48 protein-coding genes and 1 pseudogene (2 of these 49 only partly in view) are annotated in these 57289 nt (G+C 74.2%); 33 read left to right on the plus strand and 16 right to left on the minus strand.

Translation table 11 applies throughout. The features are described from left to right. Together OO57_RS03515 and OO57_RS03520 are read left to right on the plus strand one after the other, a co-directional pair. Window positions 1–282 carry the end of a GntR family transcriptional regulator gene (locus OO57_RS03515; protein WP_033250763.1) on the plus strand. Its footprint begins 477 nt before the window's first position, so 282 of the gene's 759 nt are visible here — the last part of the coding sequence; the start codon falls outside the window, past its left edge; its stop codon occupies window positions 280–282. Window positions 283–405: 123 nt separating this feature from the next. Next, window positions 406–1008 (plus strand): TetR/AcrR family transcriptional regulator, encoded by a 603-nt coding sequence (locus OO57_RS03520; protein WP_033250764.1) that lies wholly within the window; start codon window positions 406–408, stop codon window positions 1006–1008. Window positions 1009–1224: 216 nt separating this feature from the next. Here the strand turns inward: OO57_RS03520 and OO57_RS03525 are convergent, their stop codons facing one another. Further along, a complete protein-coding gene (locus OO57_RS03525) occupies window positions 1225–2679 on the minus strand; it encodes a protein phosphatase 2C domain-containing protein (protein WP_033250765.1) in 1455 nt (484 codons plus the stop codon). Window positions 2680–2930: 251 nt separating this feature from the next. Here OO57_RS03525 and OO57_RS43525 point away from each other — a divergent pair, with 251 nt between their 5' ends. The 3 genes from OO57_RS43525 to OO57_RS03540 all read left to right on the plus strand — a co-directional run bounded on the left by OO57_RS43525 (window position 2931) and on the right by OO57_RS03540 (window position 5108). Then, window positions 2931–3530 carry a hypothetical protein gene (locus tag OO57_RS43525; RefSeq protein ID WP_158715011.1) on the plus strand — a complete coding sequence of 200 codons (600 nt, stop codon included), beginning with the start codon at window positions 2931–2933 and terminating at the stop codon, window positions 3528–3530. Between the two features lie 112 nt (window positions 3531–3642). Beyond that, complete coding sequence (locus OO57_RS03535) at window positions 3643–4374, plus strand: DUF3105 domain-containing protein (RefSeq protein WP_033250767.1); 732 nt, start codon at window positions 3643–3645, stop codon at window positions 4372–4374. Continuing rightward, window positions 4371–5108, plus strand: a complete 738-nt coding sequence (locus tag OO57_RS03540) for a DUF305 domain-containing protein (RefSeq protein WP_033250768.1) — start codon at window positions 4371–4373, stop codon at window positions 5106–5108. The genes OO57_RS03535 and OO57_RS03540 overlap by 4 nt, the downstream gene beginning before the upstream one ends. Before the next feature lie 112 nt (window positions 5109–5220). Here the strand turns inward: OO57_RS03540 and OO57_RS03545 are convergent, their stop codons facing one another. After that, window positions 5221–6651 carry an MFS transporter gene (locus OO57_RS03545; RefSeq protein WP_051776481.1) on the minus strand — a complete coding sequence of 477 codons (1431 nt, stop codon included), beginning with the start codon at window positions 6649–6651 and terminating at the stop codon, window positions 5221–5223. A 147-nt stretch (window positions 6652–6798) separates the two neighbouring features. Here OO57_RS03545 and OO57_RS03550 point away from each other — a divergent pair, with 147 nt between their 5' ends. The 3 genes from OO57_RS03550 to OO57_RS03560 are packed head-to-tail and all read left to right on the plus strand — an operon-like array spanning window position 6799 to window position 9545. Next, a complete protein-coding gene (locus tag OO57_RS03550) occupies window positions 6799–7365 on the plus strand; it encodes a MarR family winged helix-turn-helix transcriptional regulator (protein ID WP_033250769.1) in 567 nt (188 codons plus the stop codon). A 57-nt stretch (window positions 7366–7422) separates the two neighbouring features. Beyond that, entirely contained in the window at window positions 7423–9012 is a 1590-nt protein-coding gene (locus OO57_RS03555; RefSeq protein ID WP_051776483.1) for an AlkA N-terminal domain-containing protein, read from the plus strand. Continuing rightward, on the plus strand, window positions 9009–9545 hold the full coding sequence (locus OO57_RS03560; protein ID WP_033250771.1) for a methylated-DNA--[protein]-cysteine S-methyltransferase: 537 nt from the start codon (window positions 9009–9011) through the stop codon (window positions 9543–9545). The genes OO57_RS03555 and OO57_RS03560 overlap by 4 nt, the downstream gene beginning before the upstream one ends. A gap of 15 nt (window positions 9546–9560) precedes the next feature. Here OO57_RS03560 and OO57_RS46655 read toward each other — a convergent pair whose 3' ends face one another. After that, window positions 9561–11672: an ATP-binding protein gene (locus OO57_RS46655; protein ID WP_081973434.1), complete on the minus strand. Its 2112-nt coding sequence runs from the start codon at window positions 11670–11672 to the stop codon at window positions 9561–9563. A gap of 464 nt (window positions 11673–12136) precedes the next feature. Here OO57_RS46655 and OO57_RS03570 point away from each other — a divergent pair, with 464 nt between their 5' ends. Beyond that, window positions 12137–15178 carry an AfsR/SARP family transcriptional regulator gene (locus tag OO57_RS03570; RefSeq protein WP_033250772.1) on the plus strand — a complete coding sequence of 1014 codons (3042 nt, stop codon included), beginning with the start codon at window positions 12137–12139 and terminating at the stop codon, window positions 15176–15178. Between the two features lie 997 nt (window positions 15179–16175). Further along, a pseudogene (locus tag OO57_RS45115) lies at window positions 16176–16568 on the plus strand (transposase family protein); the annotation flags it as partial. A gap of 62 nt (window positions 16569–16630) precedes the next feature. Here OO57_RS45115 and OO57_RS03580 read toward each other — a convergent pair. The 4 genes from OO57_RS03580 to rsgA all read right to left on the minus strand — a co-directional run bounded on the left by OO57_RS03580 (window position 16631) and on the right by rsgA (window position 19419). After that, on the minus strand, window positions 16631–17089 hold the full coding sequence (locus OO57_RS03580) for a hypothetical protein (protein ID WP_033250773.1): 459 nt from the start codon (window positions 17087–17089) through the stop codon (window positions 16631–16633). After that, complete coding sequence (locus OO57_RS03585; RefSeq protein WP_033250774.1) at window positions 17086–17457, minus strand: helix-turn-helix domain-containing protein; 372 nt, start codon at window positions 17455–17457, stop codon at window positions 17086–17088. The genes OO57_RS03580 and OO57_RS03585 overlap by 4 nt, the downstream gene beginning before the upstream one ends. A 58-nt stretch (window positions 17458–17515) precedes the next feature. After that, the gene (locus tag OO57_RS03590; RefSeq protein WP_033250829.1) at window positions 17516–17863 is read right to left on the minus strand and encodes a type II toxin-antitoxin system RelE/ParE family toxin; all 348 of its coding nucleotides are present in this window, start codon (window positions 17861–17863) and stop codon (window positions 17516–17518) included. Between the two features lie 449 nt (window positions 17864–18312). Continuing rightward, a complete protein-coding gene (rsgA, locus tag OO57_RS03600) occupies window positions 18313–19419 on the minus strand; it encodes a ribosome small subunit-dependent GTPase A (protein WP_051776491.1) in 1107 nt (368 codons plus the stop codon). Window positions 19420–19903: 484 nt separating this feature from the next. On the opposite strand from rsgA, the gene OO57_RS03605 reads away from it, so the two are divergent. Together OO57_RS03605 and OO57_RS03610 are read left to right on the plus strand one after the other, a co-directional pair. Continuing rightward, complete coding sequence (locus OO57_RS03605) at window positions 19904–21157, plus strand: hypothetical protein (RefSeq protein ID WP_033250776.1); 1254 nt, start codon at window positions 19904–19906, stop codon at window positions 21155–21157. Beyond that, on the plus strand, window positions 21148–21543 hold the full coding sequence (locus OO57_RS03610; RefSeq protein WP_033250777.1) for a hypothetical protein: 396 nt from the start codon (window positions 21148–21150) through the stop codon (window positions 21541–21543). Before OO57_RS03605 ends, OO57_RS03610 begins: the two co-directional genes overlap by 10 nt. Before the next feature lie 34 nt (window positions 21544–21577). Here the strand turns inward: OO57_RS03610 and OO57_RS03615 are convergent, their stop codons facing one another. Then, entirely contained in the window at window positions 21578–22801 is a 1224-nt protein-coding gene (locus OO57_RS03615) for a YihY/virulence factor BrkB family protein (RefSeq protein ID WP_063737484.1), read from the minus strand. 172 nt (window positions 22802–22973) lie between these two features. On the opposite strand from OO57_RS03615, the gene OO57_RS47155 reads away from it, so the two are divergent. The 10 genes from OO57_RS47155 to OO57_RS03665 all read left to right on the plus strand — a co-directional run bounded on the left by OO57_RS47155 (window position 22974) and on the right by OO57_RS03665 (window position 32860). Continuing rightward, entirely contained in the window at window positions 22974–23057 is an 84-nt protein-coding gene (locus OO57_RS47155) for a putative leader peptide (protein WP_318264789.1), read from the plus strand. A gap of 177 nt (window positions 23058–23234) precedes the next feature. Continuing rightward, window positions 23235–24956: a nitrite/sulfite reductase gene (locus tag OO57_RS03620; protein WP_033250779.1), complete on the plus strand. Its 1722-nt coding sequence runs from the start codon at window positions 23235–23237 to the stop codon at window positions 24954–24956. 156 nt (window positions 24957–25112) lie between these two features. After that, entirely contained in the window at window positions 25113–25811 is a 699-nt protein-coding gene (locus OO57_RS03625) for a phosphoadenylyl-sulfate reductase (RefSeq protein WP_033250780.1), read from the plus strand. 65 nt (window positions 25812–25876) lie between these two features. Beyond that, entirely contained in the window at window positions 25877–26443 is a 567-nt protein-coding gene (gene cysC / locus OO57_RS03630; RefSeq protein WP_033250781.1) for an adenylyl-sulfate kinase, read from the plus strand. Continuing rightward, window positions 26440–27378 (plus strand): sulfate adenylyltransferase subunit CysD, encoded by a 939-nt coding sequence (cysD, locus tag OO57_RS03635; protein WP_033250782.1) that lies wholly within the window; start codon window positions 26440–26442, stop codon window positions 27376–27378. Before cysC ends, cysD begins: the two co-directional genes overlap by 4 nt. A gap of 2 nt (window positions 27379–27380) precedes the next feature. Next, window positions 27381–28715, plus strand: coding sequence for a sulfate adenylyltransferase subunit 1 (locus OO57_RS03640; RefSeq protein ID WP_033250783.1), 1335 nt, complete (start codon window positions 27381–27383; stop codon window positions 28713–28715). A gap of 244 nt (window positions 28716–28959) precedes the next feature. Continuing rightward, on the plus strand, window positions 28960–30102 hold the full coding sequence (locus OO57_RS03650) for an aliphatic sulfonate ABC transporter substrate-binding protein (RefSeq protein WP_051776492.1): 1143 nt from the start codon (window positions 28960–28962) through the stop codon (window positions 30100–30102). A 127-nt stretch (window positions 30103–30229) separates the two neighbouring features. Further along, window positions 30230–31033, plus strand: a complete 804-nt coding sequence (locus OO57_RS03655) for an ABC transporter ATP-binding protein (RefSeq protein ID WP_033250784.1) — start codon at window positions 30230–30232, stop codon at window positions 31031–31033. After that, on the plus strand, window positions 31020–31922 hold the full coding sequence (locus tag OO57_RS03660) for an ABC transporter permease (protein ID WP_033250785.1): 903 nt from the start codon (window positions 31020–31022) through the stop codon (window positions 31920–31922). Before OO57_RS03655 ends, OO57_RS03660 begins: the two co-directional genes overlap by 14 nt. 209 nt (window positions 31923–32131) lie before the next feature. Next, on the plus strand, window positions 32132–32860 hold the full coding sequence (locus tag OO57_RS03665; protein WP_033250832.1) for a sirohydrochlorin chelatase: 729 nt from the start codon (window positions 32132–32134) through the stop codon (window positions 32858–32860). A gap of 57 nt (window positions 32861–32917) precedes the next feature. Here the strand turns inward: OO57_RS03665 and OO57_RS03670 are convergent, their stop codons facing one another. Continuing rightward, a complete protein-coding gene (locus tag OO57_RS03670; RefSeq protein WP_033250786.1) occupies window positions 32918–33427 on the minus strand; it encodes a hypothetical protein in 510 nt (169 codons plus the stop codon). A 104-nt stretch (window positions 33428–33531) separates the two neighbouring features. On the opposite strand from OO57_RS03670, the gene OO57_RS03675 reads away from it, so the two are divergent. Then, window positions 33532–34002, plus strand: coding sequence for a MarR family winged helix-turn-helix transcriptional regulator (locus tag OO57_RS03675; RefSeq protein WP_033250787.1), 471 nt, complete (start codon window positions 33532–33534; stop codon window positions 34000–34002). 255 nt (window positions 34003–34257) lie between these two features. Here the strand turns inward: OO57_RS03675 and OO57_RS03680 are convergent, their stop codons facing one another. The 3 genes from OO57_RS03680 to OO57_RS03690 all read right to left on the minus strand — a co-directional run bounded on the left by OO57_RS03680 (window position 34258) and on the right by OO57_RS03690 (window position 38897). Beyond that, entirely contained in the window at window positions 34258–36021 is a 1764-nt protein-coding gene (locus OO57_RS03680) for a DEAD/DEAH box helicase (RefSeq protein WP_033250788.1), read from the minus strand. A gap of 189 nt (window positions 36022–36210) precedes the next feature. Continuing rightward, a complete protein-coding gene (locus OO57_RS03685; RefSeq protein ID WP_014135140.1) occupies window positions 36211–36414 on the minus strand; it encodes a cold-shock protein in 204 nt (67 codons plus the stop codon). 311 nt (window positions 36415–36725) lie between these two features. Further along, the gene (locus OO57_RS03690; protein WP_033250789.1) at window positions 36726–38897 is read right to left on the minus strand and encodes an MMPL family transporter; all 2172 of its coding nucleotides are present in this window, start codon (window positions 38895–38897) and stop codon (window positions 36726–36728) included. Window positions 38898–39401: 504 nt separating this feature from the next. Between OO57_RS03690 and OO57_RS03695 the strand changes: the two genes are divergently transcribed. The 3 genes from OO57_RS03695 to OO57_RS03705 all read left to right on the plus strand — a co-directional run bounded on the left by OO57_RS03695 (window position 39402) and on the right by OO57_RS03705 (window position 43727). Next, window positions 39402–41618 (plus strand): MMPL family transporter, encoded by a 2217-nt coding sequence (locus OO57_RS03695; protein ID WP_051776510.1) that lies wholly within the window; start codon window positions 39402–39404, stop codon window positions 41616–41618. 39 nt (window positions 41619–41657) lie between these two features. Further along, window positions 41658–42536 (plus strand): aminoglycoside phosphotransferase family protein, encoded by an 879-nt coding sequence (locus OO57_RS03700; RefSeq protein ID WP_081973436.1) that lies wholly within the window; start codon window positions 41658–41660, stop codon window positions 42534–42536. A 192-nt stretch (window positions 42537–42728) separates the two neighbouring features. Next, the gene (locus tag OO57_RS03705) at window positions 42729–43727 is read left to right on the plus strand and encodes a polysaccharide deacetylase family protein (RefSeq protein ID WP_033250791.1); all 999 of its coding nucleotides are present in this window, start codon (window positions 42729–42731) and stop codon (window positions 43725–43727) included. Between the two features lie 22 nt (window positions 43728–43749). Here the strand turns inward: OO57_RS03705 and OO57_RS03710 are convergent, their stop codons facing one another. After that, the gene (locus tag OO57_RS03710; protein ID WP_033250792.1) at window positions 43750–44457 is read right to left on the minus strand and encodes an exonuclease domain-containing protein; all 708 of its coding nucleotides are present in this window, start codon (window positions 44455–44457) and stop codon (window positions 43750–43752) included. Between the two features lie 102 nt (window positions 44458–44559). Further along, window positions 44560–45807, minus strand: a complete 1248-nt coding sequence (locus tag OO57_RS03715; protein ID WP_033250793.1) for an SAV2148 family HEPN domain-containing protein — start codon at window positions 45805–45807, stop codon at window positions 44560–44562. A 401-nt stretch (window positions 45808–46208) separates the two neighbouring features. Here OO57_RS03715 and glgX point away from each other — a divergent pair, with 401 nt between their 5' ends. The 4 genes from glgX to treZ all read left to right on the plus strand — a co-directional run bounded on the left by glgX (window position 46209) and on the right by treZ (window position 53468). Beyond that, entirely contained in the window at window positions 46209–48317 is a 2109-nt protein-coding gene (glgX, locus tag OO57_RS03720) for a glycogen debranching protein GlgX (RefSeq protein ID WP_033250794.1), read from the plus strand. Window positions 48318–48429: 112 nt separating this feature from the next. Continuing rightward, a complete protein-coding gene (locus tag OO57_RS03725; RefSeq protein ID WP_234337210.1) occupies window positions 48430–49254 on the plus strand; it encodes an SDR family NAD(P)-dependent oxidoreductase in 825 nt (274 codons plus the stop codon). Window positions 49255–49341: 87 nt separating this feature from the next. Next, on the plus strand, window positions 49342–51732 hold the full coding sequence (gene treY, locus OO57_RS03730) for a malto-oligosyltrehalose synthase (protein WP_051776495.1): 2391 nt from the start codon (window positions 49342–49344) through the stop codon (window positions 51730–51732). Next, the gene (gene treZ, locus OO57_RS03735; protein WP_033250796.1) at window positions 51732–53468 is read left to right on the plus strand and encodes a malto-oligosyltrehalose trehalohydrolase; all 1737 of its coding nucleotides are present in this window, start codon (window positions 51732–51734) and stop codon (window positions 53466–53468) included. The genes treY and treZ overlap by 1 nt, the downstream gene beginning before the upstream one ends. Window positions 53469–53497: 29 nt before the next feature. Here treZ and OO57_RS03740 read toward each other — a convergent pair whose 3' ends face one another. Beyond that, a complete protein-coding gene (locus tag OO57_RS03740; RefSeq protein ID WP_033250797.1) occupies window positions 53498–54412 on the minus strand; it encodes a transketolase family protein in 915 nt (304 codons plus the stop codon). Window positions 54413–54431: 19 nt separating this feature from the next. Continuing rightward, on the minus strand, window positions 54432–55160 hold the full coding sequence (locus tag OO57_RS03745; protein WP_033250798.1) for a hypothetical protein: 729 nt from the start codon (window positions 55158–55160) through the stop codon (window positions 54432–54434). Between the two features lie 67 nt (window positions 55161–55227). Here OO57_RS03745 and soxR point away from each other — a divergent pair, with 67 nt between their 5' ends. The 3 genes from soxR to OO57_RS03760 form a co-directional block, all read left to right on the plus strand. Next, window positions 55228–55761, plus strand: coding sequence for a redox-sensitive transcriptional activator SoxR (soxR, locus tag OO57_RS03750; protein ID WP_033250799.1), 534 nt, complete (start codon window positions 55228–55230; stop codon window positions 55759–55761). Between the two features lie 89 nt (window positions 55762–55850). After that, on the plus strand, window positions 55851–56699 hold the full coding sequence (locus OO57_RS03755; RefSeq protein WP_033250800.1) for an SAM-dependent methyltransferase: 849 nt from the start codon (window positions 55851–55853) through the stop codon (window positions 56697–56699). Between the two features lie 95 nt (window positions 56700–56794). Beyond that, window positions 56795–57289: the 5' portion of a sulfurtransferase gene (locus OO57_RS03760; protein WP_033250801.1), read on the plus strand. 336 nt of this gene lie beyond the right edge of the window; only the first 495 of its 831 coding nucleotides appear in the window; it begins with the start codon at window positions 56795–56797; the stop codon falls past the right edge of the window.

The following is a 57289-nucleotide window of genomic DNA, read 5'->3' on the forward strand; positions in this document are numbered from 1 at the left end:
GACCTGATCGTGCTGCCCGAAGCGGGCCCGTACACCGGCCGCGGCGTCGCCGCCCGGATGGCCGTCATCGGCATCGAGGTCGGCGAACCCGTCGAACGGGTCACCGCCCGCCACCTCACCCGCGCCGAGGCCCAGGCGCTCACCCAGCTCCCCGGCACGCCCGCCCTCGCCATCCGCCGCACCCACTACGACCAGGCCACCGGCCGCCCCGTCGAGACCGCCGACCTCGTCCTGCCCGGCGAACGCTGGTCCAGCGAGTACGGCCGCCGCCCCGGCAGCTGACCCCGCCGCCGGACTCCGCCCACCGCGCCGGGCCACCGGAAGCCGCGGGCCGGGCGGCCGGTGACGCCCCCTCCACCCGTGCGGGAGACTGGACCCGAACCAGCAACGCACCGAGGAGTACGGATGGCGCAGCCCCGCACCCGCCGGCCGGCGCGCCCCCGCGAAGAGGTCTACGCCGCCGCCCGCGCCGCGATCGCCGAGCACGGCCTCGCCCGGCTCACCATGGCCGGGCTCGGCGAACAGCTCGGCATGAGCGCGGGCCACCTCCTCTACTACTTCGGCAGCAAGGACCAGCTCCTGCTGGAGACCCTCCGCTGGAGCGAGGACCTGCTCGGCGAGCAGCGCAGCCGCGAACTCGCCCGCCACGACGTCCCCGTCCTCGAACGGCTCGCCCGCTACCTGGAGCTCTACCTCCCCGAGGGCCCCGGCGACCCCCGCTGGGCGCTGTGGATCGAGGTGTGGAGCCGCTCCCCCGGCGCCGCCGAACTCCGCCGGGGCCAGCTCGACATCGAAGCCCCCTGGCAGGACGACCTCACCGCCCTCCTGGACGAGGGCCGCACGACCGGCCTGCTGCCCGCCGCCCTCCCCGTCCCCGACCGGGCGACCCAGCTGCGCGCCCTCCTCGACGGCCTCGCCGTCCCCCTCGCCATCGGCCTCCCCCGCACCAGCCGGGAAGCCGCCCTCGCCCAGGCCGCCTCCGCCGCCCGCGCCCTGCTGGGCCTCTGAAGGCCCTGCGGGAGGGCCCCGGCAGAAAGCGGGGGAGCGGCGGGTCAGGGCTGCTGACGAGCCCTGCCAGGGGCGCGGGGAACGGCGAGTCCGAGCTGCCCGCGGTCGGAGCCCACCGGCGTGTCCGGGCTGCTCCGGGCTGCTCCGGGCCGGGGAACGCACCCCGGCGCAACCGGACACCTCTCCCCTCGCTCCTCCCCTCCTCCGTCCGGAGCGCTACTCCGTCCAGACCGCCGCCGCGGTCCGGTCGTCCGCGTAGCCCTTGGCCCGGACCTGGATCTGGCGGAGGAAGTCGACGGTGCCGGGCGGGTGCGGGTGCGCCCAGTGGCTGGAGAGGAAGTGCGCGACGGCCGGCTCCTCGGCGACCGGGGTCGCGAGGCCCGGCGTGCAGAGCAGCAGGATGTCGCCCGAGGTCGCCGGGACGAGGCGGAAGCGGAACGGCCGGGGCGCGGGCAGCGCGGCAGGCGGGAGCGGCGGCTGCCCGTCGGGGTGGTGGAGCAGCCGCGCCGCGTAGGCGTCGATCCAGTGCCCGGAGCGCAGCAGGTAGAGCCCGCCCGGGCCGGTGCCGAACGCGGCGCGGTGGGTCGCGGCCGGGTCCGCGGACATCAGCAGGCAGTGCAGGGAGGCGGTCTCCTCGGGCGGCAGGCCGGACGGCGCGTCCCCGTCGGCCGCGGCCTCCTCCGCGGCGCTGCGCAGGTGCACCGCGGCCTGCAGGGCGATCCGCTGGAGGCCGTAGCGGAGCCGGTCGCGGGCCCCGGCGCGCAGGTCCGCGGAGAGTTCGGCCCGGCTGCGGCCGATCGCGGCGGCGAGCTGCCGGACCGCCTCCGCGGCCGCGGCCGACCCCCACTGGGCGTTGGCCCGGCGGGCGGGCGCGGCCAGCACCGTCAGCACCAGCGCCTCCTCCCGCTCGCCGAACCGGACGGTGAGCAGCGCGTCCGTGCGCGGCTCGCCCCGGTAGCGGGCCGAGTCGCCGCGGATCGACACCGCCCGCAGCGTGGTGCCCGCGAACTGGGCGCCGTCGACGGCGGTGTCGGGCACGACCGCGGCCAGCCCGGCCGGGTCGGCGGCGGCCAGGGCGGTCGGCTCGGGCGCGTACGTCGGCGGCCGCTCCCCCACGTGCGGCACGGCGGGTGCCTGCGGGCGCCCCAGCCAGGGCGCGGCCCGCTCCGGCTGCGGGCGCTCCGCGGCGGCCGCGGGCTGCGGCGCGGGCTCCTCCTCGGGTTCCTCCGCGGGTTCCTCCGACGTCTCGGGCTCGGGCTCGGGCTCGGCCTCCGATTCAGCCTCGGACTCCGGCTCCGGCTCCGGCTCCGGTCCCGGCTCCGGCTCGACCAGCGGCAGGTCCGTCAGCGTCGGCGTCGGCACCGGTGCGGCCGGTTCCTTCGAAAGGTTCGGCTGGAGTTCGGGCCAGGCCGCCTCGGCCCAGCTGCGCGGCGACGGCACGGGCCGCGGCTCCTCCCCCTCCGCCCCCTCCTCCTCTTCCTCTTCCGCCGCGGCCTGCGGGACGCGTTGCGGCGCGATGAGCCCGGCGGCGGTGGTGAACCAGTCGTCGACGGTTCCGGTGTCGGTGCTCGCGGCGGGGGTGTCGGGGAGGGTGTCGGCGGGGCCCGCGTAGACGGTGTGCCACCAGGTGTCGTCGGGACGGGGCTGCCTGGGTGCGCCCTGCTCGTTCAACTGACCGCTCCTGATCCGTGAGGGGGCCGGACGTCACGTCATTCTTCCGAAGGACGACGACGGTGTCCGGGATTCGGAACATCGTGTGGACGTCCGGGGAGGGTTCCGGCCACGGGTGGCCCGGCGGGAGCGGCACGGGGCCGGGCGGGCTCCAACAGGGCCTTCGGGGACGGGTGCGGTGGGCGTTCGGCCGGAAAATGAGAGCCCAAGGGGGGCATCGCTTCACCCGATCGGCTGATTAATATGTGCGCATGGCCGCGCCAGGATCTCGTACCCGCCCCGGAGGGCCCGCGTTCGCGGTGCTCCGTCCGGTGGCGGTGCTGTGGTCGCTGCTGCTGGCCGCACTGCTCGCGCTGCTGCCGTGCGCGGCGAGCGCCCGGACGCTGAGCGCCCCGGCCCCCGGCCAGGAGTCGCACGGCGCGTCCGCACCCACGTCCGCCCCCGCCGCGGGCCCCGCGTCCGCCACGGGCCCGGCCTCCACCGCGAAGCCGTCCGCCGGGGCGAAGCCGTCCGCCGGGGCTTCCCGGACGACGGGCGCGGCACAGCCGGACACAGCACTGGCGGGCGCCGCGACGGCGTCGCACCACCTGCCGGCGGCCGTGGACGGCTCCGGCCCGGAGTTCATGCTGTGCACCGCGGAGGGCCCGGGCCCGGTGCCCGGGCACGGCTGCTCCAGCCACCCCTTCTGCGGCCCGGAGTCGCACCTGCCGAACGCGCCCCCGCAGCCCGGCACGGCCGTACGACCGCAGTTGGTCGCCCCGCCGGTGACGCCCGCCGCCTCGGCGCCCGGCGCACCGACGGGGTCGCACCACGCGCCCGACCTGCACGTCCTGCAGGTTCACCGGTCCTGAGCGGAACCCACCGCCGACCTGCGCCCCGCCGAACGGGGAGGCCGGCGGCTCCGCTGCCCCCACCCCACCGCAGACCGCCGTGCTCGCCACGGCGGGGACAAGGAAGACATCCATGGGTTCCGCCTCGAAGCAGACCAGCCCCACCGGCAAGCAGCCCAAGCCGGGCAGCAAGGCCGCCCAGCAGGCCGACCGCCGGGCCCGGATCGCCGAGCTGCGCGCCGTCGAGCAGCGCCGCGAGCGCCGCAACAAGATCCTCACCATCGGCATCTCGTCCGTCCTGGTGCTCGCCATGATCGGCGGCGGCACCTGGCTGGCGATGGACGCCAAGGACAAGAGCGACAAGAAGAAGGCGGCCGCGGCGGCCGCCGCCGAAGCCGCGCAGAAGGCCAAGGACGACGCCGCGAAGGCCGAGATCCCGGGCCTGCAGACCTTCGGCAAGCTCACCCAGAACCACGTCCAGACCGAGGTGAAGTACCCGCAGACCCCGCCGGTCGGCGGCGACCACAACCCGGTCTGGCAGACCTGCATGGGCAACGTCTACGACAAGCCGGTCAAGAACGAGAACGCGGTCCACTCGCTGGAGCACGGCGCCGTCTGGGTCACCTACAACGGCAAGGCCACCCCCGAGGACATCAAGACCCTCAGCGACAAGGTCAAGGCCACCCCGTACAGCTTGATGAGCCCGTACCCGGACGAGCAGGGCACCATCACGCTGACCGCGTGGAGCACCCAGCTGGTCGTGGACTCCGCCACCGACCCGCGGATCGAGACCTTCTTCGCCAAGTACGTGCAGGGCCCGCAGACCCTGGAGCAGGGCGCCAGCTGCAGCTCGGGGCAGATGTGACCGCCGCCCCCGCCGGCGACGGGCCGGAGCAGTCGGAGCCGCCCGAGCCGTCGGAGCAGGAGCACGCGGAGCAGCCGGCCGCCCGGCGCGGGCGGCGGGCGTTCTGGTGGCCCGCCGCGCTCGCGGCCGTGGTCGCGCTCGGGCTCGGCGTCCCGGCGCTGGTCTCGGGCAGCACGCCCGCGTCCGGCAGTTCGGCGAGCACGGCGGCCGCCTCGGCCGCTCCGGCCACCGACTCGGCGGACGCCGGGTTCGCCCGCGACATGGCGACGCACCACCAGCAGGCCATCGACATGTCGTTCATCGTCCGGGACCGCACCCAGGACGAGGCGGTGCGCGGCCTCGCGTTCGACGTCATCAACACCCAGGCGAACCAGCGCGGCATGCTGATGGGCTTCCTCGACCAGTGGGGCCTGTCGCAGGGCACCACCGCCAAGCCGATGGCGTGGATGAACCACACCTACGAGCCGCACGACGGCTCGCTGATGCCCGGCATGGCGACCAACACCGAGTTGGAGAAGCTCCGTTCGCTCAGCGGCCGGGACGCCGAGGTGTACTACCTGCAGTTGATGATCAAGCACCACCAGGCGGGCGCGGAGATGGCCCAGGCGTACGTGGACGCGGGGACCAACGCCCCGGAGAAGCGGCTCGCCCAGGGCATGGTCGACGCGCAGCACGCCGAGATCCAGCTGATGACCGACATGCTGCACGAGCGCGGCGCCCAGCCCGCTCCCTGAGGCACCACCGCACCGTCGACGCCGTCGGCACTGCCGCACCGCAACGCCCGAGGGCGCCGTCCGACCCACCGGACGGCGCCCTCGGGCGTTCCCGCTCCCCCTTCTCCCCCGCTCAGCCCTTGCAGAGCCGGGCCGCCAGCACGGCCACCCCCGCCAGCAGCAGCAGGACGGCGCGGCCGCCCGCCGCCGCCCCGGCCTGGTGGACGGCCAGGACCGGCAGGGCGGTGCCGAAGGCGGTGCCCAAGCTGCGGACCATGTTGACCAGGCCGCCGCCGACGGCCGAGCTCTGCGCGGGGATCGCCCGCATGACCAGGGCGTTGTTGGCGGGCAGCAGCAGCCCGAGGCCGTAACCGGTGAGCAGCAGCGGCAGGGCCGTCGTCCACGGGCCGGGGGCGGGCAGGGCGGCGAGCAGGAGCAGCCCGGCGGCGGCGGTGAGCGCGCCGCAGCGGCAGCGGGCGGCGTCGCTCCAGCGGCGGGGCAGCAGGGCGCCGCCGACGGTCGCGGCGAGGGCGAACGCGGCGGGCAGCGCGGTGATCGCGGCGCCCGCGGCGGTGGCGGTGGCGCCGCGTCCGGCGAGGACGACGGGCTCCAGCACGAGCGGGCAGAACAGCAGCAGGTAGCCGATCAGGGCGACCAGCAGGCCGGCCCGGATGCCGGGGGTGTTGACCAGGCCGGGCGGGACGATCGGGCGGTCGGCGCGGCGCTCCTGCCGGACGAGGGCGAGGGTCGCGGCGGCGGAGGCGGCGAGCAGCGCGGCGACCGCCGGGCCGGGCAGCGGCAGGCCGGAGGCGGCGGAGAGGGCGAGCAGCAGTGCGGTGGAGGCTCCGGCCAGCAGCAGGAGCCCGGCCAGGTCGAACCGTCCCTCGCGGTCCCGCGGCGTCCGGGCGGGGCAGCGGCCGTCGGGGAAGGTGCACGGCAGCAGGAACCAGCCCGCCAGCATGCCCAGCACGCCGATCGGCACGTTGACCCAGAACGCCCAGCGCCAGGACGCGTGCGCGACCAGCAGCCCGCCCAGGGTCGGGCCGAGCGCCAGGCCGAGCGCCTGGGCGGCGGCCTGCACGCCGAGCGCGGTGCGCATCGCCCGCTCGGGCACGCCGCGGGCGACCAGGGCGACGCTGTTGGCCTGCATCATCGCGCCGCCGACCGCCTGCACGGCGCGGCAGGCGATCAGCACGCCCAGGTTCCCGGCGAGTCCGGCACCGAGCGAGGCGGCCGCGAACACCGCGAACCCGCCCAGGTACACGGTCTTGCGGCCGATCAGGTCGGAGAGCCGTCCGACCGGGGCGAGCAGCGCGACCAGCACCAGCAGGTACGCCAGCGAGACCCATTCGACGGCGGCGAAGGAGGCGTCGAAGTGGCCCTCCAGTGCGGGGAAGACCAGCGAGGTGACGCTCGCGGTGAGCTGGCCGAGGAACGCGCCCAGGCAGACGGTGCCGACGGCCAGCCAGTGCGCGTGCGGCCAGCGGGCGACGGCGCGCGGGCGGGGGCGTTCGGCGAGTTGCAGGGTGTCGAGCAGCCGGGAGGCCGCCGCGGATTCAGCCATGGGGCGAAACATATCTGCTAGCGACATAATCGTTCAAGGAGTGTTTCCGACTCCGAACTGTGCGCACACCGAGCTTTCCCCTCCGGGGGCCGATCGACGGGTGGACTCCTGGTGGCCCGCCGGTGGCCGGACGCTACGCTGTCCGCCATGCCCTCGCAGCCCCAGCCCGCCCCGCCCCCTCCCGGACCTGCGGCCGAGACCGCGGACACCGACGCCGACACCGACACCGGCACGGACACCGACGCCGACGCCGACGCCGGCACCGACGCGCTCGCGGGGGCGCAGCAGCTCACCGACGTGATCACCCGCCTGCGGCGGGCGCTGCGCAGCTCGATCCGCTCGGAGTTCCCCTGGGAGGCGCTGCCGATGGCCCAGGTCGAACTGCTCCAGACCCTCGCGGCCTCCCCGCTGCGGGTCGGCGAACTGGCCGCCCGCCAGCGCCTCGCCCCGAACACCGTCAGCGGCCTGATCTCCAAACTCCTGGACGCGGGCCTGGTCGACCGCCAGCCCGACCCCGGCGACCGCCGCACCGCCCGGATCGCCCTCACCGAAGCCGGCCACCAGCAACTGCGCGACTGGCAGAGCGCCCACGAACGCCGCCTCGCCGCCGCCCTGGAGAGCCTCCCCCCCGCCGACCGCGCAGCCGTCATGCGCGCCCTCCCCGGCCTCGACCACCTCGCCCACTCCCTGGCGGGCACCGACCCGGCGCGCTGACCCGACCCGGCGCGCTGACCCGGCCCGCCGTACCCCGAGCGCGGCGGGCCCACGGCAATGTCCGATTCCCGCCAGTCGGTCCCCGGGGGATCGCGCAGACTGGAAGGCGTGATCGACGACGAGACCAGGTACCGGGCCGTGGACAGCCGGGACGCCCGCTTCGACGGGGTGTTCTTCACGGCGGTGCGGACCACCGGCATCTACTGCCGTCCGAGCTGCCCGGCCACCACCCCCAAGCGCACCAACTGCACCTTCTACCCGACCGCGGCCGCCGCCCAGGGCGCCGGGTACCGGGCCTGCCGGCGCTGCCGGCCGGACTCCGTCCCCGGCTCGCCGGAGTGGAACCACCGGGCCGACCTGGTCGGCCGCGCGATGCGGCTGATCGGGGACGGCGTGGTCGACCGGGAGGGCGTCGCCGGGCTGGCCACCAGGCTCGGCTACAGTTCCCGCCAGCTCCAGCGCCAGCTGACCGCCGAGCTCGGCGCGGGCCCGCTCGCGCTGGCCCGGGCGCAGCGCGCGCAGACCGCCCGGCTGCTCCTGCAGACCACCGAACTGCCGGTCACCGACGTGGCGTTCGCGGCGGGCTTCGCCTCCGTCCGGCAGTTCAACGACACCGTCCGCGAGGTGTACGACCGCACCCCGTCCGCGCTGCGCACCGAGCGCGGCGGCCACCGCCGCAGCCCCGCCGCGGGCGGCACGCTCGCCCTGCGGCTGGCCTACCGGGGCACGGTCGACACCGGCCACCTGCTCGACTTCCTCGGCCTGCGGGCCGTCCCGGGCGTCGAGGAGGTCGTCCCGGGCCCGCTCCCCGGCACCCGCACCTACCGGCGCACGCTGGCCCTCCCGTACGGGCACGGCCTGGCGGAGGTCGACGGGCTCGGGCCCGGCGACCGGCCGGACCGGGGGTGGCTGGACTGCCGGCTGACGCTCACCGACCTGCGCGACCTGACCACGGCCGTGCACCGGCTGCGCGCCCTGTTCGACCTGGACGCCGACCCGGACGCGGTGGACGCCCGGCTCGCCGCCGACCCGCTGCTGGCCCCGCTCGCCGCCGCCCGGCCCGGGCTGCGCTCGCCCGGGCACGTCGACCCGCACGAGCTGGCCGTCCGGGCGGTGCTCGGCCAGCAGGTCACGGTGGCCGCCGCCCGCACCCTGGCCGGGCGGCTCGCCGAGCGGTACGGCACCGCGCTGCCCGCCGCCGACGGCGGCCTGCGCCTGCTGTTCCCGACCGCGTCCGCGCTGGCCGCCGCCGACCCGGAGGACCTCGCGATGCCGAACGCCCGCCGCCGGGCGCTGCTCGGGCTGTGCGCGGCGCTCGCCGACGGCACCGTCCGGCTCGACCGCGGGGTGGACCGCGAGCAGGCCGCCGCCGAACTGCTCGCGCTGCCCGGCATCGGCCCGTGGACGGTCGGCTACCTGCGGATGCGCGCCCTGGCCGACCCGGACGTGTTCCTGCCCACCGACATCGGCGTCCGCGACGGCCTGCGCGCCCTCGGGGCGGACGGCGACCCGCGCGCCGCCGCGGAACGCTCCGCCCGCTGGGCGCCCTGGCGCTCCTACGCCCTGCACCACCTGTGGACGGCCGCCGCCGACCGGCACCGCGCCACCGCCCCCCGTACCCGCAAGACCCGCGAGGACCAGCCATGACCACCGCGCCCGCCACCACCGCGCCCGCCACCACCGTGTTCGCCACCATGGACAGCCCGCTCGGCACCCTGCTGCTCAGCGGCCCCCGCTCCGCCGACGGCACCTTCGCGCTGGGCGCCGTCACCGCCCCCGGCCAGAAGGGCGCGCTCGCCGCCCCCGCCGCCGGCTGGGAGCCCGACGCCGACGCCCTCGCCCCGGCCGTCGCCCAGCTCACCGCCTACTTCGCGGGCGAGCGCACCGCCTTCGACCTGCCGCTCGCCCCCGTCGGCACGCCCTTCCGGCAGCAGGTCTGGGACGCCCTCGACGACATCCCGTACGGCACCACCCTCACCTACGGCCAGCTCGCCGACGCCGCGGGCCAGCCCCCGCGCGCGGTGCGCGCCGTCGGCGGCGCGGTCGGCGCCAACCCGCTGCTGATCGTCCGGCCCTGCCACCGCGTGATGGGCGCCAACGGCAGCCTCACCGGCTTCGCCGCGGGCATCGACGCCAAGCGCTGGCTGCTGGCGCACGAGAGCGGCGGCCGGCTGTTCTGACCGGACCCGGAGGGGTCACTGCGGCGGCAGGGCGGCCAGGCACCGGGCCAGCCGGGCGGTGTCGGGTGCGGCGAGCCGTCGGTACGCCTCGTGCGCGGCGGTGAACAGCTCCCGGGCGGTTGCAAAGTCCCCCTGTGCCAGGGCGAGTTCGCCGAGCCACTCGTCGGCGCGGGCCTGCCAGTGCGTCGAGCCGGCCGCCACGAACCCGGCCCGGGCCGACTCCAGGTCGGCCCGGGCCGGTGCGTACCGGCCGGCCAGGAGGTGCGCCCGCGCCCGGACCGCCAGTGCCCGGCAGACCTGGTACGGGTCGTCGACCGCGGTCAAGTCCTCGACTGCCAGGGATAGTTGGCGGACGGCTTCGGCCTCGTCGGCGGCATCCACCGCCACCTCGCCGAGGGCGACCCGGACCAGGCCGACCCCGCGCCGGTAGCCGAGCGACTCGCGCAGGCGGAGCGCCTCCTCGAACCGGCTCCGCGCGGAGTCGAGTTCGCCGAGCATGCGGTGCGCGTGCCCGAGCCCGGTGCAGGCCTGTGCCTCGGCCCGCACGTCGCCGTTGGCGCGGGAGACCTCCAGGGCCGCCGCGTACCAGTCGGCGGACTCCCGGACCAGGCCGGCGCTGCGCAGCCCCTGCCCGCCGGAGGTGAGCATCCACTGCTCCGCGATCCGGTCCCCGCACCTGCGGGCCGCGTCCAACCCCAGCCGGTGGGCCTCCAGTTGGAACGCGTGCGGGCGCAGGCGGATGAAAACCGGCTGCAACGCGTCCGCCAACTGCCAGACCAGCCCGTACCGGTGGGTCCGCATGCTGTGGCGGAGCACGGCGGCGAGCTGGTCGCGCTCCCGCTCGAACCAATCGACGACCGCCGACTCGCTGGCCAACTCCGGTACGTCGACCGGTGGTTCGAGGTAATCGCGGGGCAGGAAGCGGTGGCTCGGCATCAGCCGGGCCTCGGCGGCGGTCGCCGCGGCCAAGTAGTGCTCGGCGACCCGGCGGACGGCGGCCTCGCCCTGCTCGGGCGCCTCCTCCGCCCGGCCGAGCCCTCCGGCGTGCAGCCGGACCAGGTCGTGGAACCGGTAGCGGCCGGCGCCGCGCTCCTCCAGCAGGTGCACCCCGGCCAGCGCGTCGAGGCCGTCGTCGGCCTCGGTCGGGGAGAGCCCGGCGGCCGCGCCCGCCACCGCAGGGGTGAACTCCGGCACCGGCAGCAGGCCGAGCAGCCGGTACAGCCGCCCGCTCTCCGGGGCCAGCGCCCGGTACGAAGCGTCCAGCACGCCGCGCACGGAGGCCTCACCGTCCAGCCGCAGGGCCGCCAGCCGGTCGCCCTCGCGGCGCAGCGCCTCGGCGGTCGCGGCCAGCGGCTGCTGCGGGCGGGCGGCCATCCGGGCGCCCGCCACGCAGATCGCCAGCGGCAGGCCCGCGCAGCGGGTGACCACCTGGTCGGCGGCGAGCGGCTCGGCGGCGATCCGGTCGGCCCCGACCAGCCGGGCCAGGATGGCGGCCGCGGCGGCCGGGCCGACCAGGTCGACCGCGAAGAACCTGGCCCGGTCGATGCCGAGCCCGGTCAGCCGGGCCCTACTGGTCACCACCGTCACGGAGCGGTCGGCACCGGACAGCAGCGGGCGGACCTGGGCGGCGGTGGCGGCACTGTCCAGCAGCACCGCGAAGCGCTTGCGGGCGGTGGCCGAACGCCACAGTGCGCCCGCTTCGTCGAATGCGGCGGGCACCGCGGGCAGGCCCAGGGCGCGCAGGAAGGCACCCAGCACCTCAGCCGGGTCGGCGGGCCCACCGGGGGCGTGTCCGCGCAGGTCGGCGTAGAAGAGACCGTCCGGGAAGTCCTCGGCCCTGGCGTGCAGCCACCTGCACGCCAGGGCGCTCTTGCCGACGCCCGCGGGCCCGGTCAGCACCAGGCAGCGCCCGCCCGGCGGCGGGGGCTCGTCCCACTCCCGGTCCAGCGCCGACAGCTCCGCGTCGCGCCCGGGGAGGTGCGCAGGGGCGGGTGGAAGCTGTCGTGGCACCGGTAGCAGCGCCGGAGCGTGCGAATGAATGTGCACGCCCCCTCGGATGTCGCCCGCCTGGAGCGCCACGCCTTCGATCCTGGCCTGGCCGGTGACGGAGTTGCGGTGGCCTTCCACGTGCTGGTTCCTCCACGGAGTCGGTGGTTCGGGCCGGTCCCCGGAGGCCCAGCAGGATTCGGGCCCCCTACCGGCGGCGGATCGGACACCCGTACCGGGCCCGGCCGACCGACACCTCGGATGGAAGACCACCGCACCGACCGGACGGGCCCGGCGGACGGTCGGCCGCCATGGGAGAAGGCCTGATCGGAGCGGAGGAAACGCGCGCCGACGAGCTCGCAGAACGCCCTTTCCAAGCCTCGCAGCCGCCGCTGCAGCAGAACTGACCCATTATCAGAAGCAAGATGCCGATGTGGGAACAACTCCAGAAAACTGGCGCCGGGAAACACCAAGGTGCTATGGCTGCCTGCCCGTACCCGTGCCATGCTCACCTCCTGCGCGTCCGAGGAAGCAGCCACAGGAGGGGCACCGGGATGTACATCCACCTGTTGGGAACAGTCGAACTCTCGGTTGACGGAGGGTTGTTGCCCATCAGCACGGGAAAGGTCCGAACCCTGCTGGCCCGTCTCGCCCTGGAACCGGAACGTCCACTCTCCTCCAGCGCGCTCGCCGAGTGCATCTGGGACGGTGACCCTCCGCGCAGCGCCACCGGCACCCTGCAGGGATACGTCAGCAGGCTCCGCACTGCCTTGCGCAAGGCGTCCGACCTCGCCGCGCACGCCGACGGTCCCACCATCGAGATCGTCTCGCGCTCCGGTACCTACGCCCTGCACGCCGCCTCCGAACAAATCGACTGGCAGTCGTACCGCCGCCTCTCGCTCCGCGCCCGGGCCCTGGCCGACACCGGCGACGACCAGCAGGCTCTCGCCCTCCTCGACCGGGCCGACGCCCTCTGGCGGGGCGAACCCTTGGCCGGGCTGCCCGGCCTGTGGGCCCAGCGGACCCGCGACCACCTGGTGGGCCGCCGACTCTCCGCCTCGCTCACCCGCGCCGAGGTCGAGCTCCGCCTCGGCCACTACGACGAACTCGTCCCCGGTCTCGCCGAACTCGCCGGCCAGCACCCGTGGAACGAACAGATCGCCGCCCACCTGATCACCGCCCTCTACGGCGGCGGCCGGATCAACGAGGCGCACGCCGCGTACCTGCGCATCCAACGGCGGATGCACCACGACCTCGGCACCGAACCCGGCGAGCAGCTCAACCGTCTGCAAGCCGCCGTCCTGCGCCGTGACAGCGTCACCAGCATGATCAACCGCCCGCCCTCCACCCCGGCAGCCGGAGCCTGGTCCACCACTCCGGCTCAGACCGACCCGCCGACCCCCGGACGGCGCTCCTCCGTGCTCCCCAGGGAACCCGAACTCATTGGCCGAGAAGCCGAGTTGAATCTCCTGATGGCGGCCGCCCGAGGCGAGTGGCCGGCCTTCTCCGCCGCACGGGACACCGCCCTCCCGGTGATCGCACTCAGCGGCATCCCGGGCAGTGGGAAGAGCACCCTTGCCCTGGCCGCCGCCCACCTCCTGCACGGGGAGTTCCCCGACGGCGCCCTGCTGGTCCGGATCGGCGCGCATTCCGGCTCCCCGTACGACCCCGGCCCCGAGAACACCGCCGCCGCCCTGCTGCGGCAGTTCGGCGTCCCGGCGGCCGAGGTCCCGCTCGACGCCGACGAACTCCTCGCCCGCTGCCGGGAACTGCTCTCCCGGCGCCGCGCCCTGGTCCTGCTCGACGACGCGGCCGGACCCGGTCAGATCGGCCCCCTGCTGCCCGCTTCCCCCACCTGCTTCGTCCTCGTCACCAGCCGCCACCGGATGGCCGAGCTGCCCACCGTCAGCACCGTCCCGATCGACTCCCTCACCCCGGACGCCGCCGCCGAGATGTTCACCCGGCTCGTCGGATCCGACCGCGCCGACGACCCCGTCCTGCTGGCCGACATCGTCCGCCGCTGCGCCTACCACCCGCTGTCCCTCCGGATCGTCGCCGGTCGCTTCCGGTTCCGTCGCTCCTGGACCCTCGCCCACCTCGCCGACCGGCTCTCCCGGAATCCTCGCCTCGATGAGCTGCAGCACGGCTCCGACAGCCTCCGCACCGCGCTGGCGATGTCGTACCACGATCTGTCCGGAGAGCATCAGATCGCCTTCCGCCGCCTGAGCCTGCACCCCGGCCGGGACTTCGGGCTGCTCACCGCCGCGGTGCTGATCGGCTGCCCGGTCGCCCGCGCGGAGCACCTGATCGAGGAACTGCTGGCGGTGAACCTGCTGACCGAGCACTCGGCCGAGCGGTTCGGCTACCACGAACTGGTCCGCGAGTACGCCTTGGCCCAGGAGGAGCACGAGGAGGCACCGCGGCAGCGGGCCGACATATCCAGACGGGTGGCCGACTTCCTCCTGCGAATGGCTGATCGGGCCGATCTCCAGGTCTACCCGGCGCGGTTCAGGATGCCCGTCTCCGCATTCCCCGGCAACCCGGTGGAAGAAACGCCGTTGATCACCCAGGAACTGCTCCGCAGAGTACCGCTGCGAGGGTGGCTGGCTGCCGAGACCGAAACCCTGATAGACCTCGGAAAGGATCTGCGGGCCCGCGGCGACCACGGACCGGCAGCTGTACTGGCCCACCTGTTCGACGGCCGGTTGCGATCCGAGTGCCTGTGGCGGGCAGCGGTCGAGGCCCACCGGGCAGCGGCCGAGCACTGGCGCGAACAGGGCGCGGAGCGGGCCGAACTGCACGCCCGGATCGCCCTCGCGTCCTCCGCCCTGGAGGTGTCCCGCTATCCCGAGGCCGAGTCGGCGATCCGGCGCGCACTGGCCCTGGCCGGCACCACCGGCGACCGCAGGGCCACTGCCGAGGCCCTGGGCAAGCAGGCCGTGCTGCACTGGCATCGGGACGATCCGCAGGGGGCGCTGACACTGCAGCGCGAGGCACTGGCCCTGTTCCACGAGCTCGGGGAGAGCGGTGCAGCGGGCAGCACCGGTGTCAACATCGGCGTGCTGCAGAGCCTGTTGGGCGACACCGCGGAGGCGCTGGCCAGCCTGACCGAGGCGGTGGCCGCCTTCCGCTCCTGCGGCGACCGGAGAACGGCCCTGAAAATCACCAACAACATCGGCGGGATCCACCTCGAACGGGGCGAGGAGGTGGCCGCCAGGGAAGCCTTCGAACACGTCCTTGAGAAAGGGCCTGGAATCCTCTCCCCCGTCGACCTCGCCATCGCCGGGGTGAATCTCGCGGAACTACTGGAAGGACCGGACGAGACCGAACGGGCCGTCCACCTGCTGGACTCGGCAATGCGCACGTTCCGCCTTTCGGAGAGCCGCCGGCACCAGGCCGAGGCAATGAATGCGAAGGGCCTGGTCCTGCTCCGCGCCGCAAGGGCTGCGGAGGCGGGCGAGGCGTACGCGGCGGCCCTCGCCGTCGCCAGGTCGATCCGCTCCGCGCGCGCGGAAGCCTCCGCCCTGCAGGGCCTGGCCAGAGTCGAGGAGTCACTCCGAGGCACACCGGGCAGACTCCCCGACGACCAGTCGGGCGACCCTCCTCCTTCGGGGAACCCGGGGGCGCACTCCGCGGGACACGTCTGAAAAAAGCCCGTCGAGCACCCCGCCCGGCAGCGTTCCGCGCCACGTTCACCCCCTCACCCTTTCGAATGTGACAGCATTCGCTGGAAATATTTCGAATGAGTTCGAAATGGGGAAAAGATCAGGCCGTTCACCCCCTTTGCCGAGCCCCGAATCCGGAGGGTAGTAGGGACTCCCGGCAACTAATGGGACCCGAACGGGTGAATGGGATGTGTAAGGTTGCCGCACAGGCCGACCGGCCGCCGTTCCCCATCGAGGAAGAGCGACGCAACGTGCTGCGCACACCCACGCACCCCCGTTCCACCGCCTCCCGCACCGCCCCCTCCCCGTTCGGGGGCGGCCGCCCCCACCCTGGCGGCTCCGTGCCGGGACCGCCCGGCACCTGTGCGTGGATCCCCATCTGGCTCCTGTCCTCCCTCTGACGGAACGGCCCGCATCCGCGTCCCCCCGGGGAATCGGATGCGGGCCGTTGGTACGACCACCGCGGACACCCCGCCGGCGCCTTCCCGACCACTGCGGAGAGAGCTGGCCCGAACTCCAGCGCGAGAACGACTGGACCGCCGCCCGCACCGAAGCCCTTCTGCCCGACCGGCACACCTGCCCGCCAAAAGTTCGAACAGGGCTGTGCCTGCCCCTTCCCCGCGACGCAGAAGTCGACTACCTGCTCAACCGTCCCCGCTGGGGACGGACCGAGCTGATCGCCCACATCGACGAGCACTTCATGAGCCTCGGCCGGACCTGGTCGCCGCCGCGGGCAACGGTGCGTCCGTCGGCAGCCCCTCGCCGCTGCCCAGACCTGCCTGGTGCTCCCGCTGTCGGCCTTCGGCGACGCAGTCGGACCCCCGGAAGTCACCGGCCGCTCGGCCACGGAGTTGCACGACCGTTTGGGAGCACGGGTCACCGAACCGCTCACCACGGCCACGAGCGAAGGGCAATGACGTGCCGGTCCGGCATGCAGACGGGACCTGGCCCGCCCTGAGAAGATCTCTCAAGGACTGCAGTGATCACGTCATGGACAGCCCTGCTCACCGGGGTGCGACCCCGCGGTTTCCACAAGCCGATCACGACGCTTCAACGGGGAAGGGCCGAACGGACTCGCCGGGAGCGCCCCCGACCACTGCCGCTGGAAGACCGGGCACTCCTGGCCACCGCTTACTGGTGAACCAACTTGACACCGCACCAGCTCGCCCCGCTGTTCGGCGCCTCCAAGTCGGCGGCCGCCCGAACTACCGATCGCATCGGGCCACTGCTCGCGCTGGAGCAGTGGCAGCGTCTCCGCGTCGACACCGTCTCCGTCGTCGACGACACACCGGTCCCCGCTCGCGACCACGACATCGCCGGGCGGTCCAAGAACTACGGGTACTCCACGAACCACCAGGTCGTCATCGAAGCCGCACCCGGGTGTCACCACAGCCGCTGGGCCTGATGCCCCTGGTGCGACCGCTTCGTGGCCCCTCAACTGGCCCGCGCGGAAGCCACCTCGTTGCCATCTTGGTCCAACGGTGCCAGGAGAGGAGCCGCCATTCCGAGCCGCACGGCCGTGTTCTGGATGGCTTCTCGCAGGTACGGTCTGATGATCGGCGAAGCAACTCGCTTGGCGAAGGCCACAGCGGCTTCGGACGAGACGGACAGCACCTCGTCAGCCTTGAAGAACGCAGCTACGTCAGCAACGATCTGGCCCTCTGGGGTGAGCACTTCCGCTCGAAGGCGGACTGCGAGAGTTGCCCCGTCCAATCGGTGCATCAAGCGAACCTGGGCGAGGTCGTCATCCTTGGTCTCGACGATCTCGGCAGGTGCGTCCCTGAACCCGTCGAAGCGGCGTCCACCCACTTCGTAGTACTGGATGAGGTCGAGGTGAGCCAACGCCAGCAGGTCTTCGACCGAGTCGACAGAGCGAGGCACGACCGTCTTCACGCTGCTTTCCGGGTCTGACCCGTACGTGGGACTCGCTCCTCCGACTCGGCCACCTCGGTCCACCCACGGGCGGGCTCCGAAACAGGCGTATCAGTATGAGGAGCGACGTGAATCTTCATGCCGACGGCTCGCGCGTAGCGCATGATCGTGGACAGTTTGGGATCACCGGCGAGGCGTTCGAACTCCGACACCGCCGACTGGGTCGTCTCCATGGCTTTCGCCACGTCCTTCTGGGTGAGACTGCAGCGCTTGCGATGGATCACCAGGGACTGGATGAGGTTCATGAGGATCTCGGCGTCTTCGCTTGCGCGAGCGACCTCCGGATCGGTTACATCGATGCCAAGCAGTGATGCCAGGTGCTCGTCCATGATGTTCTCCCCTCCGTGTGCCCCAGAGTATCGCCCAGACCCGATAGCTCATCAACGGTTACTTCTCAGATTGGTCACGCATCACACGGTTGCGCCACTCGGCATGACGCTTGCGTGCGGTCTCGACGTCACGAGGTGACGTGGCGATCCCCTGACTCGACTTCTTGTTGATGAACTTCAACGCGAGGAGCACCGGCCCGTCGTCGTCGGCGTCGGCGTAGAAGAGGCGGAAGATCCGATTGTCGCCCTCGATGCGGAGCTCCTTGAGGCCGTCTCCGAGGCTCTTCGCATCCTTCGGCAGCAGGTTGTCCTCAGCTGCACGCTCCATGATCGCCACAAGCCGAACATTCTCGAACTGCTTGAGCTTGCACTTCTCGATCTCTTTGCGGACGACATCGGCGCCCATCTCGGACTTGTAGAACGCCCAGCGTCTCCCCACGGGCCCGCCCCTCCAGCGTCACGCCGCTCGGGTCACTCACCTTAGCTGAGCGTGACCCCCACCGGTTGGCAGTGCTCCGCACAGGACCCGTGCCGCCCACAGGTGTACCAGACGATGCGAGCAGGGCCACACCGTTGCCGGCCGGTCCACACCCGCCCGTGGGCAGCCGAGTTCATCGAGGGTTTCGGCAGGCTGCGGAGCACTGGTGAACACGTGCCGGTTCCTCGGGATCACTGACTGGGACTTGCCGACGGCCGAAGCCGTCGTCCTGGCCGATCACTCGGCGGCGCTCTCCGGCTTCTCCTCCAGCGTCTCGACGGCAGTCCGCTCAACATCCGCGTCGGTGGCCGACAACAGCAGGAATCAACCGCTGTTGCGGGCGTCCGCCGGAGGCTCCGACGGCCGCACCGCGACCGTCAGGGCTTGGGGCGGGAGCGGGCGGCCTTGGTGAGGTGCTTGCGGTGGCGGGCGCGTTCGGCGCGCAGGCGGGCGTCGGTGCGGGCGGCGATGTGGTCGTTCTCGCGCTGGAGCTTGAGGTAGCTCTCCCAGCGGCGCTCGGGGAGGGTGCCGTCGGCGAGGGCGGCGCGGACGGCGCAGCGGGGTTCGGTGCGGTGGGAGCAGTCGGCGTAGTGGCAGTCGGCGGCGACGGCGGTGATGTCGGCGAAGGCCTGGTCGATGCCCTCGCCGCCGAAGAGGCCGACGCCGCGCAGGCCGGGGGTGTCGATGACGGCGCCGCCGCCGGGGAGCGGGACGAGTTCGCGGGCGGTGGTGGTGTGGCGGCCCTTCTCGTCGGCGGAGCGGACCTGCTGGACCGTCATCGCGGCCGTCCCGGTGAGGGCGTTGGTGAGGGTGGACTTGCCCGCGCCGGACTGGCCGATCAGGGCGCAGGAGCCGGTGGCGCGGGCGCGCAGCGCAGCCATCCCCTCGCCGGTCTCGGCGCTGACCGTCAGGACGGTGACACCGGGGGCGATCGCCTCCACGTCCGCCCGGACGAAGTCGCCGTCGTGGACCAGGTCGAGCTTGGTCAGGACGATCAGCGGTTCGGCCCCGGACTCCCAGGCGAGGGCGAGCAGGCGCTCGATCCGGCCGGGATCGGGTTCCGCGGCGAGCGAGACGGCGATCAGTACGGTGTCGACGTTGGCGGCCAGCACCTGGCCCTCGGAGCGCTTGTGGGCGCCCTTGCGGACGATCGCGGTGGTGCGGGGCAGCACCGCGGCGAGGGCGGGGGCGGGCCGGGCGGCGGGGTCGTAGGCGACCCAGTCGCCGGTGCAGGGGTTGTGCGCGGTGTCGGCCGTCGTCACCGGACGGGTGGCGGCGCGCCGCGTGACGGGCTCGCCGTCCTCCGGGTCGACGAGCAGCACCTCGCAGCTGCCGCGGTCCATCCGGACGATCCGTCCGGGCAGCAGGCCGGCCTCGGCGAGCGGGGCGAACGCGGCGGCCCGGTCGTCCGTCCAGCCGAGCGCGGCGAGCGGGTGGGCGGGAGCGGGGGTGGACGTGGTGGTGGGGTCGTGCACGGTGATCAAGGGGGACCCTTCGCGGGAACGGGCGGCCCCGGCCGGAGGGCGTCAGCGCGGGCGCGACGCCGCAGGACGGCGGACCGGGTGCCAGGGGGTGGTGGACTCGGTGGACGGCTGAACACAGGGGGAAACACCTGCGGGAACGGGCCTCACGGTCCTCACCTCCTTCCTCTCCGGACGCGCCTCGCGCACCCCGCCACGGGGTGCCCTCGATCGGCGGACGCCACGCTAGTGCCCGCCCGCCACCCGCGCCACCGAATTTCCACCGCCCGCGGACCGCCAGCGGACCGCACCCGCGCGCCCAACCGGCCGACCGGCCAACCGGCTGTCCGACCGGCCGGACGCAAGGGTTCCGCAAGCCGCGCAAGGGTTCTCCAGCCGCCCTGCCACCGCGCCCGGACATCCCTCCTCCGACGGCGGCGCAGGGGGTCCGCCGTTCCGGCCCACGGCCGGACGGAGGGGAGAACGAGGGAAGAGAAGGGGGAAGCCCGTGTCCTGGGCGACTCTGCTCGACCGCAAGCGGGTGCTGGCGGTCGTGCACACGGTGGTGTACGGGCAGCGGCTGCGCGAGGTGTGCGAGCTGCTGGCGGCGGACCTGCGGGTGCAGGTGGTGTTCACCGTCGCTCCGCACGCGTTCAACGAGGGGGTGGCGGCGTTCCTGATGGGCCTGGGCGGCACGGTGGTGCCGTGGGAGCAGGCGGTGGAGACCGAGTTCGACCTGGTGCTGGCCGCCGGTTCGCGGGGGATCGAGCGGGTGCGCGGCCCGCTGGTGCGGCTGCCGCACGGGGCCGGGCACCTGAAGCTGGCCCGGGCGCTGCCCCCGGCGGGCTCGGTGACGGGCCGCCGGGACGGGCCGGGCAGCGGCAGCGGCGGCGGCAGCAACAACGGCAGCAACGGCGGCGGCGCCCGGGAGGTCTCCGGCCTGGGCCGGGACTACCTGCTGTGGGAGGGCCGCCCGAACGCGGCGGCGTACGCACTGGCGCACCGGGACGACCTCGCGGTGCTGGAGCGGACCTGCCCGGAGGTGCTGCCGGTGGCGGAGGTGGTCGGCGACGGCGACCACGACCGGATCGTGGCGGCGCTGCCGCGGCGGGCCGAGTACCGGGCGGCGCTGGGCCTGGAGGAGCGGGAGCGGCTGGTGCTGCTCTGCTCGACCTGGGGGCCGGACTCGGTGTTCGGCGGCCTGGACGCCTTGCTGCCCCGGCTGGTGCGGGAGCTGCCGGCCGGCCGGTTCCGAACGGCGCTGGTGGTGCACCCGAACGTCACGGCGGGGCACGGCGGCTGGCAGGTGCGCCGCTGGGTGGAGGGGGTGTCGGGCGGCGCGGTGTCGCTGGTCACCCCGCAGGGCGACTGGCGTCCGCTGCTGGTGGCCGCGGACTACGTGATCGGCGACCACGGCTCGGTGACGCTGTACGCCGCGCTGACCGGGGCGCGGATCCTGCTGGCCCGGTTCCCGCACCGGAACGTGAACCCGCTCTCGCCGGGCGTCCAACTGGCGCGCACCGCACCGGCGCTGGACCCGGCGCACCCGCTGGCCGAGCAGCTGGCGTACGCGGACGGGGTGTACCGGCCGGAGGCGTACGCGGAGATCGGGGCCCGGATCTCCTCCGAGCCGGGCGCGTTCCTGCCGCGGATCCGGCGGCTGCTGTACCGGGTGCTGGAACTGGGCGAGCCGGCCCGTCCGGCCGCGGAGCCGCCGCTGGCGCTGCCCGCCCCGCTGTTGGGAGGCGGGCGGTGGCGGTGACGGTGACCGTCCGGCTGCCGGCCGGTGCGCTCGGCCCGGACGCCCCGGCCTGGTGCGACCGGCACCTGGCGGTCCGGACGGACGAGCCGGAGCGGGTGCGGCGGCTGGCGGACGTGCTGCACGGCGAGTGCCCGGAGGACGGGGGTCCGGAGGACGGGGGTCCGGAGGACGGGGGTCCGGACGGCCCGCTGGAGGAGGTGTGGCGGCGGCACCCGGGCTGCGCGGTGCTGGCGGTGCGCGGCCCGGACGGCCTGCTGCGGGTCCGCTTCCGCGGCGGCGCGCTCACGCTCCGCCCGGTCGGGGCGCTCGCCGCCGCCCCGGCCGCGCTGGTCGGTTCGCTGGTGCACGCCCTGCTGTCGGCGCCCGTCCCCCGCCGCGGCGGGTAGCGGCGTCGGCCACCAGCGGCCACCAACCGCCGGATCAGCGGCCGGAACGGCGCCGGCGTTCGGTGCCAGCCCGGCCGCTGATCCGGCGGCGGACGTCGCGCGGGGGCAGGAAGCCGGCCCAGCGCTCGGGGTACTCGCTGGGGACGGGGAAGTCGTCGTCCTCGTCGAAGAGGTCCTCGTCGTGGCCCTCGGCAAGGCCGAACTGGCGGGCGCGTTCGGCGCGTTCGACGGCGCGGCGGGCGGCGGCCTCGCGGCCGCGCTCGACGGCGGCGTCCTCGGCGAGGCGCTCGTTCTCGGCGCGGGCGTCGGCGGTCTCGACGGTGGGCCAGCGGCGGTCCACCGCGGCGTTCATGGCGGCGCCGATGAGCACGGCCAGCGCCACCACGAAGATCCACAGCAGCACGGCGACGGGTGCGGCGAGCGAGCCGTAGACGGAGTGGCCCTCGACCGAGCTGACCAGGTAGAGCCGCAGGGCGAGGCTGCACACCACCAGGACCAGCAGGGCGACCAGCGCGCCGGGGATGTCCTCGCGCCAGGGCGTGGAGACCGGGACGGCGACGTGGTAGAGGGTGGTGAGGAAGACGACGAGCAGGACGATCGCGGCGGGCCAGTAGAAGCCGGTGATCACCCCGGCCCAGCTCTCGAAGGTGTTGATCAGCAGTCCGGGCCCGGCGACCAGCAGCGGCAGCACCAGGGAGCCGATGACCAGGGCTCCGAGGTAGAGGCCGAGCGACATCAGCCGGGTCTTGACCAGGCCGCGCTTGCCGTCGAGGCCGTACATGACGGTGATGGTGTCGATGAAGATGTACAGCGCCCGGGAGCCGGACCAGAGCGAGAGCAGGAAGCCGATCGAGATCAGGTCGGGCCGGGCGCTGTCGAAGACGTCGTTCAGCAGGGGCTGGACGATCTGGTCGATGGAGCTCGGTGAGAGCACCGTCCCAGCTGCTGAGACGATGTCGTGCTTGAGCTTGTCGATGGTGCCGGCCCCGAGGATGTCGTCGAGGTAGCCGAGGGTGCCGGCCAGGCAGAGCAGCAGCGGCGGGATGGACAGCAGGGTGAAGAAGGCGGCCTCGGCGGCGAGCCCGGTGACCCGGTACTCGACGCAGGTGTTGGTGGTGTCCTTCACCAGCGCCCACACGGTGCCGTACCAGGTGGTTCGCTTGGCGGCGCGGCGCCGTCCGCCGCGGCGGCGGGAGGGGCGTTCCCCGGCCGGTCCCGGTGCTCCGGCGGGGTGGGGGGTACTGCCTGCTGCTTGCACGCCCCTACGGTATCGGCCCGGGCCGCGCGAGCGGTGCGCCGCCGTCCGGATCCGGCGGGCGGTGGGGCCCGGAGCAGCCCCGACCCGGATGTTGTCCCAGCATTCGGAACATTGTGGTCCAGGATTCGGACGTTAGTGGACCGCGAGTCGCTCGCCGTGCGAATCTCTTGCCATGTCTAGCGCCGGAACCACCCTAGTTGGCCGACTCCACGTCGACCTCCTTCGCGTGTCCAGCGCCATCTGTCCGGTGACCTGAGCCCTCCGTACGCCGCACCGCACCGGCGCCATCCTCGCCGTCGCGGATGTGCGCAAGACCCTGCCCGGCCAGCGTCACCCCCTCCCACCGCCTGCGTGGAACGCCGCAGGTGGGAGCGGAGCGCGTCCGGGGCCGCCAGCACCTCGCACCCGCCAAGCCGCTCAAAGGACTGACACCATGGCCCGCACTCCCGAAACGGTCGAGCCTCAGGCCGGCGCCGCCCCCGCGGCCCGCCCCGCCGCCCGCAAGGTGACCCGCCACCGCGGCGAGGGCCAGTGGGGCATGGGGCACTTCACCCCGCTCAACGGCAACGAGCAGTTCAAGAAGGACGACGACGGTCTCAACGTGCGGACGCGGATCGAGACGATCTACGCCCACACCGGCTTCGCCGGGATCGACCCCAACGACCTGCGCGGCCGGATGCGCTGGTGGGGCCTGTACACCCAGCGCAAGCAGGGCATCGAGGGCGGCAAGACCGCCGTCCTGGAGCCGCACGAGCTCGAGGACGAGTTCTTCATGATGCGGGTGCGCATCGACGGCGGCCAGCTGACGGTGGCCCAGCTCAAGGCGATCGGCGAGGTCTCCGAGCAGTACGCCCGCGGCACCGCCGACCTGACGGACCGGCAGAACGTCCAGTACCACTGGGTGCGGATCGAGGACGTCCCGGCGATCTGGCAGAAGCTGGAGGCCGTCGGCCTGTCCACCACCGAGGCGTGCGGCGACTGCCCGCGCGTGGTGATCGGCTCCCCGGTCGCGGGCATCGCCGAGGACGAGATCATCGACGGCTCCTGGGCGATCGACGAGATCCACCGCCGCTACATCGGCAACAAGGAGTTCTCCAACCTGCCGCGCAAGTTCAAGACCGCGATCTCCGGCTCGCCGCTGCTCGACGTGGTGCACGAGATCAACGACATCGCCTTCGTCGGCGTGGTCCACCCCGAGCACGGCCCGGGCTTCGACCTGTGGGTCGGCGGCGGCCTGTCCACCAACCCGAAGCTGGGCGTGCGGCTGGGCGCCTGGGTCCCGCTGGAGGACGTCCCGGACGTCTGGGCGGGCGTGGTCGGCATCTTCCGCGACTACGGCTACCGCCGCCTGCGCAACCGGGCCCGCTTGAAGTTCCTGGTCGCCGACTGGGGCCCGGAGAAGTTCCGCCGGGTCCTGCAGGACGAGTACCTGAAGCGCGAACTCGCCGACGGCCCCGGCCCGCAGGAGCCCAGCAACCGCTGGCGCGACCACGTCGGCGTGCACCGGCAGAACGACGGCAGGTTCTACGTCGGCTTCGCGCCGCGGGTCGGCCGCGCCAACGGCAAGCTGCTCTCGCAGATCGCCGACCTGGCCGCCGAGCACGGCTCGGACCGCCTCGCCACCACCGTCGAGCAGAAGATGATCGTGCTCGACGTCGCCGAGGACAGGGTCGAGTCCCTGGTGGCCGGCCTGGAGGCGCTGGACCTGCGGGTGAACCCCACCCCGTTCCGCCGCGGCACGATGGCCTGCACCGGCATCGAGTACTGCAAGCTGGCGATCGTCGACACCAAGGAGCGCGGCCGCACCCTGATCGACGAACTGGAGCGCCGCCTGCCGGAGTTCGACGAGCCGCTGAGCATCAACATCAACGGCTGCCCGAACGCCTGCGCCCGGATCCAGACCGCCGACATCGGCCTCAAGGGCCAGCTCGTCGTCGACGCGGACGGCGAGCAGGTCGAGGGCTTCCAGGTGCACCTGGGCGGCGCCCTGGGCCTGGACGCCGGCTTCGGCCGCAAGGTCCGCGGCCTGAAGGTCACCAGCGCCGAACTGCCCGACTACGTCGAGCGCGTGCTGACCCGCTACCAGGCGGACCGGCAGGACGGCGAGCGGTTCGCCCAGTGGACCGTCCGGGCCAGCGAGGAGCAGCTGTCGTGACCGAACGGGCCGCCCCCTTCTACTGCCCGTACTGCGGGGACGAGGACCTGCGCCCGTCCGAGAGCGGCCACGGCGCGTGGGAATGCCGGGCGTGCCGCCGGGGCTTCCAGTTGAAGTTCCTCGGACTGCTGTCAACGAACCACGGGGGTAACGGACATGACGACCGCGACTGACTACGAGGCGATAGCCGTCGCAGCGGGCCGCGAGCTGGAGGAGGCCACCGCGCAGGAAGTGCTGCGCTGGGCCGCCGACACCTTCGGCAAGCGGTTCTGCGTGACCTCCTCGATGGAGGACGCGGTGGTCGCCCACCTGGCCTCCACCGCCCTGCCCGGCGTGGACGTGGTCTTCCTGGACACCGGCTACCACTTCCCGGAGACCATCGGCACCCGGGACGCGGTCGCCGCGACCATGCCGGTCAACGTGATCACGCTGACCCCGAAGCTCACCGTGGCCGAGCAGGACGCCCAGTACGGGCCGAACCTGCACGACCGCGACCCGGACCTGTGCTGCTCGCTGCGCAAGGTCGAACCGCTGAACCGCGGCCTGGGCGCGTACGACGCCTGGGCGACGGGCCTGCGCCGCGACGAGTCGCCGTCCCGCGCCAACACCCCCGTGGTGGCCTGGGACCCGAAGCGCCGCAAGGTGAAGGTCGCCCCGATCGCCCGCTGGACGCAGGACGACGTGGACGCGTACGTCCAGGCCAACGGGGTGCTGCTGAACCCGCTGCTGTGGGAGGGCTACACCTCGATCGGCTGCTCGCCGCTGTCCTGCACCGCCAAGCCCGGCGAGGGCGAGGAGGGCCGGGCCGGCCGCTGGGCGGGCTCCGGCAAGACCGAGTGCGGCATCCACCTCTGAACCCGCCGCCGCCACTGAACCCGCCACCACCGAACCACCGTCACCGACCGTCAGGAGAGACCACCGTGACCACCGCCGAGACCGAGGCCGCCGGCCGCGAGCGCGGCGCCACCGTGTGGCTGACCGGCCTGCCCAGTGCGGGCAAGACCACCCTCGCGTTCGCGCTGGCCGAGCGGCTGCGCGCCGAGGGCCACCGGGTCGAGGTGCTGGACGGTGACGAGATCCGCGAGTTCCTCTCCAAGGGCCTGGGCTTCTCCCGCGAGGACCGGCACACCAACGTCACCCGGATCGGCTTCGTCGCCGAGAAGCTGGCCGCCAACGGCGTCAAGGTGCTCGCCCCGGTGATCGCCCCGTTCGCCGACTCCCGCGCCGCGGTGCGCGAGCGGCACGCCGCCCGCGGCACCGAGTTCCTGGAGATCCACGTCGCCACCCCGGTCGAGCTCTGCTCCGAGCGGGACGTCAAGGGCCTGTACGCCAAGCAGGCGGCCGGTGAGATCTCCGGGCTGACCGGGGTCGACGACCCGTACGAGGCCCCCGAGAAGCCGGAGTTGCGCCTGCAGACGCAGGGCCGGTCGGTGGCCGAGTCCGCCGGAGAACTGCACGCCTTCCTGACCGAGAGGGGCTTGGCATGACCGTCACCACGCAGCGCCTGTTCCGGGCCGAGGACACGCCCTTCGCGCTGTCCCACCTGGACGCCCTCGAAGCGGAGTCGGTGCACATCTTCCGCGAGGTCGCGGGCGAGTTCGAGCGGCCGGTGATCCTGTTCTCCGGCGGCAAGGACTCCATCGTGATGCTGCACCTGGCGCTGAAGGCGTTCGCGCCCGCGCCGGTGCCGTTCGCCCTGCTGCACGTCGACACCGGGCACAACTTCCCCGAGGTGCTGGCCTACCGGGACCGCGCGGTCGCGAAGCACAACCTGCGGCTGCACGTCGCCGCGGTGCAGGACTACATCGACCGCGGCGTGCTGCGCGAGCGCGCCGACGGGCTGCGCAACCCGCTGCAGACCGTCCCGCTGCTGGACGGCATCGAGTCCAACAAGTTCGACGCCGTGTTCGGCGGCGGCCGCCGCGACGAGGAGAAGGCCCGCGCCAAGGAGCGCGTCTTCTCGCTGCGCGACGAGTTCGGCGCCTGGGACCCGCGCCGCCAGCGCCCCGAGCTGTGGTCGCTGTACAACGGCCGGCACGCGGTCGGCGAGCACGTCCGGGTCTTCCCGCTGTCCAACTGGACCGAGCTCGACGTGTGGCAGTACATCGAGCGCGAGGGCATCGAGCTCCCGGAGATCTACTACGCGCACCACCGCGAGGTGTTCAAGCGCGACGGCATGTGGCTGACCGCCGGCGAGTGGGGCGGCCCGAAGGAGAACGAGCCGGTCGAGACCCGCCTGGTGCGCTACCGCACCGTCGGCGACATGTCCTGCACCGGCGCGGTCGACTCCGACGCCGACACCATCGAGGCCGTGATCACCGAGATCGCCGCCTCCCGCCTCACCGAACGAGGGGCGACGCGCGCCGACGACAAGATGTCCGAGGCCGCCATGGAAGACCGCAAGCGCGAGGGGTACTTCTAAACATGAGCACCACCCAGGCCGGCACGACCCAGACTGGCACCGCCACCTCGCTGCTGCGCTTCGCCACCGCCGGCAGCGTCGACGACGGCAAGTCCACCCTGGTGGGCCGGCTGCTGCACGACTCCAAGTCGGTGCTGGCCGACCAGCTGGAGGCCGTCGAGCACGCCTCCCGCCGCCGCGGCCAGGAGGCCCCCGACCTGGCGCTGCTGACCGACGGCCTGCGCGCCGAGCGCGAGCAGGGCATCACCATCGACGTGGCGTACCGCTACTTCGCCACCGCCCGGCGCCGGTTCATCCTCGCCGACACCCCGGGGCACGTGCAGTACACCCGCAACATGGTCACCGGCGCGTCCACCGCCGAGCTGGCCGTGGTGCTGGTCGACGCCCGCAACGGCGTGGTCGAGCAGACCCGCCGGCACGCCGCGGTCGCCGCCCTGCTGCGCGTCCCGCACGTGGTGCTCGCGGTCAACAAGATGGACCTGGTCGAGTACGCGGAGCCGGTGTTCGCCGCCATCGCCGAGGAGTTCACCGCGTACGCGGCCTCGCTCGGGGTCAAGGACGTCGTGGCGGTGCCGATCTCGGCGCTGGCCGGCGACAACGTGGTCGAGCCCTCCGCGCACATGGACTGGTATGGCGGCCCGACCCTGCTGGAGCACCTGGAGACCGTGCCGGTCGGCACCGACCCGAGCGCCGAGCCGGCCCGCTTCCCGGTCCAGTACGTGATCCGGCCGCAGAGCGAGGAGTTCCACGACTACCGCGGCTACGCGGGCCAGCTGGCCTCCGGCGTGCTGCGGGTCGGCGACGCGGTGACGGTGCTGCCCTCGGGCCACACCAGCACCGTCGCGGCGATCGACGCGCTCGGCGTCGCCACCGAGATCGCCTGGGCCCCGCAGTCGGTGACGGTCCGCCTCGCCGACGACATCGACATCTCCCGCGGCGACCTGATCGCGGCCGGCCCGCTGCCCGTCCCCACCAAGGACGTGCAGGCCACGGTCTGCCACCTGAACGAGCGTCCGCTGCACGTCGGCGCGAAGGTGCTGCTCAAGCACACCACCCGCACCGTGCGCGCCCTCGTCAAGGAGATCAGCTACCGCATCGACATCGACTCGCTCGAACAGCGCTCCGGCGCCGAGGGGTTGAACGTCAACGACATCGGCCACGTGGTGCTGCGCACCGCCGAGCCGCTGGCCCTCGACGACTACACCGACAACCGCCGCACGGGCTCGTTCGTCCTGATCGACCCGTCCGACGGCACCACGCTCACCGCCGGCATGGCGGGCGAGGCGTTCGACACCGTCAGCACCACCGACGCTTCCCAAGAGGAGGACTGGGTCTGATGCCCAGCGAGGCGTTCTCGGGCATGGACAAGGAAGGCGGCCGCATCGGCAGCGGCGTCCTCGGCAGCGGCCAGGGCGGCCTGACGCGATGTGGGGGCGGACAGGGGCGCTGAGCCCCTGTCACCGGGCCCGCACGCCGCTGTTCCTTCCCACAGCAGGAACGGCGGAGGCGGCCCGGCCCCGGCAGCACGACGTCAGGCACACCCAGTGCGCGACCTTCCTCCTCTCGAACGGGACACCTCTCATGGCACCGAGCACCGAGCTCACCCATACCTCCGCACGCCCCCGCGCCGGCCGGATCAGACGCGCCGCCGTGGCGGCCGTCGCCGTACTGACCACCGCGGGCCTGCTGTCGGCCTGCTCGTACGGCTCCAAGAGCGACGACAAGGCCTCCGCCGAGCCCGCCGCGAGCGGCGCGAAGCTCTCCGTGGACACCGTGAAGATCGGCTACTTCGCCAACCTCACCCACGGCACCGCGCTGGTCGGCCTCAAGCAGGGCATCATCCAGCAGGAGCTGGGCGGCACCCGGATCAAGGCCCAGGTCTTCAACGCGGGCCCGGCCGAGATCGAGGCGCTGAACGCCGGCTCGATCGACATCGGCTGGATCGGCCCCTCCCCGTCGATCAACGGCTACACCAAGTCCGAGGGCAAGTCGCTGAGGATCATCAGCGGTTCGGCCTCCGGCGGCGTCAAGCTGGTCGCCAACCCGGACAGGATCAAGTCCCTGGACGACCTCAAGGGCAAGAAGATCGCCACCCCGCAGCTCGGCAACACCCAGGACGTCGCCCTGCTCAACTACCTCGCGGAGAAGGGGTACCACGTCGACGCCCAGACCGGCGACGGCGACGTGAAGGTGCTGCGCACCGACAACAAGGTCACCCCCGACGCGTACAAGTCCGGCTCCATCGACGGCGCGTGGGTGCCCGAGCCGACCGCCTCCAAGCTGGTCAGCCTCGGCGCGAAGGTCCTGCTCAACGAGAAGGACGTCTGGCCGGACAAGAAGTTCGTCATCACCAACCTGATCGTCTCGCAGAAGTTCCTCAAGGAGCACCCGGACGTCGTGGAGGCCGTGCTGCGCGGCTCGGTGAAGACCAACGCCTGGATCAAGGCCAACCCGGCCCAGGCCAAGGACGTCGCCAACGCCCAGATCAAGGCCGACGCGGGCAACTCCCTGGACGCCGCGATCCTCGACCCGGCCTGGCAGGACATCGACTTCATCGACGACCCGCTGGCGGGCACCCTGCAGGCCGAGGCCGACCACGCCGTCACCGCCGGACTGCTGAAGAAGCCCAACCTGGCCGGGATCTACGACCTGACCCTGCTCAACAAGGTGCTGAAGGAGAACAACCAGCCCGCCGTCGCCGACGCCGGACTCGGCACCAAGTAAGTCTCCAGGCCCCGAGGTCCGCGCCCCGCGCCCGCCCAACCGATGCCCACTCACCGGGCGGGCCGCGGGGCCGGACCCCGGACACCGATCCCTTCCCTGCCCGGAACCACACCCGCAGGAGGTGCCCGTGACCACGGCACTGACCACCTCGCCCGCCGCCGCCGGCGCGGGCCGCCCGGACGGCGACACCGCCGTCCGGATCTCGCACGTGCACAAGACCTTCGGCCGCCCCGGCACCGCCGCACCGGTGCTGGAGGACATCAACCTCACCGTCGCACCCGGCGAGTTCGTCACCCTGCTCGGCGCCTCCGGCTGCGGCAAGTCCACCCTGCTCAACCTGGTGGCCGGCCTGGACAGGCCGACCTCCGGCACCATCGAGGTGCCCGGCGGCCGCCCCGCCCTGATGTTCCAGGACCACGCGCTGTTCCCCTGGCTCACCGCGGGCCGGAACATCGAACTCGCGCTGCGCCTGGCCGGCGTCCCCAAGGAGGAGCGCCGCCCCGAGGCCGAGCGGCTGCTCGAACTCGTCCGCCTCGGCGGCTCGTACAAGAAGCGCGTCCACGAGCTGTCCGGCGGCATGCGCCAGCGCGTCGCGCTGGCCCGCTCGCTCGCCCAGGGCTCCCAGGTGCTGCTGATGGACGAGCCGTTCGCCGCGCTCGACGCCATCACCCGCGACGTCCTGCACGACGAGATCACCCGGATCTGGGCGGAGAAGCAGCTCGCCGTCCTGTTCGTCACCCACAACGTCCGCGAGGCCGTCCGCCTCGCCCAGCGCGTCGTGCTGCTCTCCTCCCGCCCCGGCCGGGTCGCCAAGGAGTGGCGCATCGACCTGCCGCAGCCGCGCCGCATCGAGTCCGCCGGGGTCGCGGATCTGTCCATCGAGATCACCGAAGAACTGCGTGGGGAGATCCGCCGCCATGTCCAGCACTGACACCGCCGCCCCCCTCACCAAGGACGGGTCCGCCGACTCCGCGAGCGTCGAGGCCGGCCTCGACGCCCTGGAGACCGTCCAGGCGCAGCGCACCCCGGTCTCCGCGGTGCTGCGCCAGAAGGTCCTGCCGCCGGTCCTCGGCGTGGTGCTGGTGCTGGCCGTCTGGCAGATCGCCTACAGCCTGGACCTCACCACCCCCGACAAGCTCCCCAGCCCCGCCGACGTCTGGCACTCGCTCACCGAGCTCTGGTACGAGGGCACGCTGTTCTCGATCATCTGGACCAGCGTCTGGCGCGGCCTGTCCGGCTTCGCGCTGTCCGTCGTCATCGGCACCCCGATCGGCCTGGTCGTCGCCCGGATCAAGCCGGTGCGGGCCGCGCTCGGCCCGGTCCTGTCCGGCCTGCAGTCGCTGCCCTCGGTGGCCTGGGTGCCCGCCGCGATCATCTGGCTCGGCATCACCAACTCCGCCATGTACGCGGTCATCCTGCTCGGCGCCGTCCCGTCCATCGCCAACGGCCTGATCAGCGGCATCGACCAGGTCCCGCCGATCTACCTGCGGGCCGGCCAGACCCTCGGCGCGACCGGCCTGCGCGGCGCCCGGCACATCCTGCTGCCCGCCGCCCTGCCCGGCTACCTGGCCGGCCTCAAGCAGGGCTGGGCGTTCTCCTGGCGCTCCCTGATGGCCGCCGAGCTGATCGCCGCCTCCCCCGACCTGGGCCTGGGCCTGGGCCGCTACCTGGAGAACCAGCGCGAGTTCTCCAACATGTCCGGCGTGCTGCTCGGCATCCTGCTGATCCTGTTCGTCGGCGTCGCCATCGACCTGCTCGTCTTCTCCCCGCTGGAGCGCCGCGTCCTGCGCAGCCGCGGCCTCCTCGTCCACTCCCGCTGAACCCCATGACCCCCCGTACCACGCGCACCGCACGCACCGCCCCCGCGCCCCCACCAAGGCGCGGGGCCCGACCCGACCGCCAGGACTCCCCCGCCACCTCCGAGCCCCGTCAGGGGCGCGGGGAACTGCGCGCCGCGGCAGGGCACCTCCCGCAGCCGGGCACCGCCGCCCCCGCGCGCCGTGCGCCCGCCCCGGCGGGTACGCCGCCGCTGCTGCTGCTCGCGCACGGCTCCCGCGACCCGCGCCACGCCGCGACCGTCGAGGCCCTCGCCGCCGCCGTCCGCGTCCTGCGCCCCGAACTGCCGGTCACCACCGCGTACCTGGACCACTGCGCCCCCCGCATCGCCCAGGTCGCCCCGCGGCTGACCGACGCGATCGCCGTGCCGCTCCTGCTGAACCGCGCCTTCCACGCCAAGCACGACATCCCGGCCGCCCTGCGCGCCGCCGGGTCCGCGATCCCGGTCGCGGACGTCCTCGGCCCCTCCCCGCTGCTGCTGGACGCCCTCGACCGCCGCCTCGCCGAGAGCGGCCTGGACGTCGCCGATCCGGCCGTCCGGGCCCGCACCGGCGTCGTGCTGGCCGCCGCGGGCTCCTCCGACCCGGCCGCCAACGCCACCACCCGGGCCGTGGCCGCCGAGTGGCGCCGCACCCGCGGCTGGGCCGCCGTGACCACCGCGCACGCCTCCGGGGCCGGGCCGACCGTCCCCGACGCCCTCGCCGCCCTGCGCGCGGCCCCGGCCGTCCGCACCACCGCCGTCGCCCCGTACCTGCTGGCCCCCGGCCTCCTCCCGGACCGGATCGCCACCGCCGCGACGACCCACACCGCCGACCACCTCGCCCCGGTCCTGGGCGCCGCCCCCGAGCTGGCCCGCCTGGTCCTGGCCCGCCACACCGAGGCCGCCCGCACCGTCGGCGCCCCGGCCGCGCACTCCGCCTGACGCCGCCGCCCGGCGGTCGGCCTCCTCTCCCGTTCGGCCGGGGGAGCCGACGCTCCGTCAGCCGTTCGACCGCGGCCCGGAATCGGCGAGGCGTTCGTGCACCCACGGGTCCGCGGCGTGCCGCGCGGCCTCCCGGCGGGCCGCCCGGAACCGTTCCGCGAGGTCCCCGTACGGGGCGTCCGCCCACCGCCAGGCGCCGACCGCGCACGCCTGCCGCAGCGGGGGGCCGCCCTCGACCGCGGCGACCAGTTCCTCCTGCAGCCGCCGTCGCCCGCCCGCGAGCACCAGCACCTGCGCCAGCCAGCACGGCGAGGAGGGGTCGTCGTCGGCCAGCAGCGCGTCCAGCACCGGCCCGTAGTGGGTGCGGGCCGCGGCCCGGTCCTCGGCCAGGTGCCGGTAGGCGGCCTGCCGCTTGTGCCCGATCCGGTGGTACTGCGCGTACCCGGGGGCCCGCGCGTCCAGTGCGGCGACCCGCTCGTCCGGTTCGGTCCGGACCTCGACGCCGAGCACCGCGAGCAGCGCGTCCAGCGCCGCCTCCTGCGCGTCCAGCCGCGCTCCCCGCTCCACTCCGACCGCCTCTCCTCCCCGCCGGTACTTGCAGGCGCGGGAATTTGCGTACCTCGAATAAGCTTGTCACCGGTAGGACCCCACCGACGGAGGGAGCACGGGCCATGACCCGACCGGACCCCGGCCTGGCGCACGGCTGGTGCGCCCTCACCGCCCTGCACGGCCGGATCGAGGCCCACGTCGAACGGGCCCTCCAGGCCGGGCACGAGCTGAGCGTCCGCGAGTTCTCCGTGCTGGACGTGCTCTCCGACCAGCACGACGGCGACGGCGGCCACTTCCGGATGAACCAGCTCGCCGACGCGGTCGTGCTCAGCCAGAGCGCCACCACCCGCCTGGTCACCCGGCTGGAGGACCGCGGCCTGCTGGCCCGCTACCTCTGCCCCACCGACCGCCGCGGCATCTACACCAACGTCACCGCGGACGGCCTCGCCCTGCTCGCCGAGGCCCGCCCCACCAACGACCGCGCCCTCGCCGAGGCCCTCGACAGCGCCGAGCGGCGCCCCGAGCTCGCCCCGCTGGTGACCGCCGTCCGCGCCCTCTCCGCACCCGCGCCCGCCGACGCGCCCGCGGGCTGAGCACCGTTCCTCCACCGCGGGCACCGCCCCGGACGGAACCGTACGACTGGCGGGCGACCGCGCCGCACGCCCCGATGCCTGCTAGGCCCGGCTGCTGCTCGCCGTCCCCCTCGCCCGCCGAACCCGCACCGCCGCGCCCGGCCCCACCCGCCCGGACGGCCGCCGCGCCGTGGTCCCGCAGAGCTCCGACGCCGACGGGCCCGGAAACCGCCATCGCGGTCTCCGGGCCCGTCCCAGGCTCTGGCGGCCACCCGGTTAGTCGGCCTTGCGACGCTGGCGACCCGTCCCGTAGTTGCCGCCGGTCTTCGAGCCGGAGCCCGGCTTCGCCCGGCCGGAGGCCTTGCCGATGAAGCCCGCCGCCATCTGCGAACTCCCGCTGCCGGGGCGCTGCTTGGGGCGGGGGCGGCGCGGGTTGCCGCTCATGTCGACGTCCTTGGGCAGGCCGCTGTCGGCCCGCTTCGCCGGGCGGCGGCGCGCCTCGCCGTCCGCGGGCTTCGCCCCGCCGCGCCCGCGTCCGCGGCCGCGTCCGGTGCCCTCGCCGCCCGCGGGCTGCTCGAGGGCGGGGGCGGCTGCCGCGGCGGCGGCCGGGACGGGCAGGGTGACGGCCACGCCGGACGGGGTGCGGGCGCCGGTGATGCGCCCCAGCTCGCCGTCCTCGGGGCGGACCTTGGTGACGGTCGGGCGGATCCCGGCGATGCTCATCAGCCGGTTGACCTCGCGGCGCTGCTCGGGCAGCACCAGGGTCACGACGGTGCCGGACTCGCCGGCCCGGGCGGTGCGTCCGCCGCGGTGCAGGTAGTCCTTGTGGTCGATCGGCGGGTCGACGTTGACGACCAGGTCGAGGCCGTCGATGTGGATGCCGCGGGCGGCCACGTTGGTGGCGATCAGCGCGGTGACCTCGCCCTCGCGGAACTGGTCGAGGACGCGGTTGCGCTGCGGCTGCGACTTGCCGCCGTGCAGCGCGGCGGCGACCACGCCGTTGGCGCGCAGCTGCTTGGCGAGGCGGTCCGCACCGTGCTTGGTGTGCACGAACATGATCACCCGGCCGTTGCGGGAGGCGATCCGGGCGGTGGTCTCGGCCTTGTCGGCGGGCTCGAGCTGCAGCAGGTGGTGGTCCATGGTGGTGACCGCCCCGGCCGACGGGTCGACGGAGTGGGTGACCGGGTCGGTGAGGAAACGGTTGACCAGCCGGTCCACGTTGCGGTCCAGGGTCGCGGAGAACAGCATCCGCTGCCCGCCCTCGGCGACCTGCTCCAGCAGCTTGACGACCTGCGGCAGGAAGCCCATGTCGGCCATCTGGTCGGCCTCGTCGAGGACGGTGATCGCCACGTCCTCCAGGAACACGTCGCCGCGCTGGATCAGGTCGTCCAGCCGGCCGGGGGTGGCGACCAGCACCTCGGTGCCGCGCCGCACCTGGTTGGACTGCCGGGTGATCGACATGCCGCCGACCACGGTGGTGATCCGCAGGTTCAGCACCCCGGCGTACGGGGCGAGCGCCTCGGTGACCTGCTGGGCCAGCTCGCGGGTCGGCACCAGCACCAGGCCCAGCGGCCGCCGGGCGGTGGCCCGCTTGCCCGCGGTGCGCACCAGCAGCGGCAGGCCGAAGGCGAGGGTCTTGCCGGAGCCGGTGCGGCCGCGGCCGAGCACGTCGCGCCCGGCCAGCGCGTCCGGCAGCGTCGCCGCCTGGATCGGGAACGGCTCGGTGACGCCCTGCGCGCCGAGTTCCTTCAGCAGCCCGGCAGACAGCTCCAGCTCGGCGAAGCTCGCCGCGGGCGGACGCGACGGGGTGCCCTGCACGGGCGTGAAGTCCTCGGCGACCGCGGGCGCGGCGGCCCGGCGCGGACGGCGCGACTGCTCGCCGCGCGGCGCGGCGCCCCCGCCGGTGCGCGGCTTCCCGCCGCGGGTGCGCGGCTTGTCCCCGCGGGACTGCTCACCGCGGGACTGCTCGGTACGGGGCTGCTCTGCGCGGGACTGGCCGCTGCGGGTCCGGTCGGTGCGCGGGCGGGACTGCTCGGGCATGCGTGTTTCCACTCTCTGGGGGGCCGTCAGCCGACGCGCGCGGGGGCGCGGTGGGGCTGAGCGATGGATCGGCCGCCGAAAGAGGGTGGAGGGGCCGCCCCGGCCGTCGGGCGGCATGGACGAGGGCCCGTACCCTGTGGAGGCACGGGCCCTCGCCTGCAACATCTAGGAGTCGGCGTGAGCCGGGACTCAGATGGGGCGGATGTTCTCCGCCTGCGGGCCCTTCTGGCCCTGGGTGACGTCGAACTCGACCTTCTGGCCCTCGATCAGCTCACGGAAGCCGGTCGACTGGATGTTCGAGTAGTGAGCGAAGACGTCGGCGCCGCCGCCGTCCTGCTCGATGAAGCCGTAGCCCTTTTCGCTGTTGAACCACTTCACGGTGCCGGTAGCCATAACCGTCTCCACTTTCACTGGGGCATTGGGACACACACCTCGTGCGCCCCACGTAGCCGCGATCCCCATCCGGAGACTAAACACCGGACAAAACAAATGCGCCTGTCGGTTGGAACCAGCAGGCGCACACACACGTTCATGGGAACCAATACTGCAACTGCTTCGACAATAGCACGTCGCCCCCCGTCAATGGCGGCAATGGTTGCGCTGGTCACACCGTGTTTCGCCGCCACGCGGAGGGGGCATGCGGTCCTCTCGGACCGCATGCCCCCGTACGCCGGGCCGTCGGGCGCCCCCCGACGGCGGTCAGGTCAGCTTCGGACCCGGCCGGCCGGCTCCGGCTCGCGCTCGCCGATCGACTCGGGGCCGTGGTCGGGCATCGCGCCGTGACCGGGCCACCACGCCTTCTTGCCGAGCAGGGCGGTGATCGACGGGGTGAAGAACATCGCCATCACGAAGGCCGCCAGCGCGATGCCGATGGCCAGGGCGAAGCCCAGCTCGGCGAAGAGCACGTTGCCCGCCAGCATGAAGGTCGCGAAGGACGCCGCCAGGATGAAGCCGGCCGCCGCGACGGTCGGACCGGCGTGCCGCAGCGCCTCCTCGGCCGCCTTGCGCGGGCTGCGGCCCTCGCGGGCCTCCTCCCGCAGGCGGGCGATGATCAGGATGTTGTAGTCGGTGCCGATCGCCACCACGAACAGGTAGATGAAGATCGGCAGCATGAACATCAGACCGGGCTCGGAGCCGATCTTGAGGAAGGCCACCGTGGTGGCGCCCAGGGTCGCCGCGAAGCCGAGGCCGACCGAGGCCATCAGGTACCAGGGCGCGACCACGCTGCGCAGCTGGAGGCCCAGGATCAGCAGGATCAGCAGACCCGCGACCGGGAAGACCAGCTTGTAGTCGTGGGTCATCGCCAGGTTGATGTCCTTGTAGATCGACGAGGTGCCGCCGATCAGTGCCTCGCTGCCGCCGGGGGCGGCGGCGTGGGCGGTGGAGCGCAGCTCGGTGACCGAGTCGATCGCCTCGTTGCTGGCCGCGGCGTCCTTGAGGGTGACCACGAAGTCGGCGGTGGTGCCGTCCTCGCTGACCTTGTGGTCGGGGGCGACGGTGGCGACGCCGGACACCTGGCCGAGCTTGGCGCCGAAGCCGTCCAGCGCGGCGGCGTCGAGCTTGGCGCCGCCCTTGTCGGCGGTGCTCAGGAAGACGTGCGTCGGGTCGGCGGCGCCGGCCGAGAAGCCCTTGCTGAGCGAGTCCATGACGACCATGGACTCCTTGTCCTTCGGCATCATGCTCTTCGCCATGTCGAAGGTGCCCTGGTAGCCGAGGCCGGCCAGCGAGAGGACCAGCAGCAGACCGCCGGAGAGGACCGCGACCAGGCCGGGGCGGCGGCCGACGGTCCGGCCGAGCTTGTGGAAGCGGGCGCCCGTGGGCTCCTCCATCCACTTGCGACCGGGCCAGAAGGTCGCCTTGGCCGGGATGACGGCGAGCAGCGCCGGGGTCAGGGTGAGCGAGGCCAGCGCGGTGACGATGACCGAGATGGCCAGCGCCGGGCCGAGCGCGGTGAACATGCCCAGTTCCGACAGGATCAGCACGGCGAAGGCGACGGTGACCGCGCCCGCGGCCGAGGCGATCGCCTCGCCGACCCGGCCGACGCCGTTGGCCACGGCCGACTTGCGGTCGTCACCGGCCCGCAGCCGCTCGCGGTAGCGGAACATCAGGAACAGGAAGTAGTCGGTGCCGACGCCGAGGATGACCACGATCTGGATCGCGGAGGCGATCGGCGAGCTCTTCAGGTCGAAGATGTCGGTGACGAAGGAGATCAGGCCGCTGGCCGCGATCATCGGGAGCAGCGAGAGCAGCACCGGCAGCCAGCCGACCAGGACACCGCGGAAGATCGCGCCGACGATGACCACGATCAGCACCACGGTGGCGAGCATGGTGATCATGTCGGTGGCGCTGGAGGACTCCTTCTGGTCCAGGGCCATCGCGGCCTGGCCGCCGACCTGGAACTTCAGCGCGGTGCCCTCGGTGAGCTTCTTGCCCTCGGTGCGCAGGCCCTTGGCGGCCTCGCCGTACTCGTCGGTCTGCATCTTCGTCTTGTCGATGGAGACCATCGACATGGCGTAGTGCCCGTCCTTCGAGGTGCTCTTGTCCGACGGCGGGATGATCTGCTCGACCAGCTTGACGTGCTTGTCGGTCAGCCCCTGGGTGACCTTGGCCATGTCGGCCTTGTCGGTGTCGGTCAGCGCGCCGCCGTCGGTGCGCTCGAACAGCAGGATCGCGCCCGGGGTGAACTCGGCCGGGAACTTCTCCTCCTGCAGCGCCGCGGCCCGGATCGACTCGTAGTGCTTGGGCAGGAAGTCGGCCTCGTCAGTGGTGGCGCTCAGCTTCGGGGCGAAGGAGACCAGGGCGAAGGAAGCGACCACCCAAGCGATGATCACCCACCAGGCCCGCTTGACGACGAAGTGTCCAAGTCGGTGGAACATGCTCGAAATGCCTCCTGGGCATGATTCACCGCAGCCGGGGGACGGGGACCGGGCAACGGCTCTGACCGGCGGGCGGACCCCAGCGGGCCCTAGCCGGTCGGCAGGTAAGGACGAGTGAGCATCCTACGTGACCTTACTTGCCGCCCGGCAAGCGGGTTTCGCGTCTGCCCCCCAGGGACGGCCACGGAGCCGGCCCCGCACCATCGTCACCCGGCCGGGGGCCTCTCCACCTCGTACTCCGGGTGGAGATCGCTCCCCCTCAGGGTGGACGCCGCACCTCCCCCGAGGAGGAGACCCCGGCCCCTGGGGTGGGGATAACCCCCTACTCGACCCTGGGGCCAGGCTCAGGGGAAAACCGGTGACTAGCCGGATGGTCCGTCAAGGCACCGCTTCCTACCGTTTGTCGTGCCGCAGCAGCCTCGTCCGCGGCGCACTGACCGGGGCGGTCCGCCGACCGTCCGACACCTGGGGGAGCCAGCCGTGAAGCAGGGAATCGCCGCCACCATGGGTGCCTGGAGCGCCCGCCACCGGAAGACCGCGGTCTTCGGGTGGCTACTGTTCGTCGTGATCGTCTCCTTCCTCGGCGGCGCGCACGGCTCCGACAAGGTCACCGACGCCGAGTCGATGCCCGGCCAGGTCGCCCGGGCCGCGAAGATCCTGGACGACGCGGGCCTCAAGTCCCCGGCCGGCGAGACGGTGCTGGTGCAGAGCGCCGCGCTGACGGTCGACGACCCGGCCTTCCGCGCCGCGGTCGACCAGGTCTCCGCCGCCGTCCTGGCCACCGGCCGCACCGGCGGGGCGCACAGCCCGTACGACACCGGCGCGCTCTCCGCGGACCGGCACTCCGCGCTGCTCCAGTTCACCGTGAACGGCGAGGACCGCGAGGCCGCGGTCGCCAACGTGCCCGCGGTGATGGACGCGGTGGCGGGCGTGCAGCGGCAGCACGCCGACTTCGTGATCGAGGAGTACGGCGAGGCCAGCGCCGGCAAGTGGTTCAGCGACCAGTTCAAGGACGACTTCGCCCGCGCGGAGTGGACGGCCGTGCCGCTCGCCCTGGGCATCCTGCTGGTCGCCTTCGGGGCCGTGGTCGCCGCCGTGCTGCCGGTGGTCCTGGCGGTCACCGCCTTCGTCGCCGCGGGCGGCCTGGTCGCCCTCTCCTCCGGCCTGCTGCACACCAGCGACGACGCCAGCTCCGTGATGCTGCTGGTCGGCCTCGCCGTCGGCGTCGACTACTGCCTCTTCTACCTGCGCCGCGAGCGCGAGGAGCGCGCCGCGGGCCGCGACCGCGCCACCGCGCTGCGGATCGCCGCCGCGACCAGCGGCCGCGCCGTCCTGGTCTCCGGCGTGACGGTCGTGGTCGCGATGGCGGGCATGTTCCTCACCGGCATCGCCGACTTCCGGGCGATGTCCTTCGCCACCATCGTGGTCGTGGTCACCGCCGTGCTCGGCTCGCTGACGGTGCTGCCCGCCCTGCTCTCGATGCTGGGGGACCGGGTGGAGAAGGGCCGCCTCCCCTTCCCGCACCGCCTGCGCCGCGAGGCCGGGCAGGGCAGCCGGTTCTGGAACGCGGTGCTCACCCCGGTGCTGCGCCGCCCGCTGGCCGCCGCCGCGCTCGCCACCGGCGTGCTGCTGGTGATCGCCGCCCCGCTGCTGACCATGCACACCGCGAACCTGACCTTCCAGCAGCAGCTGCCGAAGGGCAACACCCTGGTCGCCACCTCGCAGCGGGTCGAGGCCGCCTTCCCCGGCAGCCCCTCCCCCGCCACCGTCGTGGTCAAGGCCCGGGACATCACCTCCCCCGAGATGACCGCGGCCCTCGCCGAACTGCAGTCCCGCGCCCTCGCCACCGGCAGGATGCACGGCCCCACCGAGGTGACCGTGCACGCCGAGCAGAACGTCGCGACGGTCGACATCCCGCTCTACGGCAGCGGCAACGACGAGACCTCGGCCGCCGCGCTGGAGACCCTGCGCGAGGAGGTCGTCCCGGCCACGGTCGGCAGGGTGCCCGGCACCGAGGCCCCGGTCACCGGCAGCACCGCCGGATCGGTCGACTTCAACCGGCAGATGTCCGACTCGATGCTGCCGGTGTTCGGCTTCGTGGTCGCCTTCGCCTTCCTGCTGATGCTGCTCTCCTTCCGCTCGCTGTCCGTCGCCGTCACCGCCGTCCTGCTCAACCTGCTCTCCGTCGGCGCGGCCTACGGCGTGCTCGCCCTGGTCTTCCAGCACGGCGTCGGCGCCTCGCTGATCGGCACCGCGGGCGTCGGCGCGGTGGAGAGCTGGGTCCCGCTGTTCCTGTTCGTCATCCTCTTCGGCCTCTCGATGGACTACCACGTCTTCGTGGTCTCCCGGATCAAGGAGGCCCGGGACCGCGGCATGGACACCCGGGCCGCCGTCGCCCACGGCATCCGCACCACCGCGGGCGTCGTCACCAGCGCCGCGGTCATCATGGTCGGCGTCTTCTCGGTCTTCGGGACGCTCTCCATGCAGTCCATGAAGCAGATGGGCGTCGGCCTGGCCGTCGCCGTCCTGATCGACGCCACGATCATCCGGGCCGTCCTGCTCCCCGCCGTGATGACCCTGCTCGGCGAGCGCAACTGGTACCTGCCCCGCTGGCTGCACTGGCTCCCCCGGATCGAGGCCGAGGGCCTGCCGGGCGGGGCGGAGGGCACCGAGGGGGCGGCGCACGAACCCCGGCTGCTGGGGGCCGGCGCCCACCGGTAGCGCCCCGGCCCCGCGGCCCGGGTGCCCGACAATGAACGGGTGATCTTCGACGAACCGAGGGCGCTGGCCCTCCTGCAGGAGGCGTGCGCCCCGGCCGGGATCGATCCGGCCGGGGCCGCGCTGCTCGCCCTGGGGCAGAACGCGGTCTTCGACCTGCCCGCCGAGGGCCTGGTCGCCAAGGTGGGCCGCACCCCGGGGGAGGCCGCCCGGGCCGAGCGCGAGCTCGCGCTGGCGGGGTGGCTGGACGGCGCGGGCGTGCCGGTGGTCCGCCCCGCCGGGGCCGGGGTGCACGTGGTGCGGGAGCACCCGGTGACGTGGTGGCACCGGCTGCCCCCGGCCGTCCGCCCGGCCCGGCCGGTCGACCTGGCCCCGCTGCTGACCGCCCTGCACGCGCTGGGGGCCGCGCCCGTCCCGCTGGGGCGGCGCGAGCTGCTGGCGCCGGTGGACGGCTGGCTGGCCGCCGCGGAGGGCCACGTCGACCCGGCCGACACGGCCTTCCTGCGCGACCGGAAGGAGACCTTTCTCACCGCGGTCGCCGGGCTCGACCCCGTCCTGCCGCCCGGCCCGATCCACGGCGACGCGCTCCCGCGCAACGTGCACGTGACCCCGGACGGGCCGGTGCTGCTCGACCTGGAGTACATGGCGGCGGACCTCCGCGAGCACGACCTGGTGGTGCTGGCGCTCAGTCAGGACCGCTACGGCGTACCGGCCGAGGAGGTCGCCGCGTTCGACGCGGCCTACGGATGGAGCGTCCGCGACTGGCCCGGCTTCGCGGTGCTGCGCGGGGCGCGGGAGACCGCGAGCGCCGCGTGGGTGGCGCAGCAGGCGGCCGGGAACCCGTCCGCGGCGGCCGAGTTCCGCCGCCGGGTGGACTCCCTGCGGGACGGGGCGACGGCAGTACGCTGGTTCGCGTTCTGACCGTTTGAATCGCTTTCCGACCGTTAACTCCCGTTCTGCCCGCTTCCGTCCGGTCGCCGCGCCCCGCGGCGCGGCGCTCCCCGCCGCACTGTGGCGCAGCCCACACCCGGACGGAACCACCCCGCTCGTGCCTGGCGTCGTACCGGACGCCCCGCCCCCGAGGCGGCCGGTACGACGTCAGGAGTCGCCCCCATGGTGAAGGCCCGCATACCCGCCCCCCGTCGTTCCCTCCTGCTCGGCGCCTCCGCGCTGCTCGGCACCTCCGCCCTGCTGGTGGCGTGCGGCGCACCGGGCTCCCCCTCCGCGGCGGGGGACGCCGCGCACCGCACCGCCGCCCCGAGCGCCAGCACCGGCGCGAGCGGCGCGGCGGGCGGGGACGCCTCGGTGGCGGCCCGGCCGACCCCGGGCGAGGCCGCGGAGACCACCGCCGCCCCCACCCGGACCCCCTCGCCGACCGCGAGCACCTCCCCGACGGCCGCCCCGACGGCCGCCGCCACGCCCGCCTCCCCCTACGCGTCCCCGTCCGCGCCGCGGACGACCGTCCCGGCGCAGCCGGGCCCGAGCCGCACGGCGGCCACCCCGCCCGCGCCCGCCACCGGCGTGCTGCGGCACACCGCCTCCGGCGGGCGGACGGTCGCGCTGACCTTCGACGACGGCCCGGGCCCGGCCACCGGCCGGGTGCTGGACCTGCTGGCGCAGTACGGCGCCAAGGCGACGTTCTGCGAGATCGGCGACAACGCGAAGGCCCGCCCGGCGGCGGTGCAGCGGATCCTCGCCGAGGGCCACCGGCTGTGCGACCACACCGTGGACCACCCGCAGCCGATGCACGCCCAGACGCACGAGCAGCAGGTCGCCGAGATCGGCGACGCCAAGGCGGACATCGAGCGGGCCGCGGGCGGCAACGCGACGATCACCTGGTGGCGCGCCCCGGGCGGCGACTTCACCGCGGAGAACGAGCGGATCGGCGCCGACTTCGGCATGAAGTCGCTGGGCTGGACGGTCGACCCGCGCGACTGGTCGCGCCCGGGCGTGCAGGCGATCGTCTCCGACGTGCAGCACAACCTGCGCCCGGGCGGGGTGGTGCTGATGCACGACGGCGGCGGCGACCGCAGCCAGACGGTGGCGGCGCTCGAACAGCTGCTGCCGTGGATGGTCGCCCAGGGCTACGCCTTCGACTTCCCGCAGTCCTGACCCGGGCCCCCGGCCGCAGCGCTCAGGAGGCGTCCTTGAGCGGCCAGCGCGGGTCGACCACGGCCGCCGGGTCCTTGCGGCGCAGCCAGCTCTGCAGGTCGGCGGCCCAGGCGCGGTGCCAGTCGACCTGGCGGCGGTGCAGTTCGTCCAGCGGCAGGTCGCCGGCCTGGTCCGGGTACCGGTGGCCGAGGGCGACGGCGACCCGGACGGCGGCCAGCGCGTCGCTGCCCGCCTCGTGGGCGTCGCGCAGTTCGACGCCGTAGACCTCGCAGACCCGCTGCAGGGTGCGCGAGCCCTTGCGGTACTTGTCCAGGGCGCGGTCGACGACCATCGCGTCGACCACCGGGCCGACCGGGCCGCCGAGGCGCTCGGCCAGCGTGGGCAGGCCGTGGCGGCGCAGTTCGGCGTCGAGCAGGGAGAGGTCGAACGGGGCGTTGAAGGCGACCACGGGGCGCCCGGCGGCGAGCCGCTCGGCCAGGGCGCGGGCGATCTCCTCGACGGCCGCGGCGGCGGGGCGGCCGTGCGCGCGGGCCTCGGCGTCGGTGATGCCGTGGATGGCGGCGGCCTCGGCGGGTATCGGGACGCCCGGGTCGAGCAGCCAGGTGGTGGCGCCCTGGACGCCGCCGCCGAGGGTGTCGACCACGGCGGCGGTGACGATCCGTGACTCCTCCGGGTCGGTGCCGGTGGTCTCCAGGTCGAAACCGGTGAGCGGCCCCTTCCACCAGGTCATGGGGTGTGTCCTTCCGTCAGCACTGCCAAGGTGCGTCCATCATCGCCTGCCGCAGTGACAGCGTCCTCGGCACGTCTGCCCCCCGGACGGGCCGGTACGCGCTCAGGAGACCGGCCGGGAGTCGCCCCACAGCCCTTCGAACTCCTCCCGGTAGACCTCCAGCAGCCCGGGCTCGGTGCCGCCGGACTCCTGCCCGGCGCCGCCGCGCAGCACCAGGGCGGGCGACTCGATGCCGCGGGCCTTGCGCAGGTAGGGCTGGACGACGCCGAGGTCGGTGGAGCGCCGCCGCCCGCCCGCGCCGGTGGTGCGCTGGCCCTCGACCAGGTAGGCGGTGAACCGGGGCAGTTCGTCGAACACCCGGATCTCGAAGCTGCCCTGGTCGCGCAGCCGGGCCCGGACCCGGCGCACGTGCATGATGTTCATCTCCACGGCGCGGCCCAGCTCGCCGCGCCCGATCCCGAGTTCGCGTTCGCGGCGGCGCACCGCGCTGCTCGCCGGGTTGAGGAACAGCAGCCGCACCCGGCAGCCCTCGGAGGCGAGGCGGACCAGCCGCTTGCCGGTGTAGTTCTGGCAGAGCATGCCCAGGCCGATGCCGACCGCGTCCAGCCGCCGGGCGCCGTCGAGCAGGTCCTCGACCGGCAGGTCGCGCTGGAGGCGGACCCGGTCGGGGTGGACGGCGACCACGTCGGCGTACCGGCCGGCGACGAGTTCCTCGACCACGTCGGCGGGGACGCCGCCGTGCGCGCCGTCGAGCAGGGCGAGCAGCCGGGCGGCGGCCCGCTCGGTCTGGTCGAGGACGGTCTGCGACAGGGCCCGGTTGCGGGAGACCACGTGCCGGGCGACCTCCAGTTCGTCGAGCGCCAGCTCGACCTCCCGGCGGTCCACCAGGTGCGGTTCGAAGCAGGGCCAGTGCTGCACCATCAGTTCGCGCAGCTGCGGCAGGGTGAGGAAGACCAGCGGGTCGTCGTCGAGCGGGTCGAGCAGGTAGCCCTTGCGGCGGGAGACCTCGCGGACGGCGGCGGCCCGGTGCACCCACTCCTCGCCGGCCGGTCCGGCGGCGGCGGTGACCCACTCCTCGCCGTGCGCGGGCGCGTAGACGGGGCGCAGCACCTCGTCGACCAGGGCGCGCATCCGCTGCTCGACCAGGTTGAGCCAGACGTAGGCGCGGCCCGCGAGGCGGACCCGGCGGTAGGCGTCGTCCCACTGCTCGGCGGCCCAGGCGGGCGGCACGCCCTCGACGGGGCCGGTCTGCGGGGGCAGCGGGCCGCGGCCGCCGCGGACGACCAGCGTCGGGGCCTCGCTGCTGCCCGCCCGCGGGTCCGTGCCGTCGCCGCCGGCGGGGAACCCCATCCGCTACCTCACCTCTCGTCCGCCGCCCTGCGGGTGACGGTGCGTCCGCTGTGTCGCTCCACCACGACGGCCCTGGTCGCACGCCGCGTGGGCCCGGGGCTCGCGGTCCGGACGATCAAGGGTATCGCCCGGTGCCGCCGGGCCGCAGCCCTCTTGACAGCAAGCGGACCGGGCCCCGACGGTCCGTCACCGCCCGGCCACGCCGCGCCGACGGGCCGGGCCGCCGGGACACCCGTTCGGGCGAACCACGCGCGGATGGACGAGGAGTTCGGGCCGCCGCCGGGGAGTATGCGGATGTGCCGTGCGTCACCTGGTTGCCGCCCCGCACATGGCCGGGCGCTCCGCCGGGAATCCCCCACAGGAGCGCCAGTTCGCCTCTTGCGCAAGGAAGTTGAGGACTCATGCAGGTCTGGCCGGGGCAACCGTACCCGCTCGGTGCCACCTATGACGGCGCGGGCACCAACTTCGCCGTGTTCTCCGAGAGCGCGCACCGGATCGAGCTCTGCCTGCTCGCCGAGGACGGCACCGAGACGGTGGTCGAGCTCCGCGAGACCGACGCCTTCGTCCGGCACGCCTACCTCCCGGGCGTGCAGCCCGGCCAGCGCTACGGCTTCCGCGTGCACGGCCCGTACCGGCCGGGCCTGGGCCAGCGGCACAACGCCGCGAAGCTGCTGCTCGACCCGTACGCGAAGGCGATGAGCGGGCACGTCGACTGGGACGAGTCGGTGTACGGCTACCACTTCGGCGCGCCCGAGCGGCGCAACGACCTGGACTCGGCGCCGCACACCATGCACTCGGTGGTGATCAACCCGTACTTCGACTGGGGCACCGACCGGCCGCCGCGCACCGACTACCACCGCACCGTGGTGTACGAGGCGCACGTCAAGGGCCTGACCAGGCGGCACCCGGGCATCCCGGAGGAGATCCGCGGCACGTACGCGGGCCTGGCGCACCCGGCGGTGATCGAGCACCTGGCGAAGCTGGGCGTGACCGCGATCGAGCTGATGCCGGTGCACCAGTTCGTCCGCGACCACCGGCTGCGCGACCTGGGGCTGTCGAACTACTGGGGCTACAACTCGGTCGGCTTCTTCGCCCCGCACTCCTCGTACTCCTCCACCGGCGACCGCGGGCAGCAGGTGCAGGAGTTCAAGTCGATGGTGAAGGCGCTGCACGCGGCCGGGATCGAGGTGATCCTCGACGTGGTCTACAACCACACCGCGGAGGGCAACCACCTGGGCCCGACGCTCTCCTTCCGCGGCCTGGACAACGCCTCGTACTACCGGCTCGCCAAGGACCGGCGCTTCTACGAGGACACCACCGGCACCGGCAACTCGCTGCTGATGCGCAGCCCGCACGTGCTCCAGATGATCATGGACTCGCTGCGCTACTGGGTCACCGAGATGCACGTGGACGGCTTCCGCTTCGACCTGGCCGCGACGCTGGCCCGGCAGTTCCACGAGGTCGACCGGCTCTCCTCGTTCTTCGACCTCGTCCAGCAGGACCCGGTGGTCTCCCAGGCCAAGCTGATCGCCGAGCCCTGGGACCTCGGCGAGGGCGGCTACCAGGTCGGCAACTTCCCGCCGCTGTGGACCGAGTGGAACGGCAAGTACCGCGACACCGTCCGCGACTTCTGGCGCGGCGAGCCCGCGACGCTGGCCGAGTTCGGCTCCCGGCTGACCGGCTCCTCCGACCTCTACCAGGACGACGGCCGCCGCCCGATCGCCTCGATCAACTTCGTCACCTGCCACGACGGCTTCACCCTGCGCGACCTGGTCTCCTACAACGGCAAGCACAACGAGGCCAACCACGAGGACAACCGGGACGGCGAGTCGCACAACCGCTCCTGGAACTGCGGCGCCGAGGGCCCCACCACCGACCCCGCCGTCCTCGACCTGCGGGCCCGCCAGCAGCGCAACTTCATCGCCACCCTGATGCTCTCCCAGGGCGTCCCGATGCTCTGCCACGGCGACGAGGCCGGGCGCACCCAGCGCGGCAACAACAACGCCTACTGCCAGGACTCCGAGCTGACCTGGGTCGACTGGGAGGGCGCGGACGCCGCGCTGCTGGAGTTCACCCAGGGCATGATCTGGCTGCGCCGCGACCACCCGGTCTTCCGCCGCCGCCGCTTCTTCCACGGCCGCCCGGTCTCCGGCCCGCACGCCGACCTCACCGACATCGCCTGGTTCACGCCCGCGGGCGAGGAGATGACCGAGCGGGACTGGTCCACCTCGTACGCGAAGTCGCTGACCGTCTTCCTCAACGGCAACGCCATCTCCGAGCCGGACCGGCGCGGCGGCAAGATCGTCGACGACTCCTTCCTGCTGATGTTCAACGCCCACTTCGAACCGCTCACCTTCACCGTCCCCGCCGGTCACGGCGAGGCCTGGCAGGTCGTCGTCGACACCGCCCTCCCCGCCCTCCCCCCGCGCGGCGCCGGCCCCCGCGTCAAGGCCGGCGACACCCTGCGCCTGCCCGACCGCGCGCTGCTGGTGCTCCAGCGCCCGGCGTAGTGCTCCGGTTCGCCCCCGACCGGTACGCCTAACCGCGCCCGGGCCCGGGTAACCCCCTCTGCAGCGTGAAACCGCAGATCAGAGGGGGTACGAAGTGTCTCGTCGGTGGTTGGTGACCGGGTGTTCGTCGGGGCTGGGGCTGGCGCTGGCGCGGGCGGTGGTGGCGGCCGGGGACCGGATCGTGGCGACCAGCCGGGGGGCCTCGCCGCTGGACGCGCTGGCGGCGCAGTTCCCGGCGCAGGTGGTGCCGGCCCGGCTGGAGCTGCGCAGCGCGGCGGACTGCGCGGCGGTGGTGGAGCTGGCCCGCGAGCGCCTGGGCGGGGTGGACGTGCTGGTGAACAACGCCGGGGTGGGCCTGTTCGGGGCGGTGGAGGAGGTCTCGGACGCGGAGCTGCGCGACCAGCTGGAGGTGCTGGCGGTGGCGCCGTGGCGGCTGGCCCGGCTGGTGCTGCCGCTGATGCGGGCGCAGGGCGGCGGGCACGTGGTGAACGTCTCCTCGGTGGGCGGCCGGATGGCCTTCCCCGGCCTGGGGGCGTACGTGGCGGGCAAGTTCGCGCTGGAGGGGGCGAGCCTGGCGCTGGCGGCGGAGGCCGCGCCGTTCGGGGTGCGGGTGACGGTGGTGGAGCCGGGCGGTTTCGCCACCTCGTACGGGAACTCGCTGGCCGAGGCGGCGGGGCGGCTGCCGGAGTACGGGGAGGCGCTGGCGCCGATGCGCGCGGCGCTGCGCGGCATGGCGGGGGACGCGGAGCTGAACCGGCCGGAGGCGTTCGCGGAGCTGGTGCTGCGGGTCGTCGCGGCGGGGTCGGGCCCGGTGCGGGTGCCGGTGGGGCCGGACGCGTACGCGATGGTGGAGGCGGCGCTGACCGGGGAGGCGGCGGAGCTGGCGGCGGCCCGGGCGCTGGCGGGCGAGGGGGTCGCGGAGCCCGATCCGGTCTGAGCGCGGGGGGGCGCCGCGCGCCCGTTCGGCGCCCGTTCGGCGCAGTGCGGGCGGTAGGGGCGGGGCGGCCAGGGTAGGCATGCGGGTATGACCTCAGCCGCCGCACGCCCCGAGCCGGCCGGTACCCCGACGGCCAGTTACCGGCTCCAGCTGCAGCCGGAGTTCACGCTGCACGACGCCCGCCGGGCGGTGCCGTACCTGGCGGCGCTCGGCGTGTCGCACCTGCACCTGTCGCCGCTGCTGGAGGCGGTGGCGGGGTCGACGCACGGGTACGACACGCTCGACCACAGCCGGATCAGCGAGCAGCTGGGCGGCGAGGGGGCGCTGCGCGAGCTGGCCGCGGAGGCGGCGGCGCACGGGCTGGCGCTGATCGCGGACGTGGTGCCGAACCACATGGCGCTGCCGGTGCCGGAGCGGCTGAACGGGCCGCTGTGGCAGGTGCTGAAGAACGGCCCGGACGACCCGTTCGCGGCCTGGTTCGACATCGACTGGACGGCCCAGCCGGGCCCGGTGGACGCGCCGGAGCGGGGGCGGCTGCTGCTGCCGCTGCTGGGCGACCGGCTGGGCGCGGTGCTGGGGCAGCTGGCGGTGGACGGCGGGGTGCTGCGCTACCACGAGCACGAGTTCCCGCTGCGGCCCGGCACCGAGGGGCTGCCGCTGCCGGAGCTGCTGGAGCGGCAGTGGTACCGGCTGTGCTGGTGGCAGCTGGCCGACGAGCAGGTCAACTACCGCCGCTTCTTCACCGTCAACGACCTGATCGCCGTCCGGGTGGAGGTCCCGGAGGTGTTCGAGGCGACGCACGGGGTGCTGCTGCGGCTGCACCGGGAGGGCGTGCTGGCGGGCTTCCGGATCGACCACCCGGACGGGCTGGCGGATCCGCGCGGCTACCTGCGGCGGCTCGCGGAGGCCACCGGCGGGGCGTACACGGTGGTGGAGAAGATCCTGACCGGGGACGAGGCGCTGCCCGCGGACTGGCCGTGCGCGGGGACGACGGGGTACGACGCGCTGCGCCGGATCGACGGGGTGCTGACCGACCGGCGGGGCGCGGAGAAGCTGTTCGCGGCCTACCGGCGGGACGTGGGCGAGGCGGCCGGTCCGGCGGAGGCGGGCCGGGCCGGGCGGGCCGAGATGGTCGCGCCGGGCGGGGCGCTGTCGGCGGAGACCGAGCGGCTGGCCCGCCTGGTGGGGCGGATCTGCGCGGAGGGCCCGGAGCTGGCGGACCACGCGCCGCTGGCGGTGCGCCGGGCGCTGGAGGAGCTGCTGGCCGGCTACCCGGTGTACCGGCCGTACGTGGTGCCGGGCGAGGACGCCCCGGCCGAGGCGCGGGCGGCGCTGGCGGCCCCGCCGGACGGCTCGGACACCGCCCTGCTGGTGCGGGCGCTGGCGCTGGGCGGGCTGGGGCGGTCGGCGGCGAAGGACGAGTTCTGCCACCGGTTCGGGCAGACCGCGTCGGCGGTGGCGGCGAAGGGCGTGGAGGACACCGCGTTCTACCGGTTCAACGCGCTGCTGTCGCTGAACGAGGTGGGCGGCCTGCCGGAGCGTCCGGGCGTGTCGGTGGCGGAGTTCCACCACTGGTGCGCGGAGCAGGAGCGGCTGTGGCCGGGCGCGATGACGGCGCTGTCCACGCACGACACCAAGCGCAGCGCGGACGCCCGGGCCCGTCTGGCGGTGCTGGCGGAGCTGCCGGAGGTGTGGGCGGCGGAGTGCGCGGCGTGGACGCTGGCGGCGGGGCCGTGCGCGGACCGCTCGACGGCCTGGCTGCTGTGGCAGACGCTGCTGGCGGCGTGGCCGCTGTCCGAGGAGCGGCTGCTGGGGGTGGTGCTGAAGTCGGTGCGGGAGGCGAAGCGGCGCACCTCGTGGAAGGAGCCGGACACCGGGTTCGAGGGCTGGCTGACGCAGTACCTGCGGGGGGCGCTGGCCAATCCGGGACTGTGCCCGCGGATCGCCGGGTTCGCCGGGCTGATCGCGCCGTTCGCCCGGGTGAACTCGCTGTCGGCGGCGCTGCTGCACCTGCTGGCGCCGGGCGTGCCGGACGTGTTCCAGGGTGGCGAGGAGCCGCTGTACACGCTGGTCGACCCGGACAACCGGGCGCCGGTGGACCTGGGCGCGCTGGCGGTGCGGCTGACCGACTCGCCGGAGCCGCGCCCGGGCGACCTGGCCCGGGAGAAGCTGCACCTGACCACCACGGCCCTGCACCTGCGCCGCACCCGCGAGCTGGGCTCGTACCGGCCGCTGGCGGCGGACGGCCCGGCCGCGGAGCACCTGGTGGCGTTCGGGCGGGGCGAGCGGGTGCTGTGCGCGGCGACCCGGCTGCCGTACGGGCTGCACCGGGCGGGCGGCTGGCGCGAGACCACGCTGGAGCTGCCGCCGGGCCGCTGGACGGACCTGCTGACGGACCGCCACTTCACCGGCGGCCCGGTCGAACTGTCTTACCTGTTCCGGCAGTTGCCGGTGGCGTTGCTCTCGGAGGGGTCGTGATGCGGTACCAGGTGTGGGCGCCGGACGCCAAGGTGGTCGAGGTCGAGGTCGGGGCGGTCCCGTACCTGCTGGAGCGCGACCCGGCCCGGCCGGGCTGGTGGCGCGGCGAGGCGCCGGAGGGCGACTACGGGTTCCGGCTGAACGGGGGCCGGGCGCTGCCGGACCCGCGCTCGGCCCGGCAGCCGTTCGGCCCGGACGGGCTGAGCCGCCCCGTCGACCACGCGGCGTTCGCCTGGTCGGAGACGGCCTGGCGGGGGCGCCCGCTGCCGGGCTCGGTGGTGTACGAGCTGCACGTCGGGACGTTCACCCTGGAGGGGACGTTCGACGCGGCCGCCGAGAAGCTCGACCACCTGGTCGAACTGGGCGTCGACTTCGTCGAGTTGATGCCGGTGTGCGCCTTCCCGGGCCGCTCCGGCTGGGGGTACGACGGGGTGGACCTGTGGGCGGTGCACGAGCCGTACGGCGGCCCGGACGGGCTGAAGCGCTTCGTGGACGCGGCGCACCGGCGCGGCCTGGGCGTGGTGCTGGACGTGGTGCACAACCACCTCGGCCCGTCCGGCAACTACCTTCCGCAGTACGGCCCGTACTTCACCGACCGGCACCAGACGCCGTGGGGTTCGGCGGTCAACCTGGACGCGCCGGGCTCGGACGAGGTGCGGGCGTTCCTGGTCGGCAGCGCGCTGGCCTGGCTGCGCGACTACCGGATCGACGGGCTGCGACTGGACGCGGTGCACGCCCTGGTGGACACCCGGGCCCGGCACTTCCTGGAGGAACTCGCCGCCGAGGTGCAGAAGTTGGCGCAGGCGACCGGGCGCCCGCTGTTCCTGGTCGGCGAGTCCGACCTGAACGACCCGCGCACCACCGCCGCCCGGGAGGCGGGCGGGCAGGGCCTGGACGCGCAGTGGAGCGACGACTTCCACCACGCGCTGCACTGCCTGCTGACCGGCGAATCGCAGGGCTACTACGCGGACTTCGCCGCCGACCCGTACGCGGCGCTCGCCAAGACGCTCACCCAGGGCTTCTTCCACGACGGGAGCTGGTCCTCGTTCCGGGGCCGCTCGCACGGCCGCCCGTTCCCGCCGGAGCGCGGGCACCGGCTGCTGGGCTACGCGCAGACCCACGACCAGGTCGGCAACCGGGCCACCGGCGACCGGCTCTCCGCGGCGCTGCCGCCGGGACGGCTGGCGGCGGCCGCGGCGCTGGTGCTGACCTCGCCGTTCACGCCGATGCTGTTCATGGGCGAGGAGTGGGGCGCGGGCACGCCCTGGCAGTACTTCACCGACCACACCGACCCGCAGTTGGCCGAGGCCGTCCGGCAGGGGCGGCGGCGGGAGTTCGCCGAGCACGGCTGGCGGGCCGAGGACGTGCCCGATCCGCAGAGCCCGGCCACCGTCGCCGCCTCCACCCTGGACTGGTCCGAGCCCGGGCGCGCACCGCACGCCGAACTGCTCGCCTGGTACCGGCAGTTGATCCGGCTGCGGCGCACCGCCCCGGAGCTCGCGGACGGCGACCTGGCGGCGGTGCGGGTGCGCCACGACGCGGCGGCCGGCTGGCTGGCGGTGCACCGCGGCCGCTACCGGGTGCTGGTGCGGCTCGGCGGCGGCCCGCAGCCGCTGCCCGTCCCGCTGGAGGGCGAACTCGCCGCGCTGGAGGCCTCGTTCGGCGAGGTCGCGGCCGGGCCGAACGGCGCGGTGCTGCTCGGCCCGGACGCGGTGGCGGTCGTCCGCACCGCCTGAGCGGCCTGCGGGCCTGCGGGCCTGCGGGCCTACCAGAGGTACTCGGCGATCCGGGCGTGCAGGCCCGCCGCGTCCAGGCCGTAGGCGGCCAGGTGCTCGGGGACCGAGCCGTAGTGCCGGTGCTCGGCCTGCGGGACGCCCAGGGACAGGACGCGGTGCGGCAGTTCGGCGAGCGCCCGGTGCGCCGCGCGCTCGGAGGTGCCCGCCAGGTAGGGCTCGACCAGCACCACGTCGGCCCGCTCGCCCAGCGCGGCGCGCAGGCCCGCCGCGTCGAACGGGCGGACGGTGGCCGCGTACAGCACCGTCACGTCCAGCGTCCCGGTGGCTTCCAGCACCGCGTCCAGCATCGGGCCGACCGCCAGCACCGTGCCCGCCGTCCGGGTCCCCTGCCGGACGGTCAGGAACCTGCCGGGGGCGACGGGCTGCGCCTCGGCGTTGCGGTGCTCGGAGAGCCGGACGTACTGCAGGGTGTCGTCGGCGGCCACCGCGTGGCGCAGCAGCAGGTCCGCCTCGGCGGGGTGGCCGGGGACGTGGACGTGCCAGCCGGGGAGGGTGTCGAGCAGCGCGACGTCGCCCGGGGCCATGTGGGTGCGGCCGCCGGCCGGCCAGTCGTAGGAGCCGGCGGCGCTCACCAGGACCGCGCCGACGCCCTGGTGCACCAGGTCCAACTTCACCTGCTCGAAGGGCCGTTCGACCAGGAAGCTGGCGAAGGTGTGCGCGATCGGCCGCAGCCCGGTCAGCGCCAGGCCGCCCGCCGCGCCGATCAGCAGCTGCTCGCGGATGCCGACGTTCACCACCCGGTCGGGGTGGGCGCGGGCCGCCCCGGCGAACTGCGCCGTCCCGATGTCGGCGAGCACCAGCGCGGTGCGCGGGTCCCGCTCCAGCAGCTCGGTGACGGTCGCGCCGAACTGCTCGCGCATGGTCGCCTCGTGGGTGCTCTGCATGGTCTCTTCTCCCCTGCGCTCAGCCGTACTTGGGTTCGGTGCGGGCCACCACCGCGTGCGGGCGGCCCGGGTGCGGGGCGGTGAACGCCCGGTACAGCTGCTCGTGGTCGCGGCCGTCCACGGTCGCCGTCGACCAGCCCTCGGCCGCGAAGCGGGCCGCGATGCCGCCCCGCCAGCCGTGCGTGGCCGAGGAGTTGTCGATCACCACGGTGTGCAGCCGCTCCAGGCCGACCGCCCCGGCGAAGGCCACCGCCTCGTGGTTGGAGCCCTCGTCGAACTCGGCATCCCCGACCAGCACCCACACCGCCGGGCCGTCCAGCCCCTGCGCCCGCAGGCCCAGCGTCGTCCCCACCGCCAGCGGCAGGCCGTGCCCCAGCGAACCGGAGCCGATCTCCGCACCCGGCACCAGCAGCCGGTCCGGGTGGTGGCCCAGCGGCGAGTCGTAGGCGCCGAAGCTGCGCAGCAGCTCCACCGGGAAGAAGCCCTTCGCGGCCAGCACCGCGTAGTACGCCATCGGGCCGTGGCCCTTGGACAGCAGGAACCTGTCCCGCTCCGGCGCGTCCGCGGTGCCCGGGCCGACGTCCAGGACCCGGTCGTACAGCACCCACAGCGCGTCCAGGGTGGAGTGCGCGGCCGGGGAGTGCTTCTCGTCGCCCGCCATCAGCGCGATCAGGCCCGGCAGGTCGCCGTACCCGACGCGGCCGCCCGTGCGCGTCGCTCCGCGCGCCTCTGTCGTGTCGCTCGTCATGGGAGAGAGCCTCCAACTTCAAGCGCGCTTGAAGTCAAGCGCCCGCTCCCCGGTATCGTGCACGGCCATGACGCCCTCCCGGCACGACGTCCTCACCATCGGCCAGCTGGCCGAGCGCAGCGGCCTCGCCGCCTCCGCGCTGCGCTACTACGAGAGCCTCGGCCTGATCCACTCCACCCGCACCGCCGGCAACCAGCGCCGCTACCCCCGCGCCGCCCTGCGCCGGATCGCCTTCGTCCGGGCCGCCCAGCAGGTCGGCCTCAGCCTCGACGAGGCCCGCACCGCCCTCGCCCGGCTCCCCGAGGACCGCGCCCCCACCACCCGCGAGTGGAACGCCGTCGCCGCCGCCTGGCAGCACCGCATCGACCGGCAGATCGCCGAACTCCAGCTGATGAAGGCCAAGTTGACCGGCTGCATCGGCTGCGGCTGCCTCTCCCTGACCCGCTGCGGCCTCTACAACGCCGCCGACCGGGCCGCCGCCGCCGGGCCCGGCGCCCGCTACCTCCTCACCCGCGACCCGGACAGCGGCCCCGAACCCGGCTCCGAACCCGGCCGCGCGCCCGGCTCCGAACCCGGCCGCGCGCCGGAGGCGGAGGACTGATCCACTTCTTTCCCGGCCCGCCGCCGCGCCGCCCGGCGGGCCGTCTATGCTGCCCCCGGAAGCGCGTTCCACCGACGGGGGAGCCAGATATGACCGACCATCAGGAAATCTCGCTCGACTGGATGTCCGGCGGCCAGAGCACGCCGCCGTCCGCCGAGCTCCGCCCCGAGATTCCGCACCCGGCCCGGATGTACGACTACTACCTCGGCGGGAAGGACAACTTCCCCGCTGACCGGGCCGCCGCCGAACAGGTGCTGTCGCTCAGCCCGCTGGTGCGGATCAGCGCCCAGGCCAACCGGGCCTTCCTGCAGCGGGCCGTGCGCACCCTCGCCGAGCAGGGCGTGCGGCAGTTCCTCGACATCGGCACCGGCATACCGTCCGCCGGGAACACCCACGAGATCGCCCAGGCCGTCGACCCCGCCGCGAAGGTCGCCTACCTGGACAACGACCCGATCGTGCTGGTCCACGGCCGCGCCCTGCTGGCCGGCTCCCGGCCCGGCACCGTCAGCGTCCTGCAGGCCGACCTGCGGGAGCCCAAGGCGATCCTCGCCGACCCGGCCGTCCGCGAGCTGCTCGACCTCGAACAGCCGGTCGCCCTCCAGCTGTTCGCGATCCTGCACTTCATCGACGACGCCGACGACCCGTACGCGATCGTCCGCACCCTGGTCGACGCCCTGCCCTCCGGCAGCTACCTCGCCCTCTCGCACGCCACCGGCGACTTCGTCCCGCCCGAGGACGCGGCCCGGGGCCCCGCCGTCTACCGGTCCGCGACCGCCCAGCTCAGCATGCGCAGCCGCGCACAGGTCCTGCGCTTCTTCGACGGCCTCGAACTGCTCGACCCCGGTCTGGTCACCGCCCCGCTGTGGCGCCCCGACCAGGCCCCGCAGGACACCGACCACGAGGTCGCCATCTGGGCCGGCGTCGCCCGCAAGCCCTGACGCGACGACCCGCGAGGGCCCGCGGCGGTTCGCAGCGGCGGCGGCGCCGGTGGGACCATGACGGGACCGGAGACGACCCGAGGAGGGCACCCGCCGTGACCACCGCACCGCCGCCGCTGGTCGACGCCGACTGGCTGGCCGCCCGGCTCGGCCGCCCCGGGCTCGTCGTCCTGGACGCGGGCGTCGGCCCGCACCGGCACCCGGACGTCCGCATCCCCGGCGCCCGGGCGTTCGACCTCGACGGCGCCCTCTCCGACCCCGCCTCCCCGCTGCCGCACAGCATGCCCGCCCCCGCCGACCTCCAGCGCGAACTGCGCGCCCTCGGCCTCGACGACGACTCCACCGCCGTCCTGTACGACGGCGCGGGCGTGTACTCCGCCCCGCGCGCCTGGTGGATGCTGCGCGCCGCCGGTTTCGACCGGGCCGCCGTCCTCGACGGCGGCCTGCCCGCCTGGCGCGCCGCCGGGCACCCCGTCAGCACCGGACGGCCCGCGGCCCGCGCCGGGAACCTCACCGTCCGCCCCCGCCCCGGCCTGCTCCTCGACCGGGACGCCGTGGCCGCCGCCCTGGCCGACCCCGGCACCGCCGTC

This window comes from Kitasatospora phosalacinea (assembly GCF_000717185.1).
GTDB classification, from domain to species: domain Bacteria; phylum Actinomycetota; class Actinomycetes; order Streptomycetales; family Streptomycetaceae; genus Kitasatospora; species Kitasatospora phosalacinea_A.

What these genes read in the sequence shown, in the direction of transcription:
- OO57_RS03520 (WP_033250764.1), top strand. Translation starts at nt 406, where the DNA reads ATGGCGCAGCCCCGCACCCGCCGGCCGGCGCGCCCCCGCGAAGAGGTC.
- OO57_RS43525 (WP_158715011.1), top strand. Translation starts at nt 2,931, where the DNA reads ATGGCCGCGCCAGGATCTCGTACCCGCCCCGGAGGGCCCGCGTTCGCG.
- OO57_RS03535 (WP_033250767.1), top strand. Translation starts at nt 3,643, where the DNA reads ATGGGTTCCGCCTCGAAGCAGACCAGCCCCACCGGCAAGCAGCCCAAG.
- OO57_RS03545 (WP_051776481.1), bottom strand. Translation starts at nt 6,651, where the DNA reads ATGGCTGAATCCGCGGCGGCCTCCCGGCTGCTCGACACCCTGCAACTC.
- OO57_RS03550 (WP_033250769.1), top strand. Translation starts at nt 6,799, where the DNA reads ATGCCCTCGCAGCCCCAGCCCGCCCCGCCCCCTCCCGGACCTGCGGCC.
- OO57_RS03555 (WP_051776483.1), top strand. Translation starts at nt 7,423, where the DNA reads ATGTCCGATTCCCGCCAGTCGGTCCCCGGGGGATCGCGCAGACTGGAA.
- OO57_RS03560 (WP_033250771.1), top strand. Translation starts at nt 9,009, where the DNA reads ATGACCACCGCGCCCGCCACCACCGCGCCCGCCACCACCGTGTTCGCC.
- OO57_RS03585 (WP_033250774.1), bottom strand. Translation starts at nt 17,457, where the DNA reads ATGGACGAGCACCTGGCATCACTGCTTGGCATCGATGTAACCGATCCG.
- OO57_RS03590 (WP_033250829.1), bottom strand. Translation starts at nt 17,863, where the DNA reads ATGGGCGCCGATGTCGTCCGCAAAGAGATCGAGAAGTGCAAGCTCAAG.
- OO57_RS47155 (WP_318264789.1), top strand. Translation starts at nt 22,974, where the DNA reads ATGTCTAGCGCCGGAACCACCCTAGTTGGCCGACTCCACGTCGACCTC.
- OO57_RS03620 (WP_033250779.1), top strand. Translation starts at nt 23,235, where the DNA reads ATGGCCCGCACTCCCGAAACGGTCGAGCCTCAGGCCGGCGCCGCCCCC.
- OO57_RS03625 (WP_033250780.1), top strand. Translation starts at nt 25,113, where the DNA reads ATGACGACCGCGACTGACTACGAGGCGATAGCCGTCGCAGCGGGCCGC.
- cysD (WP_033250782.1), top strand. Translation starts at nt 26,440, where the DNA reads ATGACCGTCACCACGCAGCGCCTGTTCCGGGCCGAGGACACGCCCTTC.
- OO57_RS03640 (WP_033250783.1), top strand. Translation starts at nt 27,381, where the DNA reads ATGAGCACCACCCAGGCCGGCACGACCCAGACTGGCACCGCCACCTCG.
- OO57_RS03650 (WP_051776492.1), top strand. Translation starts at nt 28,960, where the DNA reads ATGGCACCGAGCACCGAGCTCACCCATACCTCCGCACGCCCCCGCGCC.
- OO57_RS03660 (WP_033250785.1), top strand. Translation starts at nt 31,020, where the DNA reads ATGTCCAGCACTGACACCGCCGCCCCCCTCACCAAGGACGGGTCCGCC.
- OO57_RS03675 (WP_033250787.1), top strand. Translation starts at nt 33,532, where the DNA reads ATGACCCGACCGGACCCCGGCCTGGCGCACGGCTGGTGCGCCCTCACC.
- OO57_RS03680 (WP_033250788.1), bottom strand. Translation starts at nt 36,021, where the DNA reads ATGCCCGAGCAGTCCCGCCCGCGCACCGACCGGACCCGCAGCGGCCAG.
- OO57_RS03685 (WP_014135140.1), bottom strand. Translation starts at nt 36,414, where the DNA reads ATGGCTACCGGCACCGTGAAGTGGTTCAACAGCGAAAAGGGCTACGGC.
- OO57_RS03690 (WP_033250789.1), bottom strand. Translation starts at nt 38,897, where the DNA reads ATGTTCCACCGACTTGGACACTTCGTCGTCAAGCGGGCCTGGTGGGTG.
- OO57_RS03695 (WP_051776510.1), top strand. Translation starts at nt 39,402, where the DNA reads ATGGGTGCCTGGAGCGCCCGCCACCGGAAGACCGCGGTCTTCGGGTGG.
- OO57_RS03705 (WP_033250791.1), top strand. Translation starts at nt 42,729, where the DNA reads ATGGTGAAGGCCCGCATACCCGCCCCCCGTCGTTCCCTCCTGCTCGGC.
- OO57_RS03710 (WP_033250792.1), bottom strand. Translation starts at nt 44,457, where the DNA reads ATGACCTGGTGGAAGGGGCCGCTCACCGGTTTCGACCTGGAGACCACC.
- OO57_RS03715 (WP_033250793.1), bottom strand. Translation starts at nt 45,807, where the DNA reads ATGGGGTTCCCCGCCGGCGGCGACGGCACGGACCCGCGGGCGGGCAGC.
- glgX (WP_033250794.1), top strand. Translation starts at nt 46,209, where the DNA reads ATGCAGGTCTGGCCGGGGCAACCGTACCCGCTCGGTGCCACCTATGAC.
- treY (WP_051776495.1), top strand. Translation starts at nt 49,342, where the DNA reads ATGACCTCAGCCGCCGCACGCCCCGAGCCGGCCGGTACCCCGACGGCC.
- treZ (WP_033250796.1), top strand. Translation starts at nt 51,732, where the DNA reads ATGCGGTACCAGGTGTGGGCGCCGGACGCCAAGGTGGTCGAGGTCGAG.
- OO57_RS03740 (WP_033250797.1), bottom strand. Translation starts at nt 54,412, where the DNA reads ATGCAGAGCACCCACGAGGCGACCATGCGCGAGCAGTTCGGCGCGACC.
- OO57_RS03745 (WP_033250798.1), bottom strand. Translation starts at nt 55,160, where the DNA reads ATGACGAGCGACACGACAGAGGCGCGCGGAGCGACGCGCACGGGCGGC.
- soxR (WP_033250799.1), top strand. Translation starts at nt 55,228, where the DNA reads ATGACGCCCTCCCGGCACGACGTCCTCACCATCGGCCAGCTGGCCGAG.
- OO57_RS03755 (WP_033250800.1), top strand. Translation starts at nt 55,851, where the DNA reads ATGACCGACCATCAGGAAATCTCGCTCGACTGGATGTCCGGCGGCCAG.